Here is a 55,222-nt window from a genome sequence, read left to right as displayed (position 1 = left end):
GGCTGATCGAGCACGGCTTCGATCCCTTCGCGCCGGGTTGCGAGGTCGACCAGCTGAGATCCCGGATGTGAGGCTGCGCGGGCCCGCGCCTCTCGCGGCATCGCGCGCAACCCCCTGCGAGCAGCCGGACGCCTTCTGCCTCGAGGCCGCGGGACAACCGGCGGCGGCGCGGGAGCAGCTTTCGGCCCGGACATCGTGAACAGCCCGAGCAGGATGCGGAAGAGGAGGTGATGCCACGGTGTCTCCTGAGCCGTCGCCACACGCCGTGGTCCGCCGGGCGCGCCTCCGAGGCCGTTGAAGGCCCCCCGACCGCAGCAGCCCGAGCCGCCCCGACCGCACCCATCGCCCCGCGCCTCCGCCCTGGCACAGCATGTCGCCGCAGGTCCCGACTGCCCGGTGGGCCGGCCCTCGCGCATCCGCACCGCCACTCGCCGCCCCGTGGGCGAGCCCGGATCGGATCGCGCAAGAGGTGCATGACCGGCGGCCGGCGCGGACCGCGGGCCCCGTGCTCATCCGAACACGGGCCGCCCGAACGCACACGGCGCCGGTGACGCTCCAAGGTCCGACTGCCCGATGCTTTCGCCGTCGCACGGGCGCCGGTCGGCTCTCGCCTTCGCAGTGGAGCAGCCCCGAACAGTCCGGCGAACCCAGAAGCCGGGCGGCTGGGCCGCCTTCGGCGAACGCGCCCCCTGCTTTCGGCTTCTTGACGGGCCACGCGGAGGTTACGCGCTGTCGCGGAGTACCGGTCCCGTTCCCGTCGCGGGGGTCTTCCTCGGCACGGGCGTCGGCGGTCCTGGCGCCACAGAGGTTGATCTCGCTCCCGCAGTGGAACCCCGACAGCCTCCTCCGATCCCTGGACGCGGCCCTGGGGCGATGCTAAGTTCTTCTCAAGTAGAGATTTACTCAAGCTGAGAATAACTCGACGAGGGGTAGCGCCATGGCACCGCAACAGGAGGACCGCTTCCTCGCCGCCTACGATGCGCGCGCCTTCGACCCGATCGCCGTGACCGTCGACGTGGTCGCCCTGACGTTGCGTGAGGGGGCCCTGCACGTCCTGCTGGTTCGCCGGGGTGCGCCGCCGTTCGAGGGCGCCTGGGCGCTGCCCGGCGGTTTCGTCCGGGCCGGACGTGAATCGCTCGGCCAGGCCGCGGCCAGGGAACTGGCCGAGGAGACCGGTCTCGACGCGGCCGGCGGACTCGACCGGGTGCACCTCGAACAGCTCGGTTCCTACGGCGGGCCCGAACGGGACCCGCGGATGCACGTGGTCTCCGTCGCTCACCTCGCCTTCGCCCCCGATCTCCCGGACGCGCGGGCCGGCAGTGACGCCGAGGCCGCCGCGTGGATCCCCGTCGCGGACGTCGACCCCGGCCGGGGACCGGACACGACGGACCCCCATCGACACGGGCGGCGGCCAGGGCCCCACGAGGATGGTCCCGGCCGCCACCCCCAGGGCCCCGAGCTGGCCTTCGACCACGCCCGCATCCTCGCCGACGGCCTCGACCGCGCCCGCTCGAAGATCGAGTACACGCCGCTGGCCACCGCCTTCCTCGGTGAGCAGTTCACCATCTCCGAACTGCGCGCCGTCTACGAAGCCGTCTGGGGCGCGACCCTGCACGCGGGCAACTTCCACCGCAAGGTGCTCTCGGTCCCCGGCTTCGTCGAGTCCACCGGAGGCACCGCCGCCCATGGCAACGCCCGCGGCGGCCCGCGCGCCCGGCTCTACCGCGCGGGAGACGCCCGCCTCCTGCACCCCGCCCTCCTGCGCCCGGACCGCGAGGAGACCGTCCGATGAGCCCCGCCGACGATGCCGTCCACACCTTCGACCAGGCCCTGGACGCCCTGCGCCACGGCTTCCCCGACGACCGGGCCGCCGCCGCCCGGCTGCACCGCCGGCTCGCCCGGCTGCTGCATCCGGACACCGCGCCACCCGACCGCCGGGCAGCGGCCTCGTCCGCCTTCCTGGCCCTGGCCGCACAGTGGCGCGAGCACCTCGACGCCGCGAGCCCCGTGCCCGCCACCCTCACCACCCGCCGGCACACCTACCGGCTCGGCGACCCGCAGACCACCGGCGACCTCGCCGTACTGCGTCGCGCCGACTACCGCCGTAGCGACGGGACACGGCACGACGCCCTGCTGAAGATCCCGCTGCGGCCGTACGACAACGACCTGATCGAGCACGAGGCCGAGGCGCTGACCCACCTCGACACCCGGGCCGAACCGCGCCACCGTGCCTACGCCCCCCGGCTGATCGAGACGTTCCGGCACCGTGACACCGATGGCGCCGAGCGCCGGGTCAACGCCCTCGAACCGCTCGACGGCTTCCACACCCTCGCCGAGGTCGCCGCCGCGCACCCCGGAGGGCTCGACCCGAGGGACGCCGTCTGGATGTGGCGCCGCCTGCTGGTCGCCCTCGGCTGGGCGCACCGGGCCGGACTGGTGCACTGCGCGGTCCTCCCCGAGCACGTCCTCATCCATCCCGAGCTGCACGGGCTGGTGCTCGTCGACTGGTGCTACGCGACCGCGATCGGCACCACGGCGCCGGCCCTCGTCGAGCGCCATCGCGAGCGGTACCCGCCCGAGATCCCCGGCCGACGGCCCGTCAGCGAGGCCACCGACCTCCACCTCGCGGCGCGCTGCATGGAGCACCTGATGGGAGAACGCGTCCCCAAGCCGCTCGCCGCCTTCGTCCGGGGCTGCACACTCCCCGGCGAAGCAGGCCGACCGCACGACGCGTGGCGGCTGCTCGCCGAACTCGACGAGCTCCTGGACCGGCTCTACGGGCCGCGGACCTTCCGCCCGTTCACCATGCCGCTCGCCTGACGGCGACCTACCCGAGACGACCACCCGTACCACCACACCGAACACGAACACAGCACCGAAGGGGAACACCATGGGCAGTGGAAGCTGGTCCACCAACGTCTACGACGCCGCGGCGCGCTACCGCGCCGCGTCCGGCACGGGCGCCTTCGCCTACAGCGACCGCCTCACCTCGTCCGCCCCGCGCAGCTCCTGGGCGGCGCACCCGTCCCTGGACCCCAAGGACCTCACCGTCCGCGAGAGCCGCGACTCCGCCGAACACCCTTCCTCGGTCGCCGTCTCGGTGCTCTTCGACGTGACCGGCTCGATGCGGTCCGTACCGCAGACGCTGCAGACCAAGCTGCCCGAGCTGTTCGGGCTGCTGCTCCGCAAGGGCTACGTCGAGCACCCGCAGATCCTCTTCGGCGCGGTGGGCGACGCCACCTGCGACCGGGTGCCGCTCCAGCTCGGCCAGTTCGAGTCCGACAACCGGATGGACGACGACCTCGGCAACATCCTGTTGGAGGGCGGTGGCGGTGGGCAGATGACGGAGTCGTACGAGCTGGCCATGTACGCGATGGCCCGGCACACCTCCCTCGACTGCCACGAGAAGCGCGGCCGGCGCGGCTACCTGTTCGTCATCGGCGACGAGATGCCCTACGGCAAGGTCAAGGCCCGCGAGGTGCGCGAGGTCATCGGCGACGACCTGCGCGAGGACATACCGATCACCGCGATCATCGCCGAGCTGCGCCGGAAGTTCGACGTGTACTACATCCTGCCCGCCGGGTCCTCGTACGCCGGCAACACCGAGGTCCTCGGCCTGTGGCGCAGGCTGCTGGGCCAGAACGTCATCGAACTCGACGACCTGGACGCGGTCTGCGAGACCATCGCGCTCACCATCGGCCTCGGCGAGGAGGCCATCGATCTCGCGGAGGGCCTCGCCGACCTCGACGACGTCGGTTCGGACGCGGGCGCCTCGGTCGGCAAGGCCCTCGCCACGCTCGGCCGCGACCGCGCCCCCCGCCCGGCGGCGGGCGCCCCGCTGGTGGACGCCGCGAGCACCCCTCCGGCCGGCGGGACGACGCGTCTGTGACCTGAGGGGGAGGCGCGCCGGGGACGCCCCGGCGCGCCTGCGCCCCCGTACCGAAGCGACCGCACGAACCACCCGGAGGCACCATGCACACCATCGTCGTCGACCTCGGCTACGGGGACGCGGGCAAGGGCGTTGTCGTGGACCGGCTCTGCTCGGCGGAGCCGGTCCGGGCGGTGGTCCGCTTCAACGGCGGCGCCCAGGCCGCGCACAACGTCGTCACGCCCGACGGACGCCACCACACCTTCGCCCAGTTCGGCGCCGGCACCCTGCACGGGACACCCACCCACCTGTCCCGCTTCATGCTGGTCGACCCGCTCGCGCTCACCGCCGAGGCGGACCACCTCACCGCGCTCGGCGTCCGTCAGCCGCTCTCCCTGCTGACCGTCGACCGGGACGCCGTGCTCACCACGCCCTACCACGCGGCGGCCAACCGACTGCGCGAACAGGCCCGAGGCAGGGCGCGGCACGGTTCGTGCGGCATGGGCATCGGCGAGACCGCGGCGTACGCCCTGGCCCACCCCGAGGACGCGCTCCGGGCGGGCGACTGCGTCTCACGCCCCCGCCTGCTGCGCAAACTCGCCCTGCTGCGCGACCGGTTGTCCGGCGAGCTGGGAAGGCTGCCGGCGCCGCCCGTCGAGCACTGCGCGGACGCCTTCGCGGCGTTCGCCCGCGCCGTGACCCTGGTGGATGAGGGACATCTCGCGCGACTGCTGGCCGAGGGCCAGGTGGTCTTCGAGGGGGCGCAGGGCGTGCTGCTCGACGAGTGGCACGGCTTCCACCCGTACACGACGTGGTCGACGACCACCTTCGCCAACGCCGAGACGCTGCTGGCCGAGGCGGGCGGTGCGGGCACGGCGCGCCGGCTCGGGGTGGTACGCACCTACACCACCCGGCACGGGCCCGGACCGCTCGTCACCGAGGACCCGGAACTCGCCCGCGAGCTGCCGGAACCGCACAACGGGCACGGCCGCTGGCAGGGGGCCTTCCGCGTCGGGCACTTCGACGCCGTGGCGCACGCCTACGCCGTCGAGGCCTGCGGGGGAGTGGACGCGCTGGCCGTCACCCACCTCGACGCTCCCGCCCGCTGCCCACGGCTGCGCATCGCACGCGCCTACGACATGGACGGCCGGCTCGTCGAACGCCTGCCGGCCGGCGCTCCCGGCGACCTCGGGAGGCAGGCCGCGCTGACGGCCCGCCTGAAGGGGGCGGGACCGGCCGCCTGGGAGGCCCCGGGGACCGACCCGGACGCGTGGTCGGCCGCCATCGGCCAGGCCCTCTCCGCCCCCGTCGTCCTCGCGTCCCACGGGCCGACGTACGCGGACGTCAGAGCGGTCCGGAGCGGCAGGAGGCTCCCCCCTTCCGTCGTGGCGCAGCGAGCCTGACCGAGAGGGAGGCCGAGGGGCGTGGCGGGCACGGGGCGCGCGCTCGACGCCTGTGACCACGCGTACGAGGCCGGCATCGAGAACACGTGGCCAGGCCTTCGCACCTACGAGGCGCCGGCGAGGCCACCGGACCAGGAGCACGCCCCGCCCGGGAACACTCCGGCCGTGCGTACGTGGACCGCCCCGAGCCGGAGCGGGTCCACGACTTCTCTCGTCCTGACCGCTCCCACGGTCCGTCGTCCGGCCCGGTGACGTCGCCCGCGGGCTCGCGTCCGGGGCGACGCCACAGGGCGGTGGTCAGCTCGTGCGGTTGTAGATCGCCGTGCCGGGGCAGGCGGTGACGCCCGAGCGGGTTGCGCACCCGGTGTACTGGCTGGAACCGTTCCACCAGGCCCAGCCGCCGATGGTACGGCCGTTGAGCCAGGTGTACTGGCCGTTGTAGTCGGCGTCGTACGTACGCAGGCTCCAGTGGACGTGGGCTCCGGTCGCGGACCCTCCGGCACAGGTGTCGGTGCCGATGGAGCCGAGCAGGGCGCTGCGGGCGATCGACGTTCCGTTGTAGTAGGTGGTGTTCCACATGTGGTAATAGTCCGTCGAGAAGCCGCCGGGGTGGATCACTCTGGTCCAGCCGCCTCCGGCGCCGCACATCGAGGTCGCCGTTCCCTCCCGGGACGAGCGGACCCGCCCGCTGGCGTTGCCTCCCGCGAAGTCGAGACTGCTCCAGTAACCCGTCGAGCCGGTGTGGGAGTGCGCCCCGCCCGTGAGAGTCATGTAGTAGTCGGGCATCCAGGGCAGCAGCAACCCGTTGGTGTTGGCGGCCGTGGCGCCTGCCGAAGGCGTTTCCTGCCGCGGAGTCGCCCTGCGCTGAGCGTACGCCGTCATGGTCCGCCGCTCCGCCTTGCCGACCAGCGGAGACCTGTCCACGTGATCGGCGAACTCGCGGTCGCCCTCGAGGCCCGCGACCCATCGCCCGTCCTTGCGGTGGGCGATGTAGAGCCAGCCCTCCGGCTCGCCGTGCTGGGTGCGGGGTGCTTCGACGTACGCGACGCCACGAGCCCAGTCGGCCGAGACGGTACGGACATCGACGACCACCTTGCGGCTCTCACCGGCGAGTTTGCGGACGGCGGCTTTCGGGGTGAGGCCCTTGGCGTCGGCGGACCGGGAGAGGGCGTCGGTGGAGACGGCGTCTATCAGCGCCTGTCGACCGGTGCCGAGGCGGTCGGCCACCGCGGGCTGCATTCTCACGGTGACACCGGGGGAAGGCGACTGGGCGGCGATCGCCGGGGCCCCGGCAGGCGTTGCGGCCGCGTCGCGGAAGGCCGCCGTCGCCGAGGGCGCGGTGGCGAGCAGGCCGAGGGCGGCGAGGGCGGCGACGCTGGTTCTCACGGACAGCTTGGAGAGCACGGGTGGTGTCCCTTCTGGACGAGAGGGGCCCGACAGGCCGACGGGAGCGAGAGCTGGGTGGAACGCGCGGCCACGCCAGGGCATCCATGTACTGTCATGTCTGCACCAAATCTATGCGCGTAGCTTACGGGCCCGTGGTTCGCCAGAACAGGTCAAGTAGCCATGGAATCAAGGGAGATGCTGAGCGCCGAACCGTGGTTCCCGTAGCTGACTGTTGGGAGGGAACGGGAACATCCCACCGAAGTCCCCGGCGCAGAACTCGGCCTGCGACGAGAGACGAGAAGGGCCTTGCCGAGCGCGGGTCGGCGGGCGAGCCTGCCGGACGCTCCTTGGCGATGAAGATCTGTTCGCACTCTTCAGGGCGCCTGGGGCGTGTGTCGAAAGTGCTGGTCGTCGGCGTGGCACCGCCTAAAATCGTATGCGGTCTTCGCCCGGTCGTGCTGGGATCAACCATCATGGATGATTACTTCTCCGGCGAAGCCGACTTGATGAACAGGATGGAACAGAACCTGGCGGAACACGCCTGCCATCTGCACCGAAGCATGTCCGGCGCGACCGTCACGAAGACCGATGACCTTCTGGTCGCGGACAGCGGCCTGGACGACGACACCTTCAACATCGTGGCCGCCGCCCGCTTCACCGCAGCCGACGCCACGGCGCGCGTCGCCGAAACCATCAGCACGTTGACCCGCACCGGCCGCCCCTTCTCCTGGTGGGTGGGCCCGGCCTCGACGCCACCGGACCTCTCGGCCGGGCTGACGGCAGCAGGCCTGCCGGCCTCCGGCACCGAGGCGGCGATGTGGGCCGAGCTCGACGAGACCCCGGCGTCCCCGGCCGTCCCCGGCCTTGACATCCAGCCGGTGACCGAGCCCGAACAGCTCGCCGACTACGCCCTGGTCCTCGCCGCGAACTGGAACCCGCCCGCCGAGACCGTCCAAAGCTTCTTCGCCCGGAACACCGCGCAGGCACTGGCCGAGGACTGCCCGGCCCGATACCTCGTCGGCTACGTCGGGGGCCGACCGGTCTGCTCCGCCGAGGTGTTCCTGCACGCGGGAGTCGCCGGCGTCTACAACATCTCCACCCTGGCCGCCCATCGCCGACGCGGCTACGGCGGCGCCATCACGCTCGCGGCACTCCACACGGCCCAAGACCGTGGCCACCGCATCGCGGTTCTCCAGGCGTCGGCCGATGGCGAGCCCGTCTACCGGCGCCTGGGGTTCCGTTCCTGCGGCCGGTTCGTCGAACATGCCATTACCCCCTGAGCCGTCAAGACTCCGCGGGCGGTCCGTCCGTCATCCGTGCACGTGCCGGTCACAGCCACTCGTTGATGGCCGCGACGAGGACGGTCGCCTCGTAGCGCACCGCGAGCTCGTCGTAGCGCGTCGCCACGGCGCAGTGCCTCTTGAGGCGATTGATCCCGCACTCGACCGCGTGCCGAGCCTTGTGGTCCTCGGCGTCGGACTTGGGCGGCCGGCCACCACGGGAGCCGTGCTTCTCGCGGTGGGCCGCCTGGTCGGCCTTGCCCGGTACGCTGCAGCGGATTCCGCGCCCGCGCAAGGAGGCGCGGTTCTCGCGGGGGGCGTACGCCTTGTCGGCACGGACCCGGCCGGGACGGGTCCGCGGCCGTCCGGCGCCCGGTCGGGCGACGCGGACCTTCTTCAGGACGGGCTCGAACTGCGGGGAGTCGCCGCGCCGTCCGGCCGTGATCACGATGGACATCGGCTTCTGACCCTGCTCAACAGCCAGGTGCAGCTTCGTGGTCAGGCCGCCGCGCGAGCGGCCGAGCGGGAGATCGTCCGGCTCGACGCCGACCCCGCCGGGCGGCTCCTTCAGCAGGTCCCCCTTTTCCGCGCCCCGGCGGCGTGTTGGTGGGCCCGGCTGACGGTGCGCCCTCGTCGCGCCTCGGGGGTGTTGACCTGCGCGGGCGTCATGTTGGTCTTCGCGCAGCGCGAACGCTCGTTGCCGGACGTACGAACCCTCGGGCAGCGCAGTGGCAGTCCCGACCGGGGTGGAGCGGGAGGCGTCAGCCGGAGGCGGGACGGGGCGCCAGTCGGTCGGCACGGGTGTTCAGGTAGCGGCACTCGGCCAGGCTGGTGGTGCCGCGGGCGGCGCGGTGGTAGTACTCCTGGGCCGCCGAACGGTCGCCGGCCCTCTCCAGCAGGTGTGCGCGGACCGCGTGCAGCCGGTGGTGGTCGGTGATCCGGTCGTCCGCGGCCAGCTCGTCCAGCAGGGCCAGGCCGGCCCGCGGTCCGTCGACCATGGCGACCGCCACCGCCCGGTTGAGGCTGGCCATCGGGTTCGGCGACAGCCGCTCCAGGATCTTGTACAGCGTGTTGATCTGACGCCAGTCGGTCTCGCCGGTGCTGGGCGCCTCGTCGTGCAGCGCGGCGATGGCGGCCTGCAGTTGGTAGGGGCCGAGTGTCGAGCGGGTCATCGCGTCGGTGACCAGCGCGACGCCCTCGGCGATGCGACCGCGGTCCCAGCGCGAGCGGTCCTGCTCGTCGAGCGGGATCAGCTCGCCGTGCGGGCCGGTGCGGGCGGCCCGGCGGGCGTCGGTGAGCAGCATCAGGGCCAGCAGGCCGGCCACCGCGCCGTCGTCCGGCAGCAGCCGGTTCAGCAGACGGGTCACCCGGATCGCCTCGGCGGCCAGGTCGTCGCGCCGGAGCCGGTCTCCGGAGCCGGCGGTACAGCCCTCGTTGAAGATCAGGTACAGCACGTGCAGTACGACCCGCAGTCGCTCCGCCCGGTCCTGCCCGACCGGCATGGTGAACTCGCTGCCGGTGGCCTTGATCCGCTGTTTGGCCCGGCTGATCCGAGCCGCCATGGTCGGTTCCGGCACGAAGTGGGCGCGGGCGATCTCCGCGGTGGTCAGGCCGCCGACCGCGCGCAGCGTCAGCGCGACCTGCGAGGCCGGGCTCAGCGCCGGGTGACAGCACAGGAACAGCAGGACCAGCGTGTCGTCCCGGTTGGCCGGGATGTCCTCGCCGGGACCGGGCGACGTCCGAGTCGGTTCCCGGGCGGCCACCGCGTCCTCACGCCGGCGCCGAGCCTGTTCGCTGCGCATCCGGTCGACCAGGCGGCGGCCGGCGACCGTGGTCAGCCAGCCGTGCGGGTTGTCCGGGACGCCGTCGATCGGCCAGCGTGTCGCCGCGGCGAGCAGCGCCTCCTGCACGGCGTCCTCGCTCAGGTCGAACTGTCCGTAGCGGCGGACCAACGCGCCGAGGGCCTGCGGCGCGAGCGCGCGCAACAGGCCCTCGACGGTGGCGCGGTCGGCGCTCACGCGGTCGGGCCGCCGGAGAAGATCACCTGGCGGACCTCGATGCCCAGGCCGTTGATCCGGGCGTCCGGGATCATCGCGGCCAGCTCCAGCGCGCGGTCCCTGCTCGCGACGTCGACCAGGTAGTAGCCGCCCAGGAACTCCTTGGCCTCCAGGTAGGGACCGTCGGTGACGACCGGCACGCCGTCGCGGACGCGGACCACCGAGCTCTGGGCCGGATCGGCCAGCGCCTCGGTGCCGATCATCTCGCCGGACTCGCGGATCGTCTTCATGAAGGCGCCGTGGCCATCCATGATCTCCTGGCGCTCGGCGTCGGTCAGTTCCTCCATGATGGCCGGGTTGATGTGCATGATCAGCAGGAACTTCATGTCCAACTCCTCACCGTCGTGGCGCCCGGTCGGGCCCCGTCACCGGGTGGTCGTCGCCGGCCGACCGCCCTTGACATGCTGGCGGCGGGTTCAGCAGATCAGATGATTCTGCCGGTACGGGTCAAGATCCGTCGATCGGCTCCGACCTCAGGGTGACGATCCGAGGCTCACCACCGCTATCGCCATCACAGGAGGAACATGTGGCCCAGCTACTGAGAGTCCAGAACTTCAGCGTCTCGAGTGACGGGATCGGTGCCGGTGAGGACCAGACCCTCGAGAGGCCGTTCGGTCATGTCGACCCCGAGAGGCTGTTCGCCTGGGCCGGTGCCACTGCGAGCTGGCCCATGCGCGCCGCCCCCGGGGGCAGCCGGGGCCTCGACGACTACCTGACGCGGGACTACGCCCGCAACATCGGCGCCGAGATCATGGGCCGCAACAAGTTCGGCCCTCAGCGCGGGCCCTGGCATGACCATGAGTGGCGCGGCTGGTGGGGTGACGAGCCCCCGTTCCGCACCCCGGTGTTCGTCATGACCCACCACAAGCGTCCTTCGTTCACGCTCTCCGACACCGCGTTCCACTTCGTCGACGGCGACCCCGCCACGGTCCTCGAACAGGCCCGGGAGGCGGCGCAGGGCAAGGACGTCCGACTCGGCGGCGGGGCCACCACCATCCGGCAGTTCCTCGACGCCGACCTCGTCGATACCCTCCACGTGGCCGTCTCGCCGGTGGGACTCGGGTCCGGAGTACGACTCTGGCAGTCGCCCGATGAGCTGCTCGACCGGTTCCACCTGGAGGTCGTTCCCAGCCCGAGCGGGGTGACGCACCACCTGTTCTGGCGCAAGTGACCGGTCCTCAAGGCTGGTCCCGGCCGGCTGTCTTGCCTTCCGGGGCTGTCCTGAGGCGGGCCGTCGAACGGTGATCACTCAGCGTTACTTGTCGGGTTGCGAGAAACGGGCCTCCGGCACCTGCTGATCGACCGGGCTGTGCGGATCCGGGCGCAGGTCGTGAGCGCGCACGGTACTGGTGGTCAAGGAGCCGGTGACGCGGAGCATGTCCTCCCAGGGGTCGCGTATCCGGGCGACCTGGACCCGCCTCCAGCGCGCAGTCGCGTGCGGACACGTCGCCATGAGGGCGCCTCCATCCCACCTATGTATGTAACATGCATAGGTGGGATGCGATGTATCGTGGCCTTGCATCCGAAATGCGACAAATAATGCTGATAGTCGCTGACTTCTGTGCGGGCGGGCATCGATGGCACCGCGATGCCGGCGGCCATGAGCACGTAGACCCTGCCGGTCTGCGTGCAGACCGAGGGGAACGCCGCCGGCGCAGCGGCTCCCGCTGCCTCCCGCCGACACACACGAGGAAAGGATCGGCCCATGGACCGGCTCAAGGACAAGGTCATCGTCATCACCGGCGCGGGCAGCGGCATAGGCCGTGCCGCCGCCGGCCTGATGAGCCGCGAAGGCGCCCGGATCGTGGTCGCCGACTACGACACCGCTGCCGCGGAGGGGACCGCCGCGCTCGTCGAGAAAGAGGGCGGACAGGCCCTCCCGGTGACGGTGGACGTCACCGACGAGGGTTCGATCGCGGACATGATGACAGCGACCGTTCGGGAATTCGGCGGTCTGAACGTGCTCTGCAACCACGTCGGCGGTACGAACCCACGCACCGACCTCGACGTACTGCGCATGGACATGGAGGAGTTCCACCGGGGGATCGCTCGCAACCTGACCAGCACGATCCTTGGTACCCGGCACGCCCTGCCCCACATGTTCCGGGCCGGCGGGGGATCGATCATCAACACCGCCTCCGTCGCCGCGCTGGTCGGTGACGTCCTGCAGACGACGTACGGAGCGGTCAAGGCAGCCGTGGTCAACGTCACCAGGTCGACGGCCGTCCAGTACGGCCCGCGCAACGTGCGGTGCAACGCTGTCGCGCCCGGTGCCGTACTGACGCCCGCGCTCGAGGACAACCTGCCTGACTCCGTCGTCGAGGACCTCAGGAAGGGCAATGCGCTGCCCTACCTCGGCTCACCCGAGGACATCGGCCACACCATGCTGTTCCTCGCCTCCGACGAGTCCCGTTACCTCACCGGCCAGTTGCTCGTCGTCGACGGCGGGATGACCATGCAGTCGTCCGCCGCTCCCGGACGCCGGGCCCAGCTCCCTCAGTGAACCCCCGTCCCCGTCCGGTTCACTCGCCCCGCGGCGCAACTGCGCGACGGCACACAGGGGCCCTGCGCCACCGGTGCCTCTCCAGCCTGCTCATCGCCTGCGGAGCTGGGGCGCGTGGCGGCGGCCGCCCGGGGGCCGGCGTCGAAGCGCAGCTCCTCGACGCGGGCGAGCAGCTCGGTCGGTCTTCCCAGGGCCTCGGAATGGGCTCGGGGCTCCGGCGGCACCTCCGCGTGGAGGCCCTCGTCCGGGACACGGGGCACGGGGGCGCCGATCCCTCCGCTCGGCCGGCCGCGCGGGCAGGTCGTAGACGGGTCGTGAGCACAGCACGGCAACGGACCCCGACCTTCGGCGACGACTCCACCGGCGCCCTGATCCCGCGCCTCGGCGCGGATCGCGGATCTGGTTCGCAAGGCAATGCACTCGGCACGTTCGGAGACGGCGCAGAAGGGCAAACGCTACGGAAATGATGGCGGCTTGTTCGGCGCCGCGGGTGTCGTCGGCATCCTGGTCGCCCAGGCGCCGGTGGCGACCCGCATCGCCGCGCTCGCACGGGTCCTGCCCGTGCGCGCAGCGGTCCTCGTCGTCACGGTCATGCCGACGGCGGTGGCCGCCGCGACCGCATCGAGCCGAGAGCAAAGCAAGGAGAAGGCACACCGATGAGCGACGCATCGCGAAACAACGCGGATACGCCCACCCCGGAGGAGCTGCGCGAACGGGTCGAGCGGACGCGCGACGAACTCGGGCAGACCATCGAGGCTCTCGCCGCGAAGGCGGACGTCAAGGCGCAGGCCGAGGAGAAGGTCGCCGCGGTGAAGGAGCAGGTCGCCGTCAAGGCCGGAACGGCATCGGGCCGGATCCGCGAAGTGGTGGCCGACGGCGCGCAGCAGGTGAAGGACGGGACGGCCGGTACCGTGCTGGAGCGGACCGCACGGTTCACCGGACAGATGCGTGAGAGCACGGCGCGGGTCGCCGGGAGCGTGACGGAGAAGGTCCCCGATCCCCTGATGGAGAAGGCGGAGCGAGTCGCGACGGCTGTCCGCGCCAACCGGGCCCCGCTCCTCGCCGGCGGTGCCGTCCTGCTCGTCTTCCTGCTGGTCCGTCACGGCCGCGGACACAACCGATGAAGGCGTCGAAGGTCGCGTACAAGCCGGTCGGCCTGGCTCTGGGCGCGGTCAGCGGCATGATCGCCGGTGCCGTCTTCAAGCAGACGTGGAAGCTCATCGAGGGTCGGGGCGACGCGCCTGACGCCCTGGACGAGGGCCGTTCGTGGCGGCAGATCCTTCTCGCCGCCGCAGTGCAGGGTGCGATCTTCTCCGTGGTCAGGGCAACGGTCGAGCGCTCGGGCGCCGAGGCGACCAGGCGACTCACGGGAACGTGGCCGGGGTGACTCCGTGCTGCGCCCGCGGGATCCGGGGGTGAGCCGCGACGCTCACCCCCCGCCCCGTACGGACGCCTGAGATCCGGCACCTCGCACGTCCCGTGCGAACACGGGCCGTCCCCGGCCCCACGCGGCGGATGTCCGCAGGCCGGGCCGTCGTCAACGTGTCCGGAGAACGCGGCTGCCCGGCCTCCCGCGCGGAAACCCCGTGGCGGCGGAGCCATGTCCCGCCTGTGCGGGGGCAGGCGGGATCTGCGGCTCAGGCTCCCGAGCGGCCGAGGCGTGGGTCGAGGACCACACGCACGCGCAGGCATACGTTCTCGCACTGGGCGCGCAGCGAGTCGGGCAGGCGGTGCGCAGGCAGACGGAGTCTCTGCCCTTCGGTGATGCCCGCCGGGAAGCGCACGTTGAGCGTCGTGGTGGAGCGGTCCCTGCCGACGCCATGACGCTGCGTTACCGGTACGACCGCGCCGTGCGCTGCCTCCGCGAAGGACAGCAACACCTCCACCTCGATGTTCTGGTCCACAGGGGTGCGCCGAGGCGGTGCCTCGGCGGGGAGGAGGTCCCACGCGGTCGCTGCTCGGGCGATGGACCGGGCTCGCGCCACGTCTTCGGCCGTGACCGGCTCGTCGTGTGCGGCGCGGTTGGCCAGAACGCCCAACTGCCTCGCGCTGCGACGCCAGTGTTCCTTCGCCCATCCGGTTGTCGCCGGGTCATGGCCGAAGACCGCGAGACAGAAGCGGTGGTCACGCAAACTGCGGCCTGGAACGGGGTGGCCTCGGCGGCGGCGCCGTTCGTTGACCGCTGTCAGCCACTGCTGTCCGTACACGTGGATGAGGCGCTGCTGCAGGGCCGGTGCGATCGCGGCAGCCGCCGTTCGTGCCGCACGGCGCAGTTCCTCTGCTGGTTCCACGTCCTGCCCCTCCTCCTCTGCCATGAGCGACCTGCGGACCGGCTGACGGGGACGAGAGCCCCGGATGACGCGATCCCTGCTAACCGGAGGTTTCGGTGAGTTTCGGGTTGCCCCAGACGAAGGAGTCGACCTTGCAGTAGAGCGGATCACCGACCAGGTCGACGCTTTGCAGCGTCAGTCTCTCCGCGCCCCCGATATCCAGGTCGACCTCGACCACCCGGTCGCGGGTCGCGGTCCATGATCCGGCCATCCTGCCGTCGACGCGTACGCCGAACGTGCCGACGGCATCCGCGTCATCGGCGTCCGCGGTGATCCCCAGGGTGGCGGTGAACCGGGTGTACCGCCCCTTCAAGGCGTACTCGGCCCCTCCGTCGAGCACGCTGCCCGAGAGCTGACAGCCGCTGGACAGACTGTCGGGGTACTCACGGCCGGCCAGGCGAAACGAGCCCGGAGTCATCTCCTCGGACCCCTCCTCGGGCACTATCGCCGACAAGGAGCGCACAGTGGGCCTCGTAGGGGCACTGCGGGAGAAGGCGGGTGCACTCGTCGACGGCTCCGGCTTCGCCGGGCCGCTGGTCCGCACGGCAGTGGGCCGCTCGCCCCCCGCCGCCGGATCCTTCGAGTCCGCCTTCTGCATACCCAGCCACACACCGAGCACCAGGACGACCGCGGTCGCCATGGCAATGCCCACTCCTGCTGACAGGCCGCGCGCCGTGCCGCGCCTACCGGTATCCGGCGGGGCGGTCGGCGGCTGGTGCGCTCGCCCACCAGTACGCGACTCGTCCGAAGCGGACCTGCCGAGCGAACGGTGTGCACCCTCACCACCCGGCCCCGGAGGAAGAACCCGCTCGTCGACGGGGGAGTGACGCAACGCCTCGAGGTAGCGGTCCTGGCAGACGTCCAGTTCTCGTACGGCCTCCACGCGGCGGCGCGCGAGTTCGTCACGTCGTACCGCCAACGCCTTGCCCTGGGCTCGCAGACGCTGCCTCTCGTCAGCGTGTGTCGACCTGGAGGACAGCTCCTCGAGCCGGACTCGGACCTCCGCTTCCTTTCGGCGGACATCCGCCAGTTCGCCCGCGACGCTCCGCAAGGCCATCTCCAGGTCGTACAGGCGCAGCAGCAGCGAGTTCTGATCACTCCCGCCGGCCGTGCCCAGCAGCCCGAGCCTGTACCGATAGTCGCGCAGTGTCTCGCGGGTGACGGATTCGAGAGCCTGCGGGGTCAGATCGCTGCGGCGGGCGACTTCTTCCAGAACGGTTTCGACCACATTGAGCGGAGGCATCGTCCGGCCGGCTGTGTAACTGCGGATCGTCTCCGCGTAGGCGGGATGCCGCCTGCCGAACTCACGCGCCCCCAACCCTGCCCGCTCCAGCAGACGCCTGAGGCGCTCGCCGAAATCCTTTCTCAGCCCGGCTTTCGCCTCGATGCCCAGGGGGTCCTCGTCATCGGGCGGCGTGCTGCCGTCGGTGGGCATCGTGTGCGCTCCCTCACCAGTCAACCGCGTACCGAGAGTCGTACGTGGTGAGTGTGGTGCAGTCGCGCACCACCGCGCAGCCCGTTCAGAGTATCCGTCAGGCCCCGCGACCAAGGGCGCACGATGCCGCCGCCCGGGAGGCGAGGGCCGGATCCCGTGGCTGACCCGTGAAAGGAACTCACCGTGAACGACCCACTCGACGAGAACGTGCTGGTCGCCGTCGTGCTCGCCCTGGCCGGCGTGGCAGCCGGCTACGCGGCGTACAGCAACACTCGATTCGGTGCGGCGCTGGCCGTCGCCGTAGCCGTCGTCCTCATGCTCCATGCCCTGATCAGGCAGCGCTGAGTGATCGATCCAGAAGGGAGGCTCCGACATGGTGTCGTCGAAGCGTAGGGGAAGCCATGGGGCGTCCGCCCATGCGAGGGCGCCACAGGTTCAGAAGCGCGCGGCCGTCACCGGCGCAGAGACGGGGCAGGACGAGGCGCACCGAGCTCGGGGACCTCCGGCGGGGGCGGGGGCAGCCGCTGTCCCCGCGTGCGAGCAGCGCGCCGAGCGGCACCGGGCGGGCGCCGGCGGGGCCGACGCCCGGACCTCGAGGGCGCCTTGCCGCCGAGTGCACCACTTGGCGTACGGAGGCGGTCTGGACGACGAACGTGCTCGGCGCCTCGCCCCTGCGGCCCCTTCCTCCCGCCCGGCCTCGACTCTCCCCACGGCGCGAGCCGCGCAGTTCGGGAGCGGCGCGGAAGGGTCGGCGAGCGCGCTGAAGGTCGACACAGCGGGAGCAGCCTCCTGGACGATCAGCCTGTGGCCGCCCCGATTGTCCTCAGTGTTTCGCTGCCTTCTTGGCTTGCTTCCGCTGGGCCTTCCGCTCGGCCTTCTCAAGCTTCTGAAGCTTCTCGGGCTTCTCCACCGTCTTGGCAGCCTTGGCCGCTTTCGGCGGGCTGCTTGGCCGGCTCGGAGGAGGGGTGAGTGTCGTGCGCCTGAGGGGAGTAGCGGCGGGCGTTGTGTGACTGCTGGTGATGGCGTCGGGCGTCCGGTTCGTCGGGCGCGGGGCGGCGGGGGAGGGGCTGGGGTCGCGCACAGGCGCAGTCCGCGTCGGTGCGCGGTGCGCGGTGGGGGACGCTGTCGCGGGCGTACGCGAGGCGTCGTGGTGTTGTGGTGGGGGATTGCCGGTCAGCGTGATGAGGGTTGCCAGACCGGCGGTGACCGCGGCGGCGCCCGCCACGAAGGGGCGTGCGCGTGCGGTCGCGGTACGTCGAGAGGTCCGTCCGGCGCCCTCGGCAGGCTTCGGATGCGTACGGTCCGCCGTTTCCGGGGTTCCCGAAGGCGCGTAGAGGCTCGTGACTCGTTTCGGGGGGCCGCTGTCGAGAGGGGCGCTGCGGGCCAGGGCCGCCAGGGCGCCGGCGCACTCGCCGGCATCGGGGCGGTCGTGCTTGTCCGGCGCCGTCATGCTCCGCAGCAGGCGCCTCAGACGCTCGGGCAGGTGAGCGGGGATGGCGGGTGGGCGGTGCAGTCGCGCGATGGCTACCTCGAGCGGGGCGCCGTCGTACTCGCGGTGGCCGGTGAGGCATTCCAGAAGGACCAGGCCCAGCGCGTAGATGTCCGCCGGCCGGCCGACGCTCTGGCCGAGCACTTGCTCGGGAGAGAGGTAGGCGGCGGTCCCGATGAGGGTGCCCGTGGCGGTGCGGTAGGTGGAGTCCAGAAGTCGGCTGATGCCGAAGTCGGTCAGGTGAGGGCTTCCGGCCGCGTCCAGGAGGATGTTGGAGGGCTTCACGTCCCGATGGACGATTCCCGCCGCGTGGGCGTGCGCGAGGGCCAGGGCGAGATCGGCCCCCAGGGCCGCGGTCTCCTCGATCGGGACGGCTCCCTTCTCGATGCGGCGACGCAGCGTGTGTCCCTCGATCAACTCCAGGACGAGAAAGGCGCGCCCCATGTCCTGGCCGGCGTCATAGACGCTGACGAGGCATGGATGGTGCAGGTGGGCCAGGAGCAGCGCCTCCCGTCGCGAGTCCTCCTCCACGTCGACGCCGGAGTCGGGACGGAAGACCTTGACCGCCACCCGCCGCCCCAGCCGCAGGTCCAGTCCCCGGTAGACGTCCGCGGCGCCACCCGAGCCGATGCGTTCGTCCAGGCGGTACCGGCCGCCCAGCACCTCGGTGGAACACTGGGAAGCCGCGGCGCGAGCCGATTCTCGAAACGCCATACTCTCTCCGCTATCACTGCGGGGGCGTGCTCAACCCCGACGAGCCGTGACCGGCGAGCCACCGCGAGCGGGTACCCGCTAGGAGGCGCGATAGCCCCGCGCCACCGCGGTGAAAAGGACCGGACCACCGAGAGGGCGTCCCTCACCGTCCGCAAGGCCGCGCTCGCCGCCCGCGCCCGCCGCGCCCTGCGGCGACTGACCCGGTCTCCGAAGGAGACGGCGCCGGCCTGAGTCCCCACCGGGTCGTCCGCGCACCGCAGAGACTTCTCACGACCTGGGCCGGCGCCTGCCCGACGCGTTGTGCGCGTCCCGGCTCGCCGGGACCGGGGCCTCGCCTTCGCCGCCGTCGGCGGACCTCGCGGGCTGCCGGTCCGGCTCCCGGTCTGCCGCCGCCGCGCCCCGGGGCCCGTCGCTCCGTCACCCGTGCACGCCGGCGGCGAGGCTCGCGCGGAGCAGCGCCGCCTCCTCGTCGAGGTGGCGCAGGAGGGCTTCGAGGGCGGGGGTGCGGGTGCGGTGGGCGGCCTCGGTGACGCCCACCGTGCGACCCACCGAGGGGAGTTCGACCGGCAGCGCGGCGAGGTGCTCGTCGTCGCGCAGGACCAGTTCGGGCAGGAGCGCCACCATGTCGGTCTGGAGGAGCAGGGCCCGCATGGTGAGGATGGAGGTGCACTCCACCCGGTCGGCGGGCAGCGGCAGCCCCCGGTCGACGAAGAGGGCGCCCAGTTCCTGGCGCAGGGCGGTCTGCTCGACCGGCAGAATCCACGGGTAGGCGAGCGCGTCGGTGAGCGCGACGGCGCCCCCGGCCGCCCCTCCCGCCAGCAGCGGGTGCCCGGCACGGACGGCGAGCCGGATGGGCTCACGGTAGAGCATCCGCTGCCGCAGCGCCTCGCCGCCGCCGGGGGCGGGTCCCACCCGGCCGACGATGAGATCGAGTTCGCCGCCGAGCAGAGCAGGGTGGAGGACGTCGGGGGTGCCCTCGCGGACCACGACGATGAGCCGGGGCCGCTCCTTCTTGAGGCGGGCCACGGCCCGGGGGAGCAGCACGTTGGCCCCGGCGAGCAGGGTGCCCACGGTGACCGTGCCGTCCTGGCCCTGGCGCAGTCCGGTGAGGTGCTCCTTGGCCCGTCTGATCTCGGCGACCACCGCGCGGGCGTGGCCGACGAGCGCCTCGCCGTAGACGGTGGGTCGCATCCCGCGCGGAACGCGGACGAAGAGCGGGAGTTCGGCGACGGCCTCCAGTTCGCGCAGGGTGCGGGTGGCGCCGGGCTGGGTGAGGTGGAGGCTCTCCGCCGCCCGGACGACGCTTCCGTGGTCGTAGACCGCGATGAGCAGGGTCAGGTGCCGGAACTTCAGCCGGCCGTCCAGGAGGTCCATCGCCGGGGCTCCTTCCGGGGTGGCGGTGGGGCGCCAGAGGGCGTGGCCGCACCGCGACATACCAGGATCGTTATGGCTCTCTTACCGATCGGCATTGGATCGGCATAGCTGGGTGGGCGCACTATACCGGCACGCCCTGGGGCGAGTTTCGGACAGCTCCCGGCCCGGCAACGGAGGTTTGCAAGGTGAGTTCACCCGTGCGTCATTACGTAGGAGGCGGGTTCGACGCGTCCGGCGTGGCGTTCCCGCTCGTCGATCCGGTCACCGGCCGCACCGTCGGCGCGGTGCCGGAGGCGTCGCGGGAGCTGGTCGACCGGGCCGTGGCCGCGGCTCACGCGGCGTTGCGCGGGCCGTGGGCGGCGTGGAGCCCGGCGGAGCGGTCGCGGCTGCTGCACCGGATCGCCGACGGGATCGAGGCGCGCTTCGAGGAGTTCGTCGCCGCCGAGTGCGCCGACACCGGCAAGCCCCGCGAGCTGGCCTCGACGGTCGACATCCCGCGCGCGGTGGCCAATTTTCGCTCCTACGCGGAGCTGCTGGCCGGGCGGAGCGAGCGGTCCTGGCACACCCCGACGCCCGACGGCCGGGGTGCTCTGAACTACACGGTGCGCAAGCCGCTCGGCGTCGTCGCGGTGGTTTCGCCGTGGAACCTGCCGCTGCTGCTGCTCACCTGGAAGGTCGCCCCGGCCCTCGCCACCGGCAACGCGGTCGTCGCCAAGCCGTCCGAGCTGACCCCCGGCACGGCCTGCCTGCTGGCCGAGGTGATGGCGGAGGCGGGCATCCCCGCGGGCGTCTTCAACCTGGTGCACGGGCGGGGGCCGGACGCGGCCGGCCAGTGGCTGACCGAGCACCCCGGGGTGGACGCCGTCGCCTTCACCGGTGCGTCCCGCACCGGTGTGGAGATCATGCGGGCGGCGGCGGCCCGGCTGGCGCCGGTCTCCTTCGAACTGGGCGGCAAGAACGCGGGCCTGGTCTTCGCGGACGCCGACCTGGAGGAAGCGGTGGCGGGCACCCTGCGGTCCGCCTTCACCCACAGCGGTCAGGTCTGCCTGTGCACCGAGCGGGTGTACGTGGAGCGGCCGGTGTTCGACGCGTTCGCGGCGGGGCTGGCCGCCGGGGCGAAGGAGCTGTCCGGCTACGGGCCGATGGTGTCGGCCGCCCACCGCGACAAGGTCCTGGGCCACCTGGAACGGGCGGCCGCCGACGGCGGCGAGGTGCTGGCGGGCGGCGGGGCGCCGCGCTTCGGGGACGAGCGGGACGGTGGCTTCTGGGTGGAGCCCACCGTGCTGGCCGGGCTGCCGGAGGACCATCCGGCGGTCCGGGACGAGATCTTCGGCCCGGTCGTGCACCTGGCGCCGTTCGACACCGAGGAGGAGGCGCTGGCCCTCGCGAACGCGGGGCCGTACGGGCTGGCCGCCACCGTGTGGACCGGCGACGTGCGCCGCGCCCACCGGGTCGCCCCGGCCCTCGACGTGGGCATCGCCTGGGTCAACACCTGGAACCTCCGCGACCTGCGCACCCCGTTCGGCGGGGTGAAGGCGTCCGGCATCGGGCGCGAGGGCGGCGACCACTCCCTGGACTTCTTCTCGGAGCCGATGAACGTGTGCGTGAAGCTGTGACGACGACCCGGAACGACCCGGCGGTGCGGGACGCCGCCGAACGCCTGGACCGGGCGCACCGCACAAGGGTGCCCTGCGCCCCCGTCCGGGACCTGCTGCCGGCCGGCGACCTGGACGCGGCCTACGCCGTGCAGTCGCTGCTGACCCGGCGCCGGCTGGCCGAGGGGCGCCGGATCACCGGCTGGAAGGTCGGCCTGACCTCGCCCGCCGTGCAGCGGCAGCTCGGCGTGGACACCCCGGACTTCGGGGCCCTGTTCGACGACACCGCCGTGCCGGACGGCGCGGAGCTGCCCTGGGGGGTGGTGCTCCAGCCGAAGGCCGAGGCCGAGGTGGCGCTGGTCCTGGAGCACGACCTGCCGCACGAGCGGCACACGGTGGCCGACGTGATCCGGGCGACCGCCTTCGCACTGCCCGCCGTCGAGGTGGTCGGCAGCCGGATCCGCGACTGGGACATCACGGCCGTGGACACGGTCGCCGACAACGCCTCCAGCGGGGCGTACGTGCTCGGCACCCGCCCGGTGCCGCTGCGGGACCTGGACCTGCGGACCGCCGGGATGGTGCTGGAGCGGCGCGGCGAGCCCGTCTCCACCGGCGCGGGCGTCGCCTGCCTCGGCCATCCCCTGCACGCCGCCGTCTGGCTGGCGGACACGCTCGTCCGGCTGGGCACGCCGCTGCGGGCCGGGGAGACGCTGCTCACCGGGGCGCTCGGGCCGATGACGGCGGTGGCGCCAGGCGACGTGCTGGAGGCCCGTATCGACGGACTCGGTTCGGTGCGCGCGGCCTTCGGGCCCGCCGCCGCGGAAGGAGACCCCCGATGACCCTGGCAGACCCGATGGCACCGGTGGACCCGGCCGTGCTGGCGGAGGCGCTGGACGCGGCCGCCCTGGGCGCGCGCCCGCTGCCCGGCGGCGGCAGCGGCCTCACCACCACCGCGGAGGCGTACGCCGTGCAGGAGGCGCTGATGGCACGGCGGTTCGCCCGGGGCGAGCGTCCCACCGGGGTGAAGCTGGGCTTCACCAGCGCCGCCAAGATGCGGCAGATGGGCGTCTCCGACCTGATCCACGGGCGGCTGACGGACCGGATGGAGATCCCGGACGGGGGGCGCTGCGACGTCTCCGGTCTGATCCACCCCCGGGTCGAGCCCGAGATCGCCTTCCTGCTCGGCGCGGTCCTCGCGCCGGGCGGCGACCCGGCGGCGGCGGTCGCGGCGGTGGCCCCGGCCCTGGAGGTCATCGACTCCCGCTACGACGGCTTCCGCTTCTCGCTGCCCGAAGTGATCGCGGACAACACCTCCGCCGCCGGGTACGCGCTCGGCCCCTGGACCGCGGCGGCCGGGCTGGGTGGACTGCGGTCCCTGGCCAACCTGGGCGTGGTGCTGGAGGTGGACGGCCGCCCGGCCGAGACCGGTTCGACGGCCGCGATCCTCGGCGACCCGCTGCGCGCGCTGGCCGCCGCCGCCCGGCTGGCCGGCCCGCTCGCCCCGGGGACGGTCGTCCTCGCCGGGGCGGCGACCGCCGCCGTGCCGCTGCCGCCGGGGACGCACGTGCGGACCGCGGTGGCCCGGCTCGGTTCCGTCGGCTTCACCACCGGGGAGGCGGCGTGATCGTCCCCGACGCGGCCCCGCCGCGCGGCCGCTTCCCGCACCTGCGGCGCGCGGGCGACCTGGTCTTCGTCTCCGGCACGAGCTCCCGCCGCCCGGACGGCGGCTTCACCGGGGCGAGCGCCGACCCCATGGGCGTCACCGACCTCGACATCCGGGCCCAGACCCGCGCGGTCCTCGACAACATCGCGGCCATCCTGGCCGCCGTCGGCGGCGGTCTGGACGACCTGGTGTCGGTGACCGCCTACCTGGTCAACATGAACGACTTCGGCGGCTACAACGAGGTCTACGCCGAGTACTTCGACGAGACCGGGCCGACCCGGACCACCGTCGCCGTCCACCAGCTCCCCCACCCCCACCTGCTGATCGAGATCAGCGCGGTGGCCCACCTCCCCCAGCACCCGAGCGAGGAACCGCACCGATGACGATGAGACCGTTCAACCTCCAGGCGTGGATCGAGGAGCACCGCCACCTGCTGAAGCCACCGGTCGGCAACGTGCAGATCTGGCAGGACGCCGACTTGATGGTGACGGTCGTCGGCGGCCCCAACCGCCGCACCGACTTCCACGACGACCCCATCGAGGAGTTCTTCTACCAGCTCAAGGGCGACATGGTGCTCCGCGTCATGGAGGAGGAGGGCCGGCCGCCGCGCGACGTCCACATCCGCGAGGGCGACGTCTTCCTCGCCCCGGCGCACCTGCGGCACTCCCCGCAGCGGCCGGAGGAGGACAGCATCGGCCTGGTCGTCGAGTTCGCCCGGCCGCAGGGCCTCCGCGACGCCTTCGAGTGGTACTGCGTCGAGTGCCACCACCTGGTGCACCGCAGCGAGGTGCAGCTCACCTCGATCGTCGACGACCTGCCGCCGGTCTTCTCCGCCTTCTACGCCGATGCGGCCGCCCGCGCCTGCGGGCACTGCGGCGCCCTCCACCCGGGCAAGGACTGGCCCGAGGAGCTGCGGCCCCGCACCCGGCGCGACGAGGCGGGCGGCGCATGACCGTCGTCGACGTCCACGCGCACGTCTTCCCCGAGATCGGCCGCGCCGAGTCGCGCCGGATCACCGGCTCCGAGGACGGCCCGTGGCTGCGCACCGCGGACGGCCCCGACGCCGGGATGATGATGGCCGGGGCCGCCGAGTACCGGCCGGTGCGCCGCACCCTGTGGGACCCGGCCGCCCGCGTCGCCGACCTCGACCGGCTCGGCGTCGACGTGCAGGTGCTGTCCAGCACACCGCTGCTGTTCGGCTACGACCTGGAGGCGGCGCGGGCCGCCGACTGGTGCCGGGCCGTCAACGGGCACCTGCTGCGGTACGCCGCGCACGCCCCCGGCCGGCTGGCCCCGCTGTGCCAGGTGCCGCTCCAGGACACCGAGGCCGCCTGCTCGATGGTCACCGAGGCGATGCGGGAGGGCTTCCACGGCGTCCACATCGGCAACCACCTCGGCGACCGCGACCTCGACGACGGCGCCCTCCTCGAATTCCTCGCGCACTGCGCGCACGAGGACGCGGCCGTCCTGGTCCACCCGTGGGACCTGCCGGCCGGGCCGCGCCACTCCCGCTACATGCTGGCCTGGCTGGCGGGCATGGCGGCCGATACCCACCTGACGATCCTGTCGCTGATCCTCTCCGGCGCCTTCGAACGGCTCCCGGCGTCGCTGCGGCTGCTGTTCGCGCACGGCGGCGGCAGCTTCCCGTACCTGCTGGGCCGGGCGGAGAACGCCTGGCACCGGCGGGACATCGTGCGCGCCGACAGCCCGCATCCGCCGTCGTACTACACCGAGCGCTTCGCCGTGGACTCGGCCGTCTTCGATCCGGGGGCGCTGCGGCTCCTGGTGGACGTGATGGGCGCGGAGCGGGTGCTGCTCGGCTCCGACCACCCGTTCCCGCTGGGCGAGGAGTCCATCGGCCGGCTGGTACGGGAGAGCGGCCTGGCCGCCACCGAGCGCGAGGCGGTCCTCGGCGGCAACGCCGTCCGCTTCTTCGGACTGACCCCCCTGCTGAAGGAGGCCGTGCGGTGAAGGCCGCCGTCATCGGATCGGGCAACATCGGCACCGATCTCCTCATCAAGATGATCCGCGGCTCGGGGCTCGTGACCGCCGCCGCGATGATCGGCATCGACCCGGACTCCGACGGGCTCGCACGGGCCCGCCGGCTCGGCGTGCCGACCAGCTCCGACGGCGTCGCCGGGCTGATCGCCCTGGACGGCTTCGACGGGATCGACGTCGTCTTCGACGCCACCTCGGCCGCCGCCCACCACCGCAACGCCGCCGAGCTCACCCCGTACGGGAAGACCCTGATCGACCTCACCCCGGCGGCCCTCGGCCCTTACGTCGTCCCCTCCGTCAACCTCGACGAGCACCTGGACGCTCCCGACCTGAACATGGTCACCTGCGGCGGACAGGCCACCGTGCCCGTCGTCGCCGCCGTCTCCGCCGTCACCCCCGTGCACTACGCGGAGATCGTCGCCTCGATCGCCTCCCGGTCCGCCGGGCCGGGCACCCGGGCCAACATCGACGAGTTCACCGAGACCACCTCCCGCGCCCTGGAGCGGGTCGGCGGCGCGGCCCGCGGCAAGGCGATCATCGTCCTCAACCCGGCCGAACCGGCGCTGCTCATGCGGGACACCGTGCACTGCCTCGTCGACGACGCCGACACCGGCCGGATCGCCGCGTCGGTGCACGCGAAGGCCGCCGAGGTCGCCGCGTACGTCCCCGGCTACCGGCTCAAGCAGGAGCCGCAGTTCCGGACGCTCGCCGCCGACGACCCGCTGGTCCGGCTCGGCGGCGGAGCCCGGCTGCTCGTCTCGGTCTACCTGGAGGTCGAGGGCGCCGCCCACTACCTCCCCGCCTACGCCGGAAACCTCGACATCATGACCGCCGCCGCGCTGCGCACCGCCGAGCGCCTGGCCGAACGGAGCACGGGCCGATGACCCGCGTCTACGTCCAGGACGTCACCCTGCGGGACGGTATGCACGCCGTCTCCCACCGCTACACCCTCGACCAGGTACGGGCGATCGCGGCCGCCCTGGAGGCGGCCGGCGTGGACGCCGTGGAGGTCGCCCACGGCGACGGCCTCTCCGGCTCCTCCGTCACCTACGGCCCCGGCGCCCACACCGACTGGGAGTGGCTGGAGGCGGCGGCCGAGGTGCTCGACCGGGCCCGGCTCACCACTCTGCTGCTGCCCGGCATCGGCACCGCCGCCGACCTGCGCCGCGCCCACGCGCTCGGCGTCACCTCGGTCCGCGTCGCCACCCACTGCACGGAGGCGGACGTCTCCGCCCAGCACATCGCGCTCGCCCGCGAACTGGGCATGGACGTCTCCGGCTTCCTCATGATGTCCCACCTCGCCCCGCCCGCCGAACTGGCCGCGCAGGCACGGCTGATGGAGTCGTACGGCGCGCACTGCGTGTACGTCACGGACTCCGGCGGCCGACTGACGATGGACGGCGTGCGGGACCGGGTCCGCGCCTACCGGGACATCCTCGACCCGGCCACCGAGATCGGCGTCCACGCCCACCACAACCTCGGTCTCGGCGTCGCCAACAGCATCGTTGCGGTGGAGGCGGGCGCACACCGCGTCGACGCCTCCCTCGCCGGGCAGGGCGCGGGCGCGGGCAATGCCCCGCTGGAACCGGTGGTCGCGGTGCTCGACCTGATGGGCTGGGAGCACGGCTGCGACCTCTTCCCCCTGACGGACGCGGCCGAGGAGCTGGTCCGGCCGACGCAGGACCGGCCCGTGCGGGTCGACCGGGAGACCCTCATGCTCGGCTACGCCGGGGTGTACTCCAGCTTCCTGCGGCACGCGGAGGCGACCGCCGCCCGGCACGGGCTCGACACCCGCGACCTGCTCGTCGAGGCGGGCCGGCGACGGCTGGTCGGCGGGCAGGAGGACCTGCTCACGGACATCGCCCTGGACCTCACCCGGACCGCCGCCGATCCCGCCACCCCCACCCCCGACCACGGAGCCCCCACATGCTGACCGACCCCGACCTCACCACCCGCGCCGAGGCGCTGGACGCCGCCGACCCGCTCGCCGCTGTCCGGGACCGCTTCCTCCTCCCCGACGGAGTCGTCTACCTCGACGGCAACTCCCTCGGCGCCCTGCCCGCCGCCGTCCCGGCGGCCGTCGAGGGCGCCGTGCACCGCCAGTGGGGCATCGACCTGATCCGCTCCTGGAACGCCAACGGCTGGTGGGAAGCGCCGGTGCGGACCGGCGACGCGATCGGCCGGCTGGTCGGCGCGGCCCCCGGGCAAGTGGTCGCCGGGGACTCGACCAGCGTCCAGCTCTTCAACACCCTGCTCGCCGCCGCCCGGCTGCGCCCCGGCCGCCGGCTGCTGCTGACCGACCCGGACCACTTCCCCACCGACCAGTACATCGCCGACTCGGTGGGCCGGCTGCTCGGCCTCGACGTCCGCCGGGTGCCGGCGCGGGACGCCGCCGCCGTGCTGGCCGCCGAGGCGGGGAACGTCGCCGTCGCCGCGTACGCACCGGTCGACTACCGCACCGGCGAGCTGTACGACATGGCCCCGCTCACCGCCGCCGCGCACGCCGCCGGGGCCCTGATGCACTGGGACCTGTGCCACGCGGCGGGCGCCCTGCCGGTCGAACTCGACGCGGTGGAGGCGGACTTCGCGGTCGGCTGCGGCTACAAGTACCTGTCGGGCGGGCCGGGCGCCCCGGCGTTCGCGTACGTCGCCCACCGCCACCAGGAGGGCTTCGACCATCCGCTGACCGGCTGGCACGGGCACGCCGAGCCGTTCGCGATGGCGGGGACGTACACCCCGGCGGCGGACATCACCCGGGCCCGGATCGGCACCCCCGCGCTGCTCTCCCTGATCGCCCTGGAAGCCGCGCTCACCGCCTTCGACGGGGTGGAGATGGCCGCCGTGCGGAAGAAGAGCCTGTCCCTGACCGGCTTCTTCCAGGAGTGCGCCGACATCCTCCTCGACGGCCTCGGCTTCACCACGGCCACCCCGCGCGAGCCGGAGCGCCGTGGCAGCCAGGTCGCGCTGCGGCACCCGGAGGCGTACCCGCTGGTCGCGGCGCTCACCGCTCGGGGCGTGATCGGCGACATGCGCGCGCCCGACCTGCTCCGCTTCGGCTTCAACGCCCTGTACGTGACGCACGCCGACGTGCTGCGCGCGGTGGTCGAGCTGCGCGACATCGTCACCTCCGGCGCCCATCTCGCCCCCGAGTTCCGCCGGCGCCCCACCGTCACCTGAGCCCCCCGTCCGCTCTCTCCCCCCCCGCCCCGAAAGGACCGTCCGATGCGCTTCACCCGCAGGAACACGGCTCTCGCCACTGTCGCCGCGGCCGCCGTCACCGCCGGCCTGCTCCTCCCCGGCGCGTCCGGCGCGGCCACCGCGACCGCCGCCGCCACCGACCCGAACGTCCGCGCCGTGTGCGCCGACCGCCGCCCTGGGCCGGCCGACCCGGGCGCGTACGGTATGCAGCTCGACGGCACGTTCCGGCACCCCGCCCTCACCCCCGTCGACGAGGAGTCCGACCACCCCTTCCCGGGGCGCAACGCCGCGTACGACACCCGCTCGTACATCAAGAACATGAAGGTCGAAGCGGCCTACGAGGGCGCCGACTTCACCCCCGACTACTTCCACACCTGGCAGAACGTCGTCGACTTCCACGGCCGCCGCTACCTCTTCCAGTACGACCGCTCCGAGGGCCGCGTCTACGACATCACCGACGTACGGAAGGTGAGGGTCGTCGAGCGGATGAGCCGCGAGGACGTCGGCGGCGACGAGACCCGGTCCAACGGCGACTGGGCGGCGCAGGACTACTGGGGCGCCTCCACCGTCCAGTGGAACAAGAAGCTGAACGCCTACGTCATGGTGCAGAGCTTCGAGAGCAAGCGGCAGATCTCCGAACTCTCCGACCATCCGCCGCTCGACAAGTACGACAACCCCGACGGCGTACGGAAGCTGCGGGAGAAGCCGGGGCTCAAGGGCTTCAAGGTGTACCGCCTCGACGGCCCGCGCAAGAAGGACTGGAAGCTCCTCGCGACCGTCTCCACCGACTCCACCCAGGCCGACCCGCTGCGCAGCGACCCGGCCACCGCCCAGCAGGGCTCCGGCTCGATCGACGTGCCGTACTGGACGGGCGAGAAGTACATGTTCATCGCCACCGCGCCCGACGACACCTACTCCGGCACCGAGTACCCCACCAACCTCCACTCGGCCGGCTACCAGTCCTGGGACATGTCCGACCCGGCCCACCCCAGGCTCCTGGACACCTGGCACCTGCCGGGCCAGCGCACCGGCGAGGACGCGGCCTACCGGCAGAACCCGCGCTGCGGCAACCGCACCAGTTGGATGGGCGCCCGGATGCCGCTCTTCCTCCCCAAGCCCGTGGAGAAGGGCGGACGGTACGCCTTCGCCGCGATGGGCGGCTACGGCCTGACGGTCCTCGACGTCTCCGACCCGTCGAACCTGCGGACCGTGAGCCACCTCGACCTCCCGGCGTCGGTCTCGGGCACCGAGGGCGACAACATCGACGTCTCCCAGTACGAGAAGACGGGAATGATCTACTACTCCGGCTACCCGCTCACCGAGGACTGCTACGAGCCCTACAAGGACGTCTACCAGATCGATGCCAAGGACCCGAAGAACCCCCGCGTCGTCGGCGTCCTCCCCCGCCCGGTACCGCCCAAGTCGGCCGGTTTCACGGACTACTGCCAGCGGCGCGGCAGCTTCGGCCCCAAGCGGACCGGCTACTACACCAACCCGGGCAAGCACGACGCCGGCACCCTCGGCTACGGCTTCTACAACGCGGGCGTGCAGTTCTTCGACGTGTCGGACCCGGCCGACCCGGAGATCTCCGCGTACTTCGTGCCGAAGGCGTACGGCCGCGACACGGCGGAATACGCGTACGGCAACCAGACCCACGGGGTCTACGTGGAGTGGGACCGGAACATCGCCTGGGCCCTGACCAACCACGGCATCTACGCCCTCTCGACGAAGGTCCTGGGCAAGCCCGACCTCGACGCCCCCGCCAAGCCGTTCCGCAACAGCGAGTTCTGACCGACCCTCCCCCCATCGCCCACTCCCGTGCAGAAGGGCCCACCGCCATGGCCTCACCCAGCGACTCCGCAGCCCCCGCCCCGCCGGCCGCCGACGGCGCCAGACCCGCTCCCGAGTCCGGCTCCGACAAGGGGCTGGTCCGCTCCCTCACCCACCGGCAGACCACCATGATCGGGCTGGGCTCCGCGCTCGGCACCGGCCTCTTCCTCGGCTCCGGTACGGCGATGTCCGTCGCCGGGCCCGCCGTGATCGTCTCGTACGTGATCGGGGCGGTCCTGGTCGCGATCATCGCCGTGCTGCTCGGCGAGATGTCCGCCGCCCACCCCGTCCAGGGCTCGTTCGGCACCATCGCCCGCCGCTACCTGAGCCCCTGGGCCGGCTTCCTCAGCAGTTGGCTGTACTGGTTCAGCGCCGTCGTCGTCATCGGCACCGAGGTCGTCGCCTCCGCGCTCTACATCCGCTGGTGGTGGCCTGCGGTGCCGATGTCGGTGGCGATCCTCGCCGTCGCGGCGATCGTCCTCGCGGTCAACGTGATCAGCGTGAAGTCCTTCGGCACCACCGAGTTCTGGCTCTCCAGCATCAAGGTGACGGCCCTGTGCGCCTTCATCCTCTGCGCGGCACTGCTGGTCCTCTTCGGGCTGCCGGACACCGAGGCCACCGGCTTCGCGCACCTCACCGACGACGGCGGCTTCCTCCCGCACGGCCCGAGCTCGATCTGGCTGGCCATGTCCGTGGTGATGTTCGCGTACGCCGGTTTCGAGGTCGTCGCCATCGCCTCCGCCGAGGCCGCCGACCCGCAGCGCACCATACGCACCGCGATGCGCCAACTGGCCTGGCGCCTCGGCTTCTTCTACCTGCTCTCCATCACCCTGGTGCTGGCCCTGATCCCATGGCGCCGGATGGCGGACGGCGACGGCAGCGTCGAGGCGAGCCCCTTCGTCCGGGTCTTCTCCGAGATCGGCGTGCCCGCCGCCGCGACCGTCACCAACGCGGTCGTGCTCATCGCCGCCATGTCCGCCGCCAACGCCCACCTGTACGGCGCCTCCCGGCTGCTCCACTCGCTCGCCGACGACGGCCTCGCGCCGAAGCCGCTGGCCCGGCTCAACCGCCGGGGCGTCCCGGCGGTCGCGATCGCCGCCTCCACGCTGGGCATCGCGGCCGCGGCCCTGCTCGCCTTCTACGACGTCAGCGGCCTCTTCGGCGTCATGATGTCGATCGCGATCTTCGCGGTGATGTTGGTGTGGCTGCTGATCCTGGCCTCGTACGTCGCCTTCCGGCGCCACCGCGTCGCGCACCCCGGCGAGTTCACCGGCTTCTCCGTCCGGGGCGGCGACAAGCTCGCCGTCGTCGCGGGGCTCGGCGTCCTCGCCGTCGCGGCGACAGCGGTGAAGGTGCCCGACATGCGGCAGGCGGCCGTCATCGGCATCGCCTTCACCCTCGTCCTCCTCGCCTGCTACGCCCTGACGGCACGGCGACGGCGCCCCGCCTAGCGGTTTCGTTCGGATCAGCGGGCGGACCAGAGGGGGACGCCTGCGATGTCCGCGCCGGCCCGGGCCACCGGAGCGGTGAAGACCCGCCCCCACGTGCCGTCGACGGCCCCCATCCGCAGCCGGTTGTGGACGCCCCGCCGGTCGGCGCGCTTCTCCGGCAGGTGCACCCGCTGGACACCGGTCCGGCCCTTGCAGGCGATCGCGTCGATCACCTCACGGTGGTCCCGCCATCGGCCACCCCGCTGCGGCGTCCGGTCAGGGAGCAACGGCTCGATCCGCGCCCCTGCGCATCAGCCAACGGCACACCCCGACCAACGGACGACCGATCCAAAGGAAATCGCCCAGCCGCCTCGCGTCCGTCACGAAGGGCCGCTCCGAACCTCGGTGCGGCCCTTCGGCGCCGGAGCTCCGGCTGCACATGGCGCGTGACCTCGGGGCGGCCCACGGCTGACGGACCTCCGTGCCGCCCCGGCCCCCGCTCACCGCCGCGGCCGGGCCCGCCGCGGCGGGAGCCGGAGGACCCGGTACGCGGCCTCCCCGGCCGGCCACGGGCTGACCGGGGAAGCGGCGTTGAGCGCCCTGCCGGCGACGGCTCCGTGGCCGTCCCGGTGGTGTCGGTCGCGGCTCCGGCCGGGGGCCTTCCGCCCCTGCCGGACTGTTGCGGGCGCGCACGGGTCGCCTGCCCGGTCAGTGACGGCCCCGCGCGGCCCTTCTGCGGGTCGTGCGGGCGACGGTGAAGGCGAGTTCGGCCAGTTCGTCGCGTTGCCAGCCGAGGGCCCCGGCCGCGTTCATGCCGTCGCCCTCGTTGTTGTGCGCCAGTTCCACCGAGTACAGATCGACGGCGCCGCGCCGCAGCAGCCGCTCGCGCAGCTCCTCGCGGGGCACGTCGGTGAGATGACGGTGCGAGACCGTGAGCGGACCGTAGGCGTGCGACCACTCGGGCTCCATCACATGCAGCACCTGCGTCTGACGGTCGGCCGCGACCGCGGTCTGGGTCTCGCGGTAGGTACGGATGACGGAGTGGCCGCCGTCGACCAGCCGGAAGACGCTGACGTTGCCGGCGGGCCGCCTGCCGTACAGCACCGCCTGCTGCACCAGCGTGGGCACGATGTCGGGGACGAGGGCGCCGGCCCCGTCCCCGACGAACGCCAGGACGTTGTCGTCGCGCGTCACGGCCACCGCGGGCACCGCCTGCAGCGCGTCGCCCATCAGCGCCCGCCCGTACCATCCGGAGAAGCCAGGCCCGGTGCGCGGCAGGTTCCGCACGGCGGAGATGCCGCCGCGCCCCACCTCGTACAGCCCGGTATAGGTGTAACCGTGATCGGTGATCAGCTCGTCGAGCAGTTCGCCGAGTTGATGGAAGAAGTAGTTCGGGCTCATCGGCCTCAGCGGCAGCCGGTGCAGCACATCGGAGGCGCTGTCCCGTGTCTCCTCGATCGCCCTGCGGCGGCCCTCCAGCACCTGCGGATCGACCACCAGGCGCTCACGCAGCGCCCGCAGGAATCCTTTGGCGTCGCCGACCACCGGGTGATCGGTGAACGGCGCGATGTGCCCGGGGGTGTCGGTGACCTGCACAACGCGCAGCCGGCGCTCCAGGGCGTCCGGCGGGAACGGCGTCGACAGCTCCGTGATCCGGCTCTTGAGGAAGAACAGCGCCTGGTCGGCCCGGCCGCGCAACCGTCCCTCGTGATGCAGGAACGCGTGCACGCGCGCCGAGCAGCCCATCATCCCCAGAGTGCCCAGATAGTTCGGTACGGACGCGCCCGCGTGATAGCGGCTCACCGTGCCGGGCCGGGTCAGCGAGTCGGCGAGCGCGATCCCGGCCGACCGGGCGAGGGCAAGGGTGAGCGCGCGCTCCTCCTCGTCGAGCCGGCCGCACTGCCACAGCAACCGGGCGGGTTCCTCGTTGACCAGCCGCACCACGGGAGTGAGGGCGCTCTCGGTGACCTGGACACGGTTGGTGGGGGGAGGACCCGGTGCTGCCGGCTCCTCCCCGGTGGCGGATGCGTTCAGCACGGCGTGGGTGGCCAGCAGGACGACCGGGCCCTCATCGGCGTCGTACGCCTCCCGGGCCGCCGCGAGGTCCGCGGGGAGCCGGGCCGGATCGTCCAGATGGAGCGTGACCAGACGGCGGGCCCGCAGCACCTCACGGGAGTCGCCGTCCTGGTCGATCGTCCCCTGGAACGGGAACCAGCCGCCCGGATCCGGCTCACCGCAGACGATGAAGCCACGGGCCCGGGACTCGCGTAAGTTGGCCAGGGTGCCCTTGAACTCGTCGACCATGCCGTTGGTGACCACGATGAGGAACGGCGCCTCGTCCAGTTGCCAGCGCGCCAATGCCCCACAGGCCAGTGCGTGTTCGGAGGGGCCCCGCAGCACCGGGTTGCCGGAGTGTTCCGCGGTCCGCTCCAGCTCACCGATGAGGCCCGTCATGATGGAGCCGGTGTAGTAGTGCAGCCCCCAGGTGTCGCCGGCGCGCGCGGTCAGGAACGAGTGCAGCCACTGGGCGAGCACGCGCCGCGGCACGGACTCGGCACGGATGACCTGGGTGACGTGCCGGTACTGCACCTGGTCCGTGAACGCGCAGATGACATCCGCGGCGAGCAGCCAGGACCGGTCGGGCACCTGTTTGAGCGTGTACGGCCGCCCGAGCCGGACCGGTGACCGCCCCAGCCGGTCGTACACATGCACGCTGTACGCAGACTCGTGGGCGATCACCTCACGGGGCAGCGCCGCGAAGAACCCCGCGAGCGCCGGCTGGACCGTGTCCGCGAACGGGTCGGTGTCCAGCCCGGCGGACGGCGCGTCCACCAGCAGCAGCGCGAGGGCAAGGCCCGGAGAGCCGGCCGTGGCGCCCCGTACCGCCTCCGCCGCCTCGGCGAGCGTGTCCGCGCTCACCAACGCGACCTCGTCGTCCGCCAACGCCCGCGCCAGGAAGCGGCGCGCACGCCGGACCGTCTCCTGATAGACGTCCGGCCGGTCGTCATGGACCGGCCCCTCCGGGTCCCCAGGGCCGTCGGTGGCATCGGCCAACGCGGTGCGCACCGTGTCGTGGAACGCGGGACGCGCACCGACACTCACCACCAACAACCGCTCCCCGGCGGCGGACTCCGGCCACGCACCCGTGGCCGGGATGACGGTGGAGGTGTCCGACGTGGTCACCGGGTCTCCCCGTCGACCGGTGCGGCCGGGCGGGCGGGCACCGCTTCGATGACGCGCTCGGCCCGGTCGGAGCGCGTCCTGGGGCTGTGCACGGCGAGGACATCGAAACCGGCGTCCTCGAGCAGGCCCCGGTACTCGGTCTCCGACCGGTCCCAGCCCTGGAGCATCACCAGCATCAGCAGATCGATCAGCCGTTCCTGGACCGCCTGCTGGGACAGTTCGGAGCCCTCGGGCACCGGAACCTCCAGACGTTCGACGACGAGCAGCCGGCCATGGTCCGGGATCACCTCGCGCACCCGGCGCAGGATCTGCGCGGCTCGCTCGTCGTCCCAGTTGTGCAGCACACGGCAAAGGACGTAGACGTCGCCGCCCGCGGGCAGCGGGTCGAAGAAGCTGCCCGCCACCAGATCGATCCGGTCGGCGAGGCCCAGCGCGGCCAGCCGTTCGCGGGCCGGGCCGAGCGCCTCCGGCAGTTCGGCCAGCACACCGCGCATCCCCGGATGGCGTGGCAACAACTTGGCGAGCAGGTTGCCCTGGCCGCCACCGACGTCCACCAGCGTGGCGGCGCCGCTCAGGTCCACCTTGTCCAGCGCGGGCGGCACCGGGGCGGTGCCCATCGCGGCGGTGAACTCGGCGGCCACCTCGGGCCGGTCGGCGAGATAGTCGTAGAACGGCAGCCCGTACAGCGCGTCGAAGGCGGGAAGCCCGGTACGCAGGGAATCCATGATCCCGCCGAAGGACCGGTGCACCTCCTCACCGAACAGCAGCGCGGCAGGACGGCTGGAACGCACGGTGTCGCCGCACAGCAGCCTGCCGGTGGGCGTCAACGCGACGACCCCGGGCTCGGGTTCATTCAACAGGCCGACCGCGGTCAGCACACGCACCAGGCGGCGGAACGCGCGGACATCGGCGCCGGTCGCCGCGGCGAGCTCATCGGTTGGGCGGGGGCCTTCGGCCAACAGCTCCGGCACCCCCAGCTTGGTCAGGGCGTAGCACGCCTGGGCCGGCCAGCCTCCGGTCAGGATGGCGAGGAGCGCGATCCGGTCCCGTACGGAGGGCGCGGCGACCGTCCGGTCGAAAGTCGCTGTCATGCCACACCATTCCTCACGCCGGTCCGGTCCAGGTACGCGCCGATGGAGCGAATCGCCTCTGCGGCCGCGATGGCGTGGCCGCGCCGGTTCGCGTGCCTGCCGTCGGCGCTGAGCAGACCGCCCTCACCGGCGACGGGGTGATCGAAGAGATCGATGTGGATGGTCTCCAGTTCGCGGGCGAGCCTCCCCGTCACCTCCGCCAACGCGTGCAGCCGCTGCCCGAACCGTTCCCGTACGGCGGCGGTCATCCGCGGGTCCCGCGAGCCGTCGATCATGCTGACGGTGACGACGGTGCAGCCGCTCTCCCGCAGCGCGGTGACGATGGCGCGCAGCTCGGCGCCGACGCGCTCCGGGTCGAAACCGGTGACGAGGGTGTCGTAGCCTCCGCACGCGACCAGGGCGAGGTCCGGGCGGAAGTCCAGCACCTTGGCCAGTTGGGACGACCGGACGAGGGCGGCGCGGGTGTTGCGACGGCCCATGTTGCGGTACGCCATGCCGGGAGCGTGCCGCTGGAGGGTGGTGGCCAGCCGGTCGGCCCAGGGCTGGTCGAGGTAGCCCGGTACGGGATCGCCGAGGCCCTCCGCCACGCTGTCCCCGAACACGACGAACCGCCTCCAGGGGTGCCCGACCAGCAGCCGGTCCGCCTCCCCTTCTTCCAGGCAGTACGGATCGACGCGCTCCGCACGTGCGCTGTCACTGTCGTAGGGCATCACGTGTGCCGCAGTCCCTTCTTCGTATGCGAGTCGGGAGGTCGCGCACCGAGGGGGCGACACGGCCGTTCGCATCATTTCGCACCACCGGCCAACAATCAATACGATCGGCCGTGCTCATACCTTGTCCGCCCGCCTGCCCACCCGAGGGGTCCGGAGCAAGAAGGGTCGATCCGACCCGCCCGCACCCATCGAAACCCCGCCGGCCACCTCGGGCCCCGAGGGGAGTGCCGTCTCCGGCCGCCTCCCGGAACGCGCCGCTGCACGGCAGATCCGCCGTGACCGCCCGGAAGGCATCACCGCCCCGGCCTGAGCCGCCGGCGACCACCGCACCGCGATGGGGGAGTGCGGCACCGCCGCCCTCACGGGCGTCGGCCCGAACGGATCGAAGCGCTGCGTGGCGAGAGTCACATGACCCGCGGCGCCATCGCCCGCCCCCAGGTCGCCCTGCGCGTCCTGATCGAGGACCGGTCCGTGCGCGCCGCCGACCGCATGGTCACGCCGGTCGAGGCGGACGCCTACGCCGCCACCGAGGGCCTCGCCGCAGCCCGAGAGATCGCGAAGGACGCCCACGACGCCTTCGTACGCGAGTCGCTTGAGCTGACCGACGAGCCGGTCGCCCGGATTCCCCGCAGCGTCGGCTGCCTGGGCGTGCCGAACTTTCGTCGGCTCTTCCGGCGCGCCAGGGGCGTCACGCCGGAGTGCCGGAGCTGGTCCGCATCGTGGCACGAGGCAGCCATCAGGAGGACCGGTCGACGGGTCGGCCGGTGAGGAGCCGCCGCACTCCCTCCCGATAGCCCGTGACCTGGAAATCGGGAAAGCGGGCCGCGAACTTCGAGCTGTCGAAGATGTTGTCGTCCTGGTAGCGGACGAGCAGTTCGTCCATCTCGTCGAGCGGCTTGACGAAGCGGCGCCCGAGGCGGAAGGCGAGCGTCGGCAGCACCGTGTAGCCGATCTTGCGGCCGGTGGCCTCGCCGGCGAAGTCGACGAGCTGGGCGTAGGACTGCCGGTCCGGGTCGACCGGCAGGTGCCACGTCTGGCCGTAGGCATCCGGCGTGTTGCCGAGCAGGGCGAGAGCGCGGCTCGCGTCGGGGGTCCAGATCAGGGACCGCTCGGCATGGGCGTCGACCGGGACGAGCGGTCGCTTGCCCGCCTTGATCCGGTCGAACACCAACGAGTTCGTGTAGCTCTTCGTCCGGCCGGGACCGTAGAACTCGGGCGCTCGGCCGATCAGCGCTTCGACGCGGCCGGCCCGCATGGCCCCCAACAACATGGCTGCGATCTGCGCGCGGACCCGCCCCTTGCGCCCGCCCGGCGCGAATGCTGTCGATTCGGTCTGGGGCGTCGACGTTCCGGGATGCATGTAGGTGTTGTCGAAGAAGACGAGCTTCGTGTCGTGTTCGGCGCAGGCGTCGATGACGTTGCGCATCATGACGGGGAACTGCCGCTCCCACAGCTCCGAGTCCAGGGGCAGGCCGACGGTGAGGTAGGCGATGTCGCTGCCCGCGACGACGCGGCTGGTGGCGTCGGCGTCGGTGAGGTCCGCGGCCATGAGTTCGTCGGTGTCGTTCACCCCCGACGGCTTGCGGCTGACGAGGCGGATGTCCTTGGTGTGGTTGCGGTGGAGCTCGTTGGCGAGCTCGTCGGCGATCGGCCCGCCGGCGCCGAGAACGGTCTGCATCGGGTCTCCTTGAGCTGGAGGGTGCGGGTGCCGACGACAGCCCGACTGCGAGCGGCGTCGCGCGGCACGGATGCGGTCGACCACCGCGGCCGGGATGCGGACCCGGCCGGTGTGGTCGTTGGCCGAGCCTTTCCGGCACCCGGTCGCCGGTGTGCCACCGAGGTGGACGGCGAGGTCGTCGACTACCCCCGACCCGGCGACAGCGTGTCGTCGCCCAGGTTGATGACGAGGGGGCCGGTGCGGTGACCGACTGGTCGACCACGTACGTCGGTCGGCCGTTGAGCGCCCTGCGGCCCATTCCCCGCAGGGCTCGGTTCCGTCCGACGTGCACTATGTTTACAGTGCTAACCAAGTACGGGAGGGCAAAGTAAGCAATGTCAACATCAGAGAAGAGCGGCTACCACCACGGCGACCTGCGGGCGACCCTGCTGTCGACCGCGATGGAGATGCTGGAGCGCGGCGAGCCCTTCTCGCTGCGCGCCGTCGCGCGCCAGGCCGGCGTGTCGCCGACCGCGCCGTATCGCCACTTCAAGGACCGCGACGCCCTGGAGTCCGCGCTGGCCGTCGAGGGTTTCCGGGACCTGCTGACCGACCTGGGCGGCGGGCGCGACCTGCCCGCCTCGCTCTCGGACCTGGCCGAGTTCGCCGTCTCCTACGTCGCCTTCGCGCTGCGGCGCCCGGCTCTGTTCCGTGTGATGTTCGGCAAGCCGTGCGATGACGCAGACGACGAGCGGGTCAAGGCCGCCGACGCCCTGCACCGGTTGCTGACCGAAGCGCTCCGCCGCCTCTTCCCCGGCGCGGACGCCTCGGCCCTGGCGTCGGCCGGCTGGGGGCTGGCCCACGGGCTGGCCTGCCTGCACCTCGACGGCAAGCTGCAGGCCGCGTCAGGCGAAGAGGTCGCCGACCGGGTGCGCAACGCCTTCCTCGCCATCACGTCGGTGGGCTCCTGACGTGAGCCGCCCGCCCGTCGCGCGCCTCACGCCATCCATGGTCGACGGTGCTCACATGCCACGCATTCCTCGGTGTCAGCGCTGCTCACGCTGGAGGAGGGGGTCCATGACACCGACCGGCAAGCTGACCGACCGGACCATGGAGGTCGTCCCGGAAGGCGGCCTCTATGACCGGTACGGCATGGACACCGACCTCGACGAGGCCGAGCGGGACCCACCCTCACGGCGTCGACGGACTGCTCGAGCACTCCGAAGTCCAGACCGTCGCCCACCAGTGCCTCCAGGGCTCCACCTCGCCCCGCGGGGTCGAGCACGAGGCGTGGGCACGGACCCTGGCCCGGGCGTCCGAGACGATGCGTGCCCTGGGCATCCGCTGGCCGACCACCGGCTACGACCGCCAGCCACCTCGCCATCCCGGTCCGCATGAAGGAAGATCAGCCATGACCAAGCGCGTCCTCAACGTCGTCACCAACGTCGGCCACTACGACGACCCTTCCCACACCACTGGCCTGTGGCTCTCCGAGCTCACGCACGCCTGGCACGTCTTCGAGGAACACGGCTACGAGCAGACGCTCGTCAGCCCAGCAGGCGGCGCGGTGCCCCTGGAGCCGCGTGCGCTGAAGTTCCCGAACCACGACAAGACCGCCAAGGCGTGGCGCGCCGACCCCGGAAAGATGGCCATGCTCAAGAACACGGCGAGCCCGGACCAGATCGACCCATCAGACTACGATGCGATCTACTTCACCGGCGGTCACGCGGCGATGTACGACTTCCCCGACAGCGAAGGCCTGCAGCGCTGCACCCGCGAGATCTACGAGCGCGGCGGCATCGTCTCCTCGGTCTGCCACGGATACTGCGGCCTGCTCAACACCCGGCTCTCCGACGACTCCTATCTCATCGCCGGCCGCAGGATGACGGGATTCGCCTGGACCGAGGAGGTCCTCGCCCGCGTCGACAAGCTGGTCCCCTACAACGCCGAGCAGAAGGCCAGGCAGCGCGGCGCGCTCTACGAGAAGGCGACACTGCCCTTCGTCTCCCACGTCGTCACCGACGGCAACCTCGTCACCGGCCAGAACCCGGGTTCAGCCAAGGCCACAGCGAAGAAGGTCGTCGAAGCCATCGAGCGCAACGCGTCGAGGGAGCGAGGCTAAGTCGAGACGCGGCCCTTCCACGACGGGGGGTCCCCGGATGGATGCCGCCGAAGGCCGCGCTCCATGTCAGCGACGGGACAGGGGACGTCGGCAAAGGTGAACGAGCACGCGGACGCGGGGCCCGAGTCGTGCATCCGGACGACTTCCGCATACTCCTCGACCACCGCCACCCAGTGCGGCCCCGCAGGGCAAAGCCCCGCCCAGGCCGCGGCAGGCCGCGAACCGAAGGCCACGGCCACGACTCCCTCTGAGTTGCCGACGTCACCCCACCCGACGTGCGCCGGCGGGGACGACGAAACGGCCGGGCGGCCAATCACCCGTCCGCGCCCGTCGGCCTCGCCTGACCGCCAGTGCTCCCCGTCAGACCGGCACCGCCACCGGCCTGCCTGCCGGGGGCCCGAGACGGTCCCCCTGCGAAGCTCTCGGACGCACTCATGGTCAGCAACGGATTACCTGTCTCGCGCACAGACTCAGTGAGCGTTTTCAGCGCTGCCTCTCCAAGGTGAGGACAGCTTTGGCGATGACGGTCATGCGGTTGGGGCTGATGCGCGATCTTCGGAAGATCTGCCAGGGCTTCAGCCGTGCCATGCCGCGTTCGACCGGTGCCCTCGCCGCGGCCAGTGTCTGATTGACGGTGCGTTGGGTGAGGGTGAGTTCCCCGCCCGGTGGCCGTTTGAGTCCGGTGGTGACCCAGGGGCCGGCGCCGGTGTAGGCGCGGTCGGCGAGGATCGGGACGCCCTGACGCTCGCAGATCCGGATGCTGCGATGGGTGCGGGCTGCGGTGAGGTCGTGAGTGCGGCCCGGCAGCGCCGGCGAGATCCACAGGATCTCACCGGCGGGGTCGGTGACGACCTGAACGTTCACGCCGTGCCGGCGGTGCTTGGCCGAGTAGTCCGCCCGGCTGTCACCGACACGGTCGCACTCGGCGAGAGTGCCGTCCAGCAGGACGAACTTCGGATCGTGCTCGCGCAGAGACTTGAGCAGGCCCGGGGCCCGGTCGGCGAGCAGGCCGGTCACGGCGGTGACATACGCGTGAGCGGTGCCGACGGACATCCCGAAACCGGACGCGATCCGGGTGAGGGTGTCGTGGCGGCGCAGGTACACCAGAGCGACGAGCGCACGCTGGTGCGGCGGGAGCTTGCAGCGGCGCTCACCCTCGCGGGTGACGATGAGCATGGTGACCCACTCGACCAGGGCGTGAGGGAGGTCGAGTGCGGCAGGATAGGAAACCAACAGGGCTCCTGCGCCGGTGGGTTGAGACGTCGAACACCTCCCTCAACGGCACGGGAGCTTTGTGCGTTGCGGCCCTCACCTCGACCTGACCGGCGTCACCCGATCAGTGGCCACGCTGAAAACGCTCACTGACAGATCATTGAGGGAGATAGGCCCTCGTCACCGTGGCGGCCTGCCCGCCGGGGCGAGTTCGGTGAGGGCCCCGACAGCACGGTCGATCTCGGCCTCGGTGTTGTAGTAGTGAGGTGAGAGCCGCACCAGCGGGTGGACGTCCCGGTTCTCGGTGTCGAACTGGGTCTGCGCCGGGTTCGTGACGCTGACGTTGATGCCCTGCGCGGTCAGGGCGGCCGCGGTGTCGGCCGCGGCCATGCCGTCGACCTTGCAGGTGACGATGGCGCACCGCCGCGCGCCGAGATCATGGGTGTTGACGCCGGGAACGGCGTCGAGACCGTCGCGCAGACGTGCGCCGAGGGCGAGGGCGCGCCGCCCGATTTCGTCGATGCCGAGGTCCATAGCCTGCTGGACGGCGGCGCCGAGACCCAGCGTGTTGGCGTAGCTGACCTCCCAGGTCTCGAAACGCCGGGCGCCGTCGTGCCAGGTGAAACCGCGCCCGCCGTCCCAGGTGGCCGACGCCGTCTCCGCCACGTACGGCTCCAGGCGGCCGAGCGTCTCGCGGCGGACCCACAGGAAGCCCGTGCCGCGCGGGCCGCGCAGGAACTTGCGGCCCGTGGCGGTGAGCATGTCGCAGCCCAGCTCCGTGACGTCCACGGGGAACTGCCCGACCGACTGGGTGGCGTCGAGGAGGAAGGGAACGCCGGCGGCACGGGTGACGCGTCCGATCTCGGCGACCGGGTTGACCAGACCGCCGCTGGTCGGCGCGTGGGTGACGCCCACCAGCTTGCAGCGGTCGTCGATCAGGTTCGCCAGGGCGGTGGTATCGAGTTGACCGGACGCGTCGTCGGGGACGACAACGACCTCGGCACCGGTGCGCCGGGCTGTCTGCAGATAGGCCAGAACATTGCTGCCGTACTCGGAACGGCCGGTGAGGATGCGGTCGCCCGGCTTGAAGTCCATGGAGTAGAACGCGGCGTTCCAGGCGTGGGTGGCGTTGTCGAAGAGCGCGATCTCGTCCGCCCGGCCGCCCACCAGCCGGGCGATGTGCTCGTGGACGGCGTCGATCCGTTCGCGTTCCTGATCGGCGGCCTCGTAGCCGCCGATCGCGGCCTCCAGTTCCAGATGGGAGGTCACGGTCCGGAGCGTGCCCCGGGACAGCAGACCCGCGCCCGCGTTGTTGAGGTGGAGCCGGTTCGCGGTGCCCGGGGTGTCCCGGCGTAGCGCTTCGATGTCCATACTCCCCATCCCGATTCCCGTCCGGTGCGGCGCCGTTTCGGCTCACGGCTCCCGGGCACGCTCCCAGTGGATCACGGCGCGGTCACCGCGGTCGAGGTTGCGGTCCGTCCGCCCGCTACGCGAACGGGGCCAGTTCGGCGGCCAGTTCCTCCAGGCCGTCCGCCTGCCAGTCGAAGGTGTCGGTGTCCTTCGGCGGGTCTCCACCGGGGCGGTGCACATAGGCCGTGCGCATGCCTAGGGCCTGGGCGCCCCGGAGATCCCAGGCGTGGGCGGCGATCATCACCGTACGCTCCGGCGGGCAGGCCGCGGTGTCGAGGGCGAGCTGGTAGACCGCTTTCAGCGGCTTGAATGCGCGGGCGTCCTCCGCCGAGAGCGCCTGGTGCCAGCGCAGCCCGGTGTGGGCGTTGAGGCGGAGCAGATCCGCGCGGGCGGCGTTCGTGAGACCGATGACCGGGAACAGGCGCGCGAACGCGGCGAGACCGGTAACGGAGTCCTCCCAAGGGGCCAGGCGGTGGGAGGCCGTGGCGAGACGCCGCAGGGCATCAGGGTCCGTGAGCCCGGTATCGCCGGCCACGCGCTCGACGGCCTCGCTGTCCAGGACCGTGGAGTTCGCGTAGGGCCGTTCGCCGTTCGCGATACGACGCTGTTCATGGGCGACGTGCTCCTCCCAGCCGGCGAGCAGCCGGTCGGCGGCCGCCTCGCCCGCGGAGGGGAACGCTTCGCGGATCGCGGTCCGCAGCCCGCCCGGTTGATCGACCATCGTGCCGAGGACGTCGAAGACGGCGACCTCGATCCTGCTTGCCGGAGTCATCGTCCCGCCCCTTTCCGAGCCCGGGCGTCGCGCTACGCGATCGCCGTCCCCGGCAGGCTGGCCTGTCGGCGGGCACAGAGACGCGATGGGGCCAATCGAGGGCGTGTCCTTGGGCGGGCGGGGCCACGGAGCCGGGGGCGTCCTACCGGTCAGGGCGGGTCCGCGAAGGGCCACCGTCGAGGCACCCGCGTTCGATTCCTGCGTTGCGGACGCTATCGCCTGTATACCGCTGGGTGTACCGTTGGCGAGGTGACCATCAGTAGTGAAACCCAGGCGACGAGGACAAAGCGTCGGGGTGCCCACCATCTGACGCCGGCCGGCGTGAAAGTCCTCGAAACGGCCTCCCGGCTCTTCTATGATCTCGGGATCCGGGCCGTCGGCGTGGAGGCGATCGCGGAGCAGGCGGGCGTCACGAAGAAGACGCTCTACGACTGCTTCGGCTCCAAGGACGATCTCATCGTCGCCTATCTCCAGGCCCGGGACGGCCTGTGGAGGTCCATGCTGGTGAAGCACGTCAATGGCCATGAGGGGCCGCCGGGTGAGCGGATTCTCGCCACCTTCGGCGCGCTGCAGGAGTGGTCGACCGAGCGGAACAAGCGGGGCTGCGCCTTCATCAACGCGTCGGTGGAGCTGGCCGAGGACCACCCGGCCCGGGAGGTCGCACGGCAGCAGAAGGCGTGGTTCCTCGGCTTTCTGGAGGACCTCGCGCGGGAGGGCGGTGCCCAGGCGCCCGGCGATCTGGCCGCCCAGGTGCTCATCCTGCACGAGGGAGCCTGCATCGCGGGTCCCATGGGTTTGGTGGACCGAGCCGTGCGTCAGGCGGAAGAGGTGGCGGCCGTCCTCATCGAGCGGTCGCTCGCCGCCTGACGCCGGGCACCAGGCGCCGGGATGAGCGCTTCAGGCGACGAGAGCCGCCTCGGTCTCCGCCCGGTCCTCCCCCTGCTGTGCGGCCGCGGTCCCGCCGTCCAGTTGCCGGCAGAGGTCGGCCGCGTAGACGCGTAGGAGATCGTGCATCAGGTAGTGGCGCTCGTCCTGCTGCCGGATCAGGTGAGCGCTCGCCAGATCGCGCAGCAGCCGTACGGCCTCGGCGTGGCTGACCCCCGCGGTGACCGCAGTGGCCGCGACGTCGATCACCTGGCCGGGCAGCAGCCCCAGCAGCCGGAATATCCGTGCGCTCGGCTCGTCGAGGGCCCGGTAGGACGCGTCGAACGTATGGCGCAGGGTCACGTCCCCTTCGGCGAGGGCCAGCCGGGCTTCCTCCGCCTTGAGCTCCGCGGCCAGCCGGTCGGCGCTGGGGTGCTGGCAGCTCACAATGTTCTCCGCCGCCAGCACCAGGGCCAGGGGCAGCCGCCCACACCGTTCCGCCAGCACCGTCAGTGCGGCGGGGTCGGCGTCCGCTCGCGCGTCCCCGATCATGGCACGGAGCAGCATGGCGGCCTCCGGGCGGCACAGTTCCGTCATCGGCAGGGTGGCCGCGTCCACCCTGGACAGCAGGCCGGGAAGGCGCGAACGGCTGGTCACCACGACGGCGCTGCCCGGTGAGCCGGGCAGCAGATGGTGCACCTGCTGGGCGTCGGCGGCGTTGTCCAGGACCAGCAGCACCTCGCGCCCGTGCAGATAGGAGCGGAAGGCGGCGGCCCGCTGATGCAAGTCGGCCGGCAGGCGCTCACCGGGCACCCCCACCGCGTGGAGCAGATGCCCCAGGACGTCGAACGGGTCGGCTGCCTCTCCCGGTTCGGGGCCTTCGAGGTCGACGAACAGCTGCCCGTCGGCGAAGCGGCCGTCACAGACCGCCTGGTGTGCCCACTGGACGGCCAGGGCGGTCTTGCCGACGCCCGGCGGACCGTTGATCACCGCGACGGGCACGGCGAGGGACCGGTCGTCCCCGAGCCACTGGCTCAGCTGCTTCAGATGACGCCGCCTTCCTGTGAAGAAGCGCTTGGCCGCCGGAAGTTGGGCCGGATGAACCCATCCGGGGCTCGGCCGGGAGGCGGCTTCGAGCGCCGTCGCGATGGCGGTGAACCTGCTCCCGGAGTCCAGCACCCGGTCGCAGGCCGCCCCGAGAACCACCGACGGCGTGCGCTTGCCGTTCTCCACCTTGCTGAGATGCCCTCGGTTGAAGTGCACCAGGCCGGCCAACTGCGTGAGCGAGAGCCCGCGCCGCTCGCGGTGGGCCCGGAGCAGGTGGCCGAACGTTCCTGGCGAGTCGGCACCGCACGGACAGTCCGGACCGCTTGGTCCCGGTCGGCTTCCTGCGCTGTCCTGCACTGAATTCCGTAACACTGCGAACTCCCTGAAGTCGTAGGACCGCGCCGTGGCTCCTGAGCGGCGCAGGTCGGCCGAGTGGTACTGCCGCTCAGGGCAGCGCCAGCAGATCGTCGAGCGTAGGGAAGCGGGCGGCGATGTCGCCCGGGGGGAATCGGACACCGGGCCGGTCGCCCGCACAGAGGAAGCGGACAGACGTGTAGCAGGGGGTCGCTCCGGCATCGAACCAGTGCCCCGTACGGCTGGGCACCGAAAGCAGGTCACCGGCCGTGCAGACCAGTGCGTAGACCTGGCCCGCGGCATGGAGGTAATGACAGCCGACACCCGCCACCAGAAAGCGCACCATGTCCTCCTCGTGCAGATGCCGCCGACGGAACTTCTCGCGGTTCGCCCGTGACCTCTGCGGCCCGGGACCGGCCGACGCGGGGGTGAGGCGTTTGATGTCGACGGCCTGGTAGCCGTTCTCGGCGCTCACATGGTCGATATGGCTCCGGTAGGCGTTCAGAATCGTCGCGTCATCTGCGTCGACGGGAATCCGCCGGGCGGCGCGCCATCGGGAGAAACGCACCCCGACCCTCAGCAGTTGGGTACGTATGACCTCCGGGTCCTCCGACCGCAGCTGCACCGCGCCGGGGTCGCAGGCCGACATGACCTGTAACAACGTCACCAGGCCTTCCCCCGGGCCTCCTCGGGGCCGGCGGCGGGCGCCGACCGCAGGACGCGACCGAGTTCCCTGATTCGCTCCAGCCCGGACAGCGCTTCGTCCGGGCTCCGGCCCCAGGTGAAGACGGCAGAGCCGCCGAACAGCACGGCGGCCACGGGGCCGGAGAGGTCGATGAGCTTCTCCAGGTCGGCCACGTCGTCACGCCCGGACGTGCTCCGCCGGCCGGGGGCGACCGTCAGTACCGTCGCGCCGACCGCCTCCGCGAGAGTCACGGTGGTGGGTTCGCGCGTGTGGATCACGGCACCGCCGCCCGGAAGCTGCCGGTGAATCGCGAGATGTGCCGGGGTCTCGGGGGGCGGCCAGGCGAGCTCCCCGAGCAGCGGCAGCCCCTCCTCCGCGTCGATCAGCACGGCGTTCCGGTCGGTCCGGGGCGATTCCCCGCCCTCCTCACCGGTCGAGATGACGACGGCCTCACCCGATCGCATCGAGACACAGCCGGAAGCCTGTCCCTGCGGATCGGACCGGTCCAGCGACCGACAGGCGAGCAGCACCAGTTCACGGTGCCGTTCGACTTCCTCGTGGACTCGTACGGGCTTCACGGACTCCCCCTAGCTGTCATGGCGGTGATGTCCAGGGACCATTCAGGTTCCTGCCCGGACACCGGGACTGGCACGCACGCCCCCAGAGCGAGGAGCGGCGACTATACCAACCGGTATAGCTACAAGCTAGGGAGTCGCTTCTCGCCGTGTCAACGGCGCCCCGGCGGATGGCCGGAAAGAGCCTCCGGCAGCCGATCCGACCGAGTCCCCTGCCCCTGGCGTGCGGGGAAGTGCAGATGCGGGTGTTCGCAGCGGACAGCGCCCCGCGGATATGACATCCATCTGTTCGCGGGCGGTTCGGTGGTGCTGCTGTTGCCAGTCGAGTGGCAACAGAGTTGCCCTGTACACGGATTGCGGGGCGGTGCGACAGTGAGGACGCCTTCATGGGAGGAGCAATGTCTCGTAGGGGCGCTATCCGGTGCACCAAGCATTTCTCTGGGCGCCGACCGGAATTCTTTGTACTGGCAGAGCTTTTGCCGTGTCGCAGGAGGCTGAGATGAGTTCACGTATCGACACCACGGAACTGGTTGTGTCCCCGAGCGAGTTCTTCCAGATCGGAAAGACAGAACGGATCCGGCCATCCGTGGAGATCACGCTGTCGGATCACTCCTACCTTCCGAAGGCGGACGATCCGCGAGCGGACTGGGTCGCCAGCGTCGCCGTGCCCGCGTTCAAGACCCTTGCCCGGATGGGCTTCCTCGCCCCGAAGTTCTGCACCATCGGCACCGGGGCCGGCCTGGACGTCCTGGCCGCCGTGGAGATCCTCCACTCGCAGTCGGTGGGCTTCACGGATCTGCACGAGGACGTTCTCGAGCACGCGCGGCAGAACATCCGCGGCAACCTCCTCGCCCAGGACATCGAACTGATCGGAGGTGCCGGGGACATCCTCGCGCCGCTCGCCGGCAAGGTCGCGCAGGTGGACGTCGTCTACGAGAACCTCCCCAATATCCCCATGGCGGGCGCCGGCGACCTCGACGACGGCCAGACGAGTTCGACGTTCATCGAGGAGCGGAGTGAGGAGGTCCCCGGCTTCGCCGAGAAGAATCTGGTCACCCTGCACTACCTCGCCCTGCAGCAGGCACACCCGATCCTCCGGGTCGGAGGCCGGGTGCTCTCGTCGATCGGGGCGCGTGTGCCGCTGTCGGAGATCCTGGCGCTGTCCAGTGCCGCCGGGTACAACGGCGGCATCCTGACCTACACCTGGAAGATCCAGTCCGAACCCCTGGACGTCGTGGGGGGCTACGCCCGGTGGGAGCGGGAGGGGCTCGGGCCGTTCCACTTCTACCCGGTCGACGTCCTGCGAGAGGTTTTCGCCGGTCTCACGGTCGCGGCCGCCGGTGCGCAGGCCCTCCAGCTGGAGAAGGAACTCGCGCCTCACGAGATATCGGCGGTGGACGCCTTCACCCGGGTGGAGAGGGGCGAGAAGGTCGGTCACACCGTGGCCATCCTCGACTCTGTGAAAATCCCTGATTCCGCTCTCTGATCACGGAGCGCACCGACCGGCCGTCCACCGGCCCGCTATCCCGTCACCTTCCTGACGCCGCTGACGTAAGGACTCAGAATGAATGTTCAGTCGGTCATCGGCAGAACGCCTCTGGTGGAACTGACCACGTTCGATGTTCCCGTCGGCGTTCGCCTTTTCGCCAAGCTCGAATTCCTGAATCCGAGCGGCAGCATCAAGGACCGCATGGTCAGTCACATACTGGCCGACGCCGAGCGCCGCGGCCTGCTCCGACCGGGCGGGACGATCGTCGAGAACACCTCGGGGAACACGGGCGCGGCGATCGCGATGATGGCGGCCACACGCGGATACCGCGCCGTCCTCACGATGCCGGACAAGGTCAGCGACGAGAAGCGGGACGCCCTGCGTGCCATGGGCGCCGAGGTCGTCGTCTGCCCGACCTCGGCCGCTCCCGGCTCGGCGAAGCACTACGTGACCTGCGCCCGGCGCATCCACGCCGAGACACCGGGCTCGTTCATGCTGAACCAGTACGACAACCCCCTCAACGCCGAGGCCCACTTCCGTTCCACGGGTCCGGAGATCCGGGAGGCGCTCGGCGACTCCGTGACGGCGTTCGTCGCCTCGGGCAGCACCGGCGGGACGATCTCCGGGATCTCCCGCTGTCTGAAGGAACAAAACCCAGACGTCACCTCGGTGTTGCTGGACCCGGTCGGCTCCATCTACCACCGCTACTTCCACGACGGGGTGGTCGACCCCACCGAGATCGCCCCGTACTTCGTCGAGGGCGTCGGCGAGGACCACCTGGCCGAGTGCATGGACTTCTCGCTCATCGACGACGTCATTCGGTTCTCCGACGCCGACGCCTTCGCCACGTGCCACCACCTGGCCCGGCGCGAGGGCCTCGTCTGCGGGGGGACGGCCGGCGCCAACGTCTGGGGCGCCGTACGCGTGGCCCGCTCGCTGAAGGGACCGGCCGTCGTCGTCACCGTGCTCCCGGACAGCGGGAGCAAGTACATGTCGAAGATCTACAACCCGAACTGGCTGAAGGAAAACGGCTTCAGCGCCGGGGACACCTCCGAACGGAGAAGCGCTCTGTAATGGGAAGCACGCCGAAGAATGTCATCGCCGCACTGACGGCTGCCCTCCTGTGGGCTTTCGCCTTCGTCGCCCCGGCCGCAGTGCGACCCGCGAGTGAACTGCTCCTGGTGACCGGACGCTACTCCCTGTTCGGCCTCTGCGGACTCTACGTCCTGTGGAGGGGCCGGAAGCAGCTGAAGCTGATGCCCGTGCGGAGAGTCTTCTTCGGCCTGTGGATCGGTTTCGTCGGCTACTTCGTTTTTTACATCTGCGTCTCGTATTCGGCGACCATGGACAGCGGATTCATCACGGCCGTCGTCGTCGGATCGTCGCCGATCACCATCGCGGTGGCCGGGAACTTCGCCGAGAAGCGCATGCCCTGGCGCGAGCTGATCGCTCCCGTGGTCCTGATCATCATGGGTCTGGGGCTCCTCAGTGTCTCCGACCTCATCTCGGGGAAGGACCTCGAAGGCGTCAACGACTCGATCTTCGCGATCCTGCTCGCGATCGGCGCCATGCTGACCTGGTCCTACTTCGTGGTCCGCAACGCCCAGTCGCAGCGCACCTGGGAGATCAAGCCCGACCCCACGCTCTGGGCCGGACTCGTGGCCATGGGGGCCGGCGGCGCCTCGATGGTGCTACTGCCCTTCGCTATCGCCTCGACTCCCCCCGAGACGTTCGAACCGTATCCGCTGTTCAAGATCATCGCGTGGTGTGTGTTCCTCGGGGTCATCGCCTCGTGGTGGGGGACCCTGATCTGGGTGAAGGCCGCACAGGGGATTCCCGTCCCCCTCGTCGGCCCGCTCCTCGCCACGGAGACCATCTTCGGAGCCATCCTCAGCCTTCCCGTGGAAAACCGCCTGCCCACCTGGTCGGAAGTGACCGGAGCACTGTTCGTCCTCGCGGGCATCGCCGTCTACATGCTCTTCGACGTGAAGAACTCCCGACTGCGTGTCCGGGACCGCCGGGACGCGGAAGGCGACGGCAACAAGAAGGCGGACGCGTCAGAAGTACCTGCCCCTACCTGAAGGATGCCGCCGAACGGTGACCACCGTGTCCCTGTCCGTCGGCCCGACCCGACAGAGAGGTAATTCCATGAGCAGCTCTTTCACGAACATCAAGCAGTCGCACGTCTTCTTCGAAGACGCCCCCGGGCTGAAGAACTACTACGAGAACTGGGCGACGGGCTACGACGCGGACCTCGCCGACCAGAAATGGATCGCGCCGCGGGTCGCCGCGAACTTCGTGCACCTGCTCGCCTCCGCCTACGGAACACCGCAGACCGAGATATTCGACGCCGGCTGCGGCACCGGCCTCGTCGGCAGCGTCCTCCGGACGCTGGGAACGTACGAGATCGACGGCGTCGACCTCTCCGAGAACATGGCCGCCGAGGCACGTAAGACCAACGCCTACCGCAAGGTCTACGGCGGTGTGGACCTCTCGGTGCCGGAGCGGGACGAGCGGCTGTCCCAGTACGGCATCGTCGTCAGCAGCGGGGTCTTCACCCTCGGCCACGTCCGGCCGCCGGCGCTGCTCACCCTGATCGAGTACGCCAGGCCCGGCGGGCTGATCTTGGTCTCCACCCGGGGCTCCTACGCCGCGGAGACCGGCTTCGAGGAGTTCGCGCTGTCACCGGAGGTCGCCGCGCGCACCACGCTCCTGTTCAAGATGCCGGACGCCGGCTACATCGCCGAAGAGGGCGCCGACTACTGGGTGTTCCGCAAGAACGTCCCCACGTCGTAGCGGCCGGCGCCACCGTCCCCATCCGCCATATCTCTGGAGCTCCCATGTCCCGCACCCTCTTCACCTCGGAGTCTGTGACCGAGGGGCACCCTGACAAGATCGCCGACCAGATAAGCGACACCGTTCTCGACGCACTGCTCAGCCGCGATCCCGCCGCACGCGTCGCGGTCGAGACGCTGATCACCACCGGCCAGGTCCATGTCGCGGGCGAGGTGTCGACCACCGCCTACGTCGACATCGCGCACCTGGTGCGGCAGAAGATCATCGACATCGGGTACGACTCGTCCGCCAAGGGCTTCGACGGGGCGTCCTGCGGTGTGTCGGTGTCGATCGGCGCGCAGTCACCGGACATCGCGCGGGGCGTCGACTCGGCGTACGAGCGGAGAGCGGAGGGCGAGCGGGACGAGCTCGGCGAACAGGGCGCGGGCGACCAGGGCCTGATGTTCGGATACGCGACCGTCGAGACGCCCACGCTCATGCCGCTTCCGATCGAGCTGGCGCACCGCCTCTCCCGGAGGCTGGCGGAGGTCCGCAAGGACGGCACCGTCCCCTATCTGCGACCGGACGGGAAGACCCAGGTCACCGTGGAGTACGTCGGGAGCCGCCCGGTCCGGCTCGACACCGTGGTGGTTTCCTCGCAGCACGCGGGCGACGTCGACCTGGACGGCGCTCTCACCCCCGACATCCGCGAGCACGTCGTCGAGCACGTGCTCACCGGACTGGCGGAGGACGGCATCAAGGTGGAGACGGACGACTACCGGCTCCTGACCAACCCGACCGGCCGTTTCGAGATCGGGGGCCCGATGGGGGACGCGGGCCTCACCGGACGCAAAATCATCATCGATACGTACGGGGGCATGGCCCGTCACGGTGGTGGCGCGTTCTCCGGTAAGGACCCTTCCAAGGTGGACCGTTCAGCGGCCTACGCGACGCGCTGGGTCGCCAAGAACATCGTCGCGGCGGGTCTCGCGGCACGCTGCGAGATCCAGGTCGCCTATGCCATCGGAAAGGCCGAGCCGGTGGGGCTGCTGGTTGAGACCTTCGGCACGAACACGGTCGCCGTGTCCAGGATCGAGGCGGCCGTCCGGCGGGTCTTCGACCTCCGTCCGGCCGCCATCATCCGGGATCTCGACCTGCTGCGGCCCATCTACGCCCGGACCGCCGCCTACGGCCACTTCGGCCGTGAGCTGGAGGAATTCACCTGGGAACGCGCCGACCGCGCCGACGCCCTGCGGGCGGCGGTCGCGGCCGGCTGAGGGCGCCGGCCCCGGGTCCTCCCGTTCGTTCGGCCGACGGTGCGCGGCTCCCCCCGGGCCGCGCACCGCCGGCCGACGCCGCCTTCTCCCTCGCGCGCCGCGTCCACCACCGGCCACAGCTTCAAGGAGCGCCGTCCATGCGTATCGCCGTCACCGGGTCCATCGCGACCGACCATCTGCTGACCTTTCCCGGCCGCTTCGCCGAACAGCTGATCAAGGAACAGCTGGAGCGGGTGTCCCTGTCGTTCCTCGCCGACGCCCTTGAGGTGCGCCGGGGAGGCGTCGGCGCCAACATCTGTTTCGGACTGGGCCTGTTGGGGCTGGAGCCGACTCTCGTCGGCGCCGCGGGAGCGGACTTCGCGGAGTACGGCGCCTGGCTGCGGTCGCACGGCGTGGACACCTCCGCCGTCCGGGTCAGCGAATCCCTGCACACCGCACGGTTCGTCTGCACCACCGACGAGGACCAGAACCAGATCGCCACTTTCTACGCCGGCGCCATGGCCGAAGCCCGCCGGATCGACCTGGCGTCTCTCGCGGACCGGCCCGAACTGGTGCTCGTCGGCGCCGACGACCCCGAGGCCATGCTCCGGCACACCGCCAATGCCCACCGCCTCGGCATCCCGGTGGCGGCCGATCCCTCGCAGCAGCTGGCCCGTCTCGACCGCGACCAGGCCCGTCAACTGGTCGACGGGGCGCGATGGCTGTTCACCAACGAATACGAGGAGGCACTGCTCGTCGAACGCACCGGATGGTCCAAGGCCGGCCTCCTCGACCGCGTCGGCACCTGGATCACGACCTTGGGCGCGGACGGGGTCGTCCTGGTCCGTGGCGGCGCACCGGCACTGCGGATCCCGGCCGTGCCCGCGGAGCGGATCGCCGATCCCACGGGTGCGGGGGACGCCTTCCGCTCCGGCTTCCTCGCTGGTACGGCATGGGGGTGGCCGCAGGAACAGGCGGCGCGACTGGGCTGCGCGCTGGCCACCACGGTGCTCGAAGCGATCGGCACCCAGGAGTACAAGCTGGCCCCGGCCGATCTGACAGCGCGCATGGAACGCGCCTACGGCCCCGACGCGGCGCGCACTGCGGAACCGCGACTTGCCGAACTCCGCTGACGCGGACAGTCGCCGTCAGCAGGTTGTTGCTATACAGGTATGTATAGTTCTTGTCAGGAGCCTTCCCGTAGCCCGGACCCGAGCCACGACTCAGGGAGATGCCTGATGCGGACACTGCTTCACAAAGCCTGGAACCTGTTGCGGGACATCGCGTACGGCGTCAATGCGGGGCACGCCATCAGACTGGGGCTGAAGGCTCCCGCCGACAGGCGCTGCGAGACGTCGTCCTGACGGTCGCGCGCCACTGAGAGGTCCCGCCGACCACACCGTTCCGGAGGCGGCCGGGCCGCGGAAGACTGCGGCCGCTCGCATGCCACTCGCGGCCGTCGACGGTCCGCACCATCGCCCCGGACACCCCTCCGTCACTGCGAAAACGCCCCGGACTCGCCGGTCCAATCGGCCGATGATTCGTAACACCCGAGGCGAGGCTTGCGCGGAATGCAGCCCTGCCTGGCCTGCCTGATGCTCCCAGCGAGACGGCCTTTCGCCCTCGATGAATCGAGTCGACGGGGTCGGCACGCGACCTGCACCATGCGGCTCAGGTTCCTGGATCACCCACGCCTCGCTCCAGGCGCTTCGCGCAACCACGCTGCTCTGCTGCGCTAACGAGTTGGTGCGTGATAGCGGGTGAGGCGTCGTGCCTGGCAGGTGGCATGATCCGGTTGTGGTGATCATGGTCAATCGGGCGGTGCTGGCGCATCGGCTGTTCACGGGGGCCTCTCGGCGTCATCTCGCTCGTCTGATCGAGGAGTTGGCCGTTCCGTGGCGAGCCGGTATCGAAGGCCGCCGCCATGCTGCACGAGGCGGAGCCAGGAAGCGGGCCGCTGGTGCCGGCGCCCGTCACCAGTTGGTGTTCGTCGACCGGCTGGTGGCCACGCTGATCCACCTGCGACACGACCTTCCGCACTCGGTCCTGAACCTGCTGTTCGGCGTCGACCGCTCCACCATCACCCGGGCCGTCCAGGGGATACGCGCGCTCCTGGCCAAGACGCCGCCGACGGTGTCGGCGGTGGCGGTGGCCGTCAGACCCTCGTGGCGGGCCGGCGCCGGGTCGCGATTCGCCGGGCGGGAGCCGGGCGGCGTGCGGACGACGGCGCGCGGGGGCTCCGGCGCCCGTGCCGAGGACCGCCGGAGGCGTCAGTGGTCGCCACCGTCCGCGACGGCCACCAGCAGGACCCGGGTGCCCGGGTCGGTGGCACGCCAGCGGTGGCGTACGCCGCCCGCGAGGTAGAGGGTGTCGCCGCGACCCGGTAGGGAGCGGAGTCCCGCAGTGAGGTCGTCTCGCAGCGCTCGGACCGCTTGGAGCAGGTACACGGAGTGGGCGGGCAGCC

Annotated in this window: 53 protein-coding genes and 2 pseudogenes (1 of these 55 cut by a window edge); 35 read left to right on the top strand and 20 right to left on the bottom strand. The window is 71.6% G+C overall.

Going from position 1 to position 55,222, the window contains the following annotated elements; genetic code table 11:
- From ACZ6EJ_RS08215 to ACZ6EJ_RS08195, 5 genes are all read left to right on the top strand, one after another.
- On the top strand, positions 1 to 71 hold the end of the coding sequence (locus tag ACZ6EJ_RS08215) for a phosphotransferase (protein WP_469265358.1). It extends 676 nt beyond the left edge of the window; only the last 71 of its 747 coding nucleotides appear in the window; its start codon lies beyond the left edge, outside the window; the stop codon is at positions 69 to 71.
- Between the two features lie 866 nt (positions 72 to 937).
- Positions 938 to 1,792, top strand: coding sequence for an NUDIX hydrolase (locus ACZ6EJ_RS08210; protein ID WP_469265357.1), 855 nt, complete (start codon positions 938 to 940; stop codon positions 1,790 to 1,792).
- A complete protein-coding gene (locus ACZ6EJ_RS08205; RefSeq protein WP_469265355.1) occupies positions 1,789 to 2,820 on the top strand; it encodes a molecular chaperone DnaJ in 1,032 nt (343 codons plus the stop codon). The genes ACZ6EJ_RS08210 and ACZ6EJ_RS08205 overlap by 4 nt, the downstream gene beginning before the upstream one ends.
- A 70-nt stretch (positions 2,821 to 2,890) precedes the next feature.
- Entirely contained in the window at positions 2,891 to 3,889 is a 999-nt protein-coding gene (locus ACZ6EJ_RS08200; protein ID WP_469265354.1) for a hypothetical protein, read from the top strand.
- A gap of 83 nt (positions 3,890 to 3,972) precedes the next feature.
- Positions 3,973 to 5,271, top strand: a complete 1,299-nt coding sequence (locus ACZ6EJ_RS08195; RefSeq protein WP_469265353.1) for an adenylosuccinate synthetase — start codon at positions 3,973 to 3,975, stop codon at positions 5,269 to 5,271.
- A gap of 297 nt (positions 5,272 to 5,568) precedes the next feature.
- On the opposite strand, the gene ACZ6EJ_RS08190 is transcribed toward ACZ6EJ_RS08195, so the two are convergent.
- Positions 5,569 to 6,675 carry a M23 family metallopeptidase gene (locus ACZ6EJ_RS08190; protein WP_469265351.1) on the bottom strand — a complete coding sequence of 369 codons (1,107 nt, stop codon included), beginning with the start codon at positions 6,673 to 6,675 and terminating at the stop codon, positions 5,569 to 5,571.
- A 497-nt stretch (positions 6,676 to 7,172) separates the two neighbouring features.
- Here ACZ6EJ_RS08190 and ACZ6EJ_RS08185 point away from each other — a divergent pair, with 497 nt between their 5' ends.
- Positions 7,173 to 7,937: a GNAT family N-acetyltransferase gene (locus ACZ6EJ_RS08185; protein WP_469265421.1), complete on the top strand. Its 765-nt coding sequence runs from the start codon at positions 7,173 to 7,175 to the stop codon at positions 7,935 to 7,937.
- 49 nt (positions 7,938 to 7,986) lie between these two features.
- Here the strand turns inward: ACZ6EJ_RS08185 and ACZ6EJ_RS08180 are convergent, their stop codons facing one another.
- The 3 genes from ACZ6EJ_RS08180 to ACZ6EJ_RS08170 all read right to left on the bottom strand — a co-directional run bounded on the left by ACZ6EJ_RS08180 (position 7,987) and on the right by ACZ6EJ_RS08170 (position 10,320).
- A complete protein-coding gene (locus ACZ6EJ_RS08180; protein WP_469265350.1) occupies positions 7,987 to 8,394 on the bottom strand; it encodes a transposase in 408 nt (135 codons plus the stop codon).
- Between the two features lie 304 nt (positions 8,395 to 8,698).
- The gene (locus ACZ6EJ_RS08175) at positions 8,699 to 9,955 is read right to left on the bottom strand and encodes an RNA polymerase sigma factor (RefSeq protein ID WP_469265349.1); all 1,257 of its coding nucleotides are present in this window, start codon (positions 9,953 to 9,955) and stop codon (positions 8,699 to 8,701) included.
- Positions 9,952 to 10,320, bottom strand: a complete 369-nt coding sequence (locus tag ACZ6EJ_RS08170; RefSeq protein ID WP_469265348.1) for a YciI family protein — start codon at positions 10,318 to 10,320, stop codon at positions 9,952 to 9,954. Before ACZ6EJ_RS08170 ends, ACZ6EJ_RS08175 begins: the two co-directional genes overlap by 4 nt.
- A 200-nt stretch (positions 10,321 to 10,520) precedes the next feature.
- Here ACZ6EJ_RS08170 and ACZ6EJ_RS08165 point away from each other — a divergent pair, with 200 nt between their 5' ends.
- From ACZ6EJ_RS08165 to ACZ6EJ_RS08145, 5 genes are all read left to right on the top strand, one after another.
- On the top strand, positions 10,521 to 11,165 hold the full coding sequence (locus ACZ6EJ_RS08165) for a dihydrofolate reductase family protein (RefSeq protein ID WP_469265346.1): 645 nt from the start codon (positions 10,521 to 10,523) through the stop codon (positions 11,163 to 11,165).
- A 534-nt stretch (positions 11,166 to 11,699) separates the two neighbouring features.
- The gene (locus ACZ6EJ_RS08160; RefSeq protein WP_469265344.1) at positions 11,700 to 12,497 is read left to right on the top strand and encodes an SDR family NAD(P)-dependent oxidoreductase; all 798 of its coding nucleotides are present in this window, start codon (positions 11,700 to 11,702) and stop codon (positions 12,495 to 12,497) included.
- Positions 12,498 to 12,911: 414 nt separating this feature from the next.
- A complete protein-coding gene (locus tag ACZ6EJ_RS08155) occupies positions 12,912 to 13,157 on the top strand; it encodes a phage holin family protein (protein WP_469265343.1) in 246 nt (81 codons plus the stop codon).
- The gene (locus ACZ6EJ_RS08150; RefSeq protein ID WP_469265342.1) at positions 13,154 to 13,621 is read left to right on the top strand and encodes a DUF3618 domain-containing protein; all 468 of its coding nucleotides are present in this window, start codon (positions 13,154 to 13,156) and stop codon (positions 13,619 to 13,621) included. The genes ACZ6EJ_RS08155 and ACZ6EJ_RS08150 overlap by 4 nt, the downstream gene beginning before the upstream one ends.
- A complete protein-coding gene (locus tag ACZ6EJ_RS08145) occupies positions 13,618 to 13,884 on the top strand; it encodes a DUF4235 domain-containing protein (RefSeq protein WP_469265341.1) in 267 nt (88 codons plus the stop codon). Before ACZ6EJ_RS08150 ends, ACZ6EJ_RS08145 begins: the two co-directional genes overlap by 4 nt.
- A gap of 250 nt (positions 13,885 to 14,134) precedes the next feature.
- On the opposite strand, the gene ACZ6EJ_RS08140 is transcribed toward ACZ6EJ_RS08145, so the two are convergent.
- Entirely contained in the window at positions 14,135 to 14,788 is a 654-nt protein-coding gene (locus ACZ6EJ_RS08140; RefSeq protein WP_469265339.1) for a hypothetical protein, read from the bottom strand.
- A gap of 79 nt (positions 14,789 to 14,867) precedes the next feature.
- Positions 14,868 to 16,262, bottom strand: coding sequence for an NPCBM/NEW2 domain-containing protein (locus ACZ6EJ_RS08135; protein ID WP_469265338.1), 1,395 nt, complete (start codon positions 16,260 to 16,262; stop codon positions 14,868 to 14,870).
- 183 nt (positions 16,263 to 16,445) lie between these two features.
- On the opposite strand from ACZ6EJ_RS08135, the gene ACZ6EJ_RS08130 reads away from it, so the two are divergent.
- Positions 16,446 to 16,607, top strand: a complete 162-nt coding sequence (locus ACZ6EJ_RS08130) for a hypothetical protein (RefSeq protein WP_469265337.1) — start codon at positions 16,446 to 16,448, stop codon at positions 16,605 to 16,607.
- Positions 16,608 to 17,085: 478 nt separating this feature from the next.
- Here ACZ6EJ_RS08130 and ACZ6EJ_RS08125 read toward each other — a convergent pair whose 3' ends face one another.
- Positions 17,086 to 18,465, bottom strand: a complete 1,380-nt coding sequence (locus ACZ6EJ_RS08125; RefSeq protein WP_469265336.1) for a serine/threonine-protein kinase — start codon at positions 18,463 to 18,465, stop codon at positions 17,086 to 17,088.
- 417 nt (positions 18,466 to 18,882) lie between these two features.
- Entirely contained in the window at positions 18,883 to 19,839 is a 957-nt protein-coding gene (locus ACZ6EJ_RS08120; protein WP_469265334.1) for a LysR substrate-binding domain-containing protein, read from the bottom strand.
- A 197-nt stretch (positions 19,840 to 20,036) separates the two neighbouring features.
- Between ACZ6EJ_RS08120 and ACZ6EJ_RS08115 the strand changes: the two genes are divergently transcribed.
- Genes ACZ6EJ_RS08115 through ACZ6EJ_RS08065 form a run of 11 tightly spaced genes read left to right on the top strand, consistent with a single transcriptional unit; the run spans position 20,037 to position 31,574 of the window.
- Positions 20,037 to 21,455 (top strand): 2-hydroxymuconic semialdehyde dehydrogenase, encoded by a 1,419-nt coding sequence (locus ACZ6EJ_RS08115; RefSeq protein ID WP_469265333.1) that lies wholly within the window; start codon positions 20,037 to 20,039, stop codon positions 21,453 to 21,455.
- On the top strand, positions 21,452 to 22,273 hold the full coding sequence (locus ACZ6EJ_RS08110) for a 2-keto-4-pentenoate hydratase (RefSeq protein WP_469265332.1): 822 nt from the start codon (positions 21,452 to 21,454) through the stop codon (positions 22,271 to 22,273). Before ACZ6EJ_RS08115 ends, ACZ6EJ_RS08110 begins: the two co-directional genes overlap by 4 nt.
- The gene (locus ACZ6EJ_RS08105; RefSeq protein WP_469265330.1) at positions 22,270 to 23,058 is read left to right on the top strand and encodes a 2-keto-4-pentenoate hydratase; all 789 of its coding nucleotides are present in this window, start codon (positions 22,270 to 22,272) and stop codon (positions 23,056 to 23,058) included. Before ACZ6EJ_RS08110 ends, ACZ6EJ_RS08105 begins: the two co-directional genes overlap by 4 nt.
- Positions 23,055 to 23,480, top strand: a complete 426-nt coding sequence (locus tag ACZ6EJ_RS08100; RefSeq protein WP_469265328.1) for a RidA family protein — start codon at positions 23,055 to 23,057, stop codon at positions 23,478 to 23,480. Before ACZ6EJ_RS08105 ends, ACZ6EJ_RS08100 begins: the two co-directional genes overlap by 4 nt.
- The gene (locus ACZ6EJ_RS08095; protein ID WP_469265326.1) at positions 23,477 to 24,049 is read left to right on the top strand and encodes a 3-hydroxyanthranilate 3,4-dioxygenase; all 573 of its coding nucleotides are present in this window, start codon (positions 23,477 to 23,479) and stop codon (positions 24,047 to 24,049) included. Before ACZ6EJ_RS08100 ends, ACZ6EJ_RS08095 begins: the two co-directional genes overlap by 4 nt.
- Positions 24,046 to 25,068: an amidohydrolase family protein gene (locus ACZ6EJ_RS08090; protein ID WP_469265325.1), complete on the top strand. Its 1,023-nt coding sequence runs from the start codon at positions 24,046 to 24,048 to the stop codon at positions 25,066 to 25,068. The genes ACZ6EJ_RS08095 and ACZ6EJ_RS08090 overlap by 4 nt, the downstream gene beginning before the upstream one ends.
- Positions 25,069 to 25,118: 50 nt before the next feature.
- The gene (locus ACZ6EJ_RS08085) at positions 25,119 to 25,979 is read left to right on the top strand and encodes an acetaldehyde dehydrogenase (acetylating) (RefSeq protein ID WP_469265419.1); all 861 of its coding nucleotides are present in this window, start codon (positions 25,119 to 25,121) and stop codon (positions 25,977 to 25,979) included.
- Positions 25,976 to 27,028: a 4-hydroxy-2-oxovalerate aldolase gene (gene dmpG / locus ACZ6EJ_RS08080; RefSeq protein WP_469265324.1), complete on the top strand. Its 1,053-nt coding sequence runs from the start codon at positions 25,976 to 25,978 to the stop codon at positions 27,026 to 27,028. The genes ACZ6EJ_RS08085 and dmpG overlap by 4 nt, the downstream gene beginning before the upstream one ends.
- Positions 27,022 to 28,272 carry a kynureninase gene (gene kynU / locus ACZ6EJ_RS08075; protein WP_469265323.1) on the top strand — a complete coding sequence of 417 codons (1,251 nt, stop codon included), beginning with the start codon at positions 27,022 to 27,024 and terminating at the stop codon, positions 28,270 to 28,272. The genes dmpG and kynU overlap by 7 nt, the downstream gene beginning before the upstream one ends.
- Before the next feature lie 45 nt (positions 28,273 to 28,317).
- On the top strand, positions 28,318 to 30,084 hold the full coding sequence (locus ACZ6EJ_RS08070) for an LVIVD repeat-containing protein (RefSeq protein WP_469265322.1): 1,767 nt from the start codon (positions 28,318 to 28,320) through the stop codon (positions 30,082 to 30,084).
- 47 nt (positions 30,085 to 30,131) lie between these two features.
- A complete protein-coding gene (locus ACZ6EJ_RS08065) occupies positions 30,132 to 31,574 on the top strand; it encodes an amino acid permease (protein ID WP_469265320.1) in 1,443 nt (480 codons plus the stop codon).
- A 14-nt stretch (positions 31,575 to 31,588) separates the two neighbouring features.
- Here ACZ6EJ_RS08065 and ACZ6EJ_RS08060 read toward each other — a convergent pair whose 3' ends face one another.
- From ACZ6EJ_RS08060 to ACZ6EJ_RS08045, 4 genes are all read right to left on the bottom strand, one after another.
- Positions 31,589 to 31,849: a transposase gene (locus ACZ6EJ_RS08060; protein ID WP_469265417.1), complete on the bottom strand. Its 261-nt coding sequence runs from the start codon at positions 31,847 to 31,849 to the stop codon at positions 31,589 to 31,591.
- A gap of 412 nt (positions 31,850 to 32,261) precedes the next feature.
- Entirely contained in the window at positions 32,262 to 34,736 is a 2,475-nt protein-coding gene (locus tag ACZ6EJ_RS08055) for a hypothetical protein (RefSeq protein ID WP_469265319.1), read from the bottom strand.
- Positions 34,733 to 35,827 carry a methyltransferase gene (locus ACZ6EJ_RS08050; protein WP_469265317.1) on the bottom strand — a complete coding sequence of 365 codons (1,095 nt, stop codon included), beginning with the start codon at positions 35,825 to 35,827 and terminating at the stop codon, positions 34,733 to 34,735. The genes ACZ6EJ_RS08055 and ACZ6EJ_RS08050 overlap by 4 nt, the downstream gene beginning before the upstream one ends.
- Positions 35,824 to 36,537, bottom strand: a complete 714-nt coding sequence (locus ACZ6EJ_RS08045; RefSeq protein ID WP_469265315.1) for an SGNH/GDSL hydrolase family protein — start codon at positions 36,535 to 36,537, stop codon at positions 35,824 to 35,826. The genes ACZ6EJ_RS08050 and ACZ6EJ_RS08045 overlap by 4 nt, the downstream gene beginning before the upstream one ends.
- Positions 36,538 to 36,948: 411 nt before the next feature.
- On the opposite strand from ACZ6EJ_RS08045, the gene ACZ6EJ_RS08040 reads away from it, so the two are divergent.
- Positions 36,949 to 37,308 carry a hypothetical protein gene (locus ACZ6EJ_RS08040; RefSeq protein ID WP_469265313.1) on the top strand — a complete coding sequence of 120 codons (360 nt, stop codon included), beginning with the start codon at positions 36,949 to 36,951 and terminating at the stop codon, positions 37,306 to 37,308.
- Here ACZ6EJ_RS08040 and ACZ6EJ_RS08035 read toward each other — a convergent pair.
- Entirely contained in the window at positions 37,277 to 38,218 is a 942-nt protein-coding gene (locus ACZ6EJ_RS08035) for an NAD-dependent epimerase/dehydratase family protein (RefSeq protein WP_469265311.1), read from the bottom strand. The two genes, ACZ6EJ_RS08040 and ACZ6EJ_RS08035, sit on opposite strands and share 32 nt — an antisense overlap.
- Positions 38,219 to 38,592: 374 nt before the next feature.
- Here ACZ6EJ_RS08035 and ACZ6EJ_RS08030 point away from each other — a divergent pair, with 374 nt between their 5' ends.
- Together ACZ6EJ_RS08030 and ACZ6EJ_RS08025 are read left to right on the top strand one after the other, a co-directional pair.
- Positions 38,593 to 39,168 carry a TetR/AcrR family transcriptional regulator gene (locus ACZ6EJ_RS08030; RefSeq protein ID WP_469265310.1) on the top strand — a complete coding sequence of 192 codons (576 nt, stop codon included), beginning with the start codon at positions 38,593 to 38,595 and terminating at the stop codon, positions 39,166 to 39,168.
- A 440-nt stretch (positions 39,169 to 39,608) separates the two neighbouring features.
- Positions 39,609 to 40,319, top strand: a complete 711-nt coding sequence (locus tag ACZ6EJ_RS08025) for a type 1 glutamine amidotransferase domain-containing protein (protein WP_469265308.1) — start codon at positions 39,609 to 39,611, stop codon at positions 40,317 to 40,319.
- A gap of 483 nt (positions 40,320 to 40,802) precedes the next feature.
- On the opposite strand, the gene ACZ6EJ_RS08020 is transcribed toward ACZ6EJ_RS08025, so the two are convergent.
- From ACZ6EJ_RS08020 to ACZ6EJ_RS08010, 3 genes are all read right to left on the bottom strand, one after another.
- Positions 40,803 to 41,552: a transposase gene (locus tag ACZ6EJ_RS08020; protein WP_469265307.1), complete on the bottom strand. Its 750-nt coding sequence runs from the start codon at positions 41,550 to 41,552 to the stop codon at positions 40,803 to 40,805.
- Positions 41,553 to 41,711: 159 nt separating this feature from the next.
- Positions 41,712 to 42,800 (bottom strand): aminotransferase class V-fold PLP-dependent enzyme, encoded by a 1,089-nt coding sequence (locus tag ACZ6EJ_RS08015; RefSeq protein ID WP_469265305.1) that lies wholly within the window; start codon positions 42,798 to 42,800, stop codon positions 41,712 to 41,714.
- Positions 42,801 to 43,017: 217 nt separating this feature from the next.
- Complete coding sequence (locus ACZ6EJ_RS08010; RefSeq protein WP_469265304.1) at positions 43,018 to 43,713, bottom strand: haloacid dehalogenase type II; 696 nt, start codon at positions 43,711 to 43,713, stop codon at positions 43,018 to 43,020.
- A gap of 249 nt (positions 43,714 to 43,962) precedes the next feature.
- Between ACZ6EJ_RS08010 and ACZ6EJ_RS08005 the strand changes: the two genes are divergently transcribed.
- The gene (locus ACZ6EJ_RS08005; RefSeq protein WP_469265302.1) at positions 43,963 to 44,580 is read left to right on the top strand and encodes a TetR/AcrR family transcriptional regulator; all 618 of its coding nucleotides are present in this window, start codon (positions 43,963 to 43,965) and stop codon (positions 44,578 to 44,580) included.
- A 30-nt stretch (positions 44,581 to 44,610) separates the two neighbouring features.
- On the opposite strand, the gene ACZ6EJ_RS08000 is transcribed toward ACZ6EJ_RS08005, so the two are convergent.
- The 3 genes from ACZ6EJ_RS08000 to ACZ6EJ_RS07990 all read right to left on the bottom strand — a co-directional run bounded on the left by ACZ6EJ_RS08000 (position 44,611) and on the right by ACZ6EJ_RS07990 (position 47,241).
- Entirely contained in the window at positions 44,611 to 45,981 is a 1,371-nt protein-coding gene (locus ACZ6EJ_RS08000) for a helix-turn-helix domain-containing protein (protein ID WP_469265415.1), read from the bottom strand.
- 88 nt (positions 45,982 to 46,069) lie between these two features.
- Complete coding sequence (locus ACZ6EJ_RS07995) at positions 46,070 to 46,645, bottom strand: cupin (RefSeq protein WP_469265301.1); 576 nt, start codon at positions 46,643 to 46,645, stop codon at positions 46,070 to 46,072.
- Complete coding sequence (locus tag ACZ6EJ_RS07990; RefSeq protein ID WP_469265300.1) at positions 46,642 to 47,241, bottom strand: class II aldolase/adducin family protein; 600 nt, start codon at positions 47,239 to 47,241, stop codon at positions 46,642 to 46,644. Before ACZ6EJ_RS07990 ends, ACZ6EJ_RS07995 begins: the two co-directional genes overlap by 4 nt.
- A gap of 496 nt (positions 47,242 to 47,737) precedes the next feature.
- Between ACZ6EJ_RS07990 and ACZ6EJ_RS07985 the strand changes: the two genes are divergently transcribed.
- From ACZ6EJ_RS07985 to ACZ6EJ_RS07950, 8 genes and pseudogenes are all read left to right on the top strand, one after another.
- On the top strand, positions 47,738 to 48,724 hold the full coding sequence (locus ACZ6EJ_RS07985) for a class I SAM-dependent methyltransferase (RefSeq protein WP_469265299.1): 987 nt from the start codon (positions 47,738 to 47,740) through the stop codon (positions 48,722 to 48,724).
- 78 nt (positions 48,725 to 48,802) lie between these two features.
- Positions 48,803 to 49,801 (top strand): PLP-dependent cysteine synthase family protein, encoded by a 999-nt coding sequence (locus ACZ6EJ_RS07980; RefSeq protein ID WP_469265297.1) that lies wholly within the window; start codon positions 48,803 to 48,805, stop codon positions 49,799 to 49,801.
- Positions 49,801 to 50,808, top strand: coding sequence for a DMT family transporter (locus ACZ6EJ_RS07975; RefSeq protein ID WP_469265295.1), 1,008 nt, complete (start codon positions 49,801 to 49,803; stop codon positions 50,806 to 50,808). The genes ACZ6EJ_RS07980 and ACZ6EJ_RS07975 overlap by 1 nt, the downstream gene beginning before the upstream one ends.
- 67 nt (positions 50,809 to 50,875) lie before the next feature.
- Positions 50,876 to 51,523, top strand: a complete 648-nt coding sequence (locus ACZ6EJ_RS07970; protein WP_469265293.1) for a class I SAM-dependent DNA methyltransferase — start codon at positions 50,876 to 50,878, stop codon at positions 51,521 to 51,523.
- Positions 51,524 to 51,567: 44 nt separating this feature from the next.
- Positions 51,568 to 52,779 carry a methionine adenosyltransferase gene (gene metK / locus ACZ6EJ_RS07965; protein WP_469265291.1) on the top strand — a complete coding sequence of 404 codons (1,212 nt, stop codon included), beginning with the start codon at positions 51,568 to 51,570 and terminating at the stop codon, positions 52,777 to 52,779.
- 137 nt (positions 52,780 to 52,916) lie between these two features.
- On the top strand, positions 52,917 to 53,891 hold the full coding sequence (locus ACZ6EJ_RS07960) for a carbohydrate kinase family protein (protein ID WP_469265290.1): 975 nt from the start codon (positions 52,917 to 52,919) through the stop codon (positions 53,889 to 53,891).
- Positions 53,892 to 53,996: 105 nt separating this feature from the next.
- The gene (locus tag ACZ6EJ_RS07955; protein WP_398091824.1) at positions 53,997 to 54,122 is read left to right on the top strand and encodes a hypothetical protein; all 126 of its coding nucleotides are present in this window, start codon (positions 53,997 to 53,999) and stop codon (positions 54,120 to 54,122) included.
- Between the two features lie 442 nt (positions 54,123 to 54,564).
- A pseudogene (locus ACZ6EJ_RS07950) lies at positions 54,565 to 54,930 on the top strand (helix-turn-helix domain-containing protein); the annotation flags it as partial.
- A gap of 98 nt (positions 54,931 to 55,028) precedes the next feature.
- Here ACZ6EJ_RS07950 and ACZ6EJ_RS07945 read toward each other — a convergent pair.
- Positions 55,029 to 55,222, bottom strand: a pseudogene (locus ACZ6EJ_RS07945) (hypothetical protein); the annotation flags it as partial.

Source organism: Streptomyces sp. NPDC041970, from assembly GCF_055588985.1.
The sequence above is the reverse complement of the archived record's forward strand: the minus strand, read 5'-3'. Positions and strand labels throughout refer to the sequence as shown.

What these genes read in the sequence shown, in the direction of transcription:
- ACZ6EJ_RS07970 (WP_469265293.1), top strand. Translation starts at nt 50,876, where the DNA reads ATGAGCAGCTCTTTCACGAACATCAAGCAGTCGCACGTCTTCTTCGAA.
- kynU (WP_469265323.1), top strand. Translation starts at nt 27,022, where the DNA reads ATGCTGACCGACCCCGACCTCACCACCCGCGCCGAGGCGCTGGACGCC.
- ACZ6EJ_RS08180 (WP_469265350.1), bottom strand. Translation starts at nt 8,394, where the DNA reads ATGTCCATCGTGATCACGGCCGGACGGCGCGGCGACTCCCCGCAGTTC.
- ACZ6EJ_RS08090 (WP_469265325.1), top strand. Translation starts at nt 24,046, where the DNA reads ATGACCGTCGTCGACGTCCACGCGCACGTCTTCCCCGAGATCGGCCGC.
- ACZ6EJ_RS08160 (WP_469265344.1), top strand. Translation starts at nt 11,700, where the DNA reads ATGGACCGGCTCAAGGACAAGGTCATCGTCATCACCGGCGCGGGCAGC.
- ACZ6EJ_RS07975 (WP_469265295.1), top strand. Translation starts at nt 49,801, where the DNA reads ATGGGAAGCACGCCGAAGAATGTCATCGCCGCACTGACGGCTGCCCTC.
- ACZ6EJ_RS07960 (WP_469265290.1), top strand. Translation starts at nt 52,917, where the DNA reads ATGCGTATCGCCGTCACCGGGTCCATCGCGACCGACCATCTGCTGACC.
- ACZ6EJ_RS08185 (WP_469265421.1), top strand. Translation starts at nt 7,173, where the DNA reads ATGGAACAGAACCTGGCGGAACACGCCTGCCATCTGCACCGAAGCATG.
- ACZ6EJ_RS08095 (WP_469265326.1), top strand. Translation starts at nt 23,477, where the DNA reads ATGACGATGAGACCGTTCAACCTCCAGGCGTGGATCGAGGAGCACCGC.
- ACZ6EJ_RS08030 (WP_469265310.1), top strand. Translation starts at nt 38,593, where the DNA reads ATGTCAACATCAGAGAAGAGCGGCTACCACCACGGCGACCTGCGGGCG.
- ACZ6EJ_RS08125 (WP_469265336.1), bottom strand. Translation starts at nt 18,465, where the DNA reads ATGGCGTTTCGAGAATCGGCTCGCGCCGCGGCTTCCCAGTGTTCCACC.
- ACZ6EJ_RS07985 (WP_469265299.1), top strand. Translation starts at nt 47,738, where the DNA reads ATGAGTTCACGTATCGACACCACGGAACTGGTTGTGTCCCCGAGCGAG.
- ACZ6EJ_RS08205 (WP_469265355.1), top strand. Translation starts at nt 1,789, where the DNA reads ATGAGCCCCGCCGACGATGCCGTCCACACCTTCGACCAGGCCCTGGAC.
- ACZ6EJ_RS08070 (WP_469265322.1), top strand. Translation starts at nt 28,318, where the DNA reads ATGCGCTTCACCCGCAGGAACACGGCTCTCGCCACTGTCGCCGCGGCC.
- ACZ6EJ_RS07980 (WP_469265297.1), top strand. Translation starts at nt 48,803, where the DNA reads ATGAATGTTCAGTCGGTCATCGGCAGAACGCCTCTGGTGGAACTGACC.
- ACZ6EJ_RS08170 (WP_469265348.1), bottom strand. Translation starts at nt 10,320, where the DNA reads ATGAAGTTCCTGCTGATCATGCACATCAACCCGGCCATCATGGAGGAA.
- ACZ6EJ_RS08040 (WP_469265313.1), top strand. Translation starts at nt 36,949, where the DNA reads ATGACCCGCGGCGCCATCGCCCGCCCCCAGGTCGCCCTGCGCGTCCTG.
- ACZ6EJ_RS08120 (WP_469265334.1), bottom strand. Translation starts at nt 19,839, where the DNA reads ATGGACCTCCTGGACGGCCGGCTGAAGTTCCGGCACCTGACCCTGCTC.
- ACZ6EJ_RS08150 (WP_469265342.1), top strand. Translation starts at nt 13,154, where the DNA reads ATGAGCGACGCATCGCGAAACAACGCGGATACGCCCACCCCGGAGGAG.
- ACZ6EJ_RS08105 (WP_469265330.1), top strand. Translation starts at nt 22,270, where the DNA reads ATGACCCTGGCAGACCCGATGGCACCGGTGGACCCGGCCGTGCTGGCG.
- dmpG (WP_469265324.1), top strand. Translation starts at nt 25,976, where the DNA reads ATGACCCGCGTCTACGTCCAGGACGTCACCCTGCGGGACGGTATGCAC.
- ACZ6EJ_RS07955 (WP_398091824.1), top strand. Translation starts at nt 53,997, where the DNA reads ATGCGGACACTGCTTCACAAAGCCTGGAACCTGTTGCGGGACATCGCG.
- ACZ6EJ_RS08035 (WP_469265311.1), bottom strand. Translation starts at nt 38,218, where the DNA reads ATGCAGACCGTTCTCGGCGCCGGCGGGCCGATCGCCGACGAGCTCGCC.
- metK (WP_469265291.1), top strand. Translation starts at nt 51,568, where the DNA reads ATGTCCCGCACCCTCTTCACCTCGGAGTCTGTGACCGAGGGGCACCCT.
- ACZ6EJ_RS08145 (WP_469265341.1), top strand. Translation starts at nt 13,618, where the DNA reads ATGAAGGCGTCGAAGGTCGCGTACAAGCCGGTCGGCCTGGCTCTGGGC.
- ACZ6EJ_RS08135 (WP_469265338.1), bottom strand. Translation starts at nt 16,262, where the DNA reads ATGCCCACCGACGGCAGCACGCCGCCCGATGACGAGGACCCCCTGGGC.
- ACZ6EJ_RS08050 (WP_469265317.1), bottom strand. Translation starts at nt 35,827, where the DNA reads ATGACAGCGACTTTCGACCGGACGGTCGCCGCGCCCTCCGTACGGGAC.
- ACZ6EJ_RS08010 (WP_469265304.1), bottom strand. Translation starts at nt 43,713, where the DNA reads ATGACTCCGGCAAGCAGGATCGAGGTCGCCGTCTTCGACGTCCTCGGC.
- ACZ6EJ_RS08065 (WP_469265320.1), top strand. Translation starts at nt 30,132, where the DNA reads ATGGCCTCACCCAGCGACTCCGCAGCCCCCGCCCCGCCGGCCGCCGAC.
- ACZ6EJ_RS08085 (WP_469265419.1), top strand. Translation starts at nt 25,119, where the DNA reads ATGATCCGCGGCTCGGGGCTCGTGACCGCCGCCGCGATGATCGGCATC.
- ACZ6EJ_RS08195 (WP_469265353.1), top strand. Translation starts at nt 3,973, where the DNA reads ATGCACACCATCGTCGTCGACCTCGGCTACGGGGACGCGGGCAAGGGC.
- ACZ6EJ_RS08200 (WP_469265354.1), top strand. Translation starts at nt 2,891, where the DNA reads ATGGGCAGTGGAAGCTGGTCCACCAACGTCTACGACGCCGCGGCGCGC.
- ACZ6EJ_RS08155 (WP_469265343.1), top strand. Translation starts at nt 12,912, where the DNA reads ATGCACTCGGCACGTTCGGAGACGGCGCAGAAGGGCAAACGCTACGGA.
- ACZ6EJ_RS08045 (WP_469265315.1), bottom strand. Translation starts at nt 36,537, where the DNA reads ATGCCCTACGACAGTGACAGCGCACGTGCGGAGCGCGTCGATCCGTAC.
- ACZ6EJ_RS08210 (WP_469265357.1), top strand. Translation starts at nt 938, where the DNA reads ATGGCACCGCAACAGGAGGACCGCTTCCTCGCCGCCTACGATGCGCGC.
- ACZ6EJ_RS08025 (WP_469265308.1), top strand. Translation starts at nt 39,609, where the DNA reads ATGACCAAGCGCGTCCTCAACGTCGTCACCAACGTCGGCCACTACGAC.